61 protein-coding genes (1 of these 61 only partly in view) are annotated in these 56,634 nt (G+C 46.3%); 29 read left to right on the top strand and 32 right to left on the bottom strand.

Features of this window, described 5'->3' with window-relative positions; all coding sequences use genetic code 11:
- The 4 genes from C3Y98_RS12555 to C3Y98_RS12540 form a co-directional block, all read left to right on the top strand.
- A protein-coding gene (locus C3Y98_RS12555) for an ankyrin repeat domain-containing protein (RefSeq protein ID WP_135279020.1) crosses the window boundary here: on the top strand, positions 1-171 show its final stretch. Its footprint begins 783 nt before the window's first position; 171 of the gene's 954 nt are visible here — the last part of the coding sequence; its start codon lies off the left edge, out of view; the stop codon is at positions 169-171.
- Between the two features lie 45 nt (positions 172-216).
- Complete coding sequence (locus C3Y98_RS12550) at positions 217-1,836, top strand: NAD+ synthase (protein WP_135279018.1); 1,620 nt, start codon at positions 217-219, stop codon at positions 1,834-1,836.
- Positions 1,837-1,956: 120 nt separating this feature from the next.
- A complete protein-coding gene (locus tag C3Y98_RS12545) occupies positions 1,957-2,295 on the top strand; it encodes a P-II family nitrogen regulator (protein WP_135279016.1) in 339 nt (112 codons plus the stop codon).
- A 126-nt stretch (positions 2,296-2,421) separates the two neighbouring features.
- Positions 2,422-2,763 (top strand): DMT family protein, encoded by a 342-nt coding sequence (locus C3Y98_RS12540; RefSeq protein WP_135279014.1) that lies wholly within the window; start codon positions 2,422-2,424, stop codon positions 2,761-2,763.
- A 32-nt stretch (positions 2,764-2,795) separates the two neighbouring features.
- On the opposite strand, the gene C3Y98_RS12535 is transcribed toward C3Y98_RS12540, so the two are convergent.
- The 7 genes from C3Y98_RS12535 to C3Y98_RS12505 all read right to left on the bottom strand — a co-directional run bounded on the left by C3Y98_RS12535 (position 2,796) and on the right by C3Y98_RS12505 (position 8,403).
- Positions 2,796-4,049 carry a TIGR03862 family flavoprotein gene (locus tag C3Y98_RS12535; RefSeq protein WP_135279012.1) on the bottom strand — a complete coding sequence of 418 codons (1,254 nt, stop codon included), beginning with the start codon at positions 4,047-4,049 and terminating at the stop codon, positions 2,796-2,798.
- 192 nt (positions 4,050-4,241) lie between these two features.
- Entirely contained in the window at positions 4,242-6,032 is a 1,791-nt protein-coding gene (gene feoB, locus C3Y98_RS12530) for a ferrous iron transport protein B (RefSeq protein ID WP_135279010.1), read from the bottom strand.
- 10 nt (positions 6,033-6,042) lie between these two features.
- Positions 6,043-6,270 (bottom strand): FeoA family protein, encoded by a 228-nt coding sequence (locus C3Y98_RS12525; RefSeq protein WP_135279008.1) that lies wholly within the window; start codon positions 6,268-6,270, stop codon positions 6,043-6,045.
- 156 nt (positions 6,271-6,426) lie between these two features.
- Positions 6,427-7,215: a peptidylprolyl isomerase gene (locus C3Y98_RS12520; protein WP_135279006.1), complete on the bottom strand. Its 789-nt coding sequence runs from the start codon at positions 7,213-7,215 to the stop codon at positions 6,427-6,429.
- Between the two features lie 51 nt (positions 7,216-7,266).
- On the bottom strand, positions 7,267-7,521 hold the full coding sequence (locus C3Y98_RS12515; RefSeq protein ID WP_135279005.1) for a BolA family protein: 255 nt from the start codon (positions 7,519-7,521) through the stop codon (positions 7,267-7,269).
- 31 nt (positions 7,522-7,552) lie between these two features.
- Positions 7,553-7,852: a YciI family protein gene (locus C3Y98_RS12510; protein WP_135279003.1), complete on the bottom strand. Its 300-nt coding sequence runs from the start codon at positions 7,850-7,852 to the stop codon at positions 7,553-7,555.
- A complete protein-coding gene (locus C3Y98_RS12505) occupies positions 7,852-8,403 on the bottom strand; it encodes a septation protein A (RefSeq protein WP_135279001.1) in 552 nt (183 codons plus the stop codon). Before C3Y98_RS12505 ends, C3Y98_RS12510 begins: the two co-directional genes overlap by 1 nt.
- 176 nt (positions 8,404-8,579) lie before the next feature.
- Here C3Y98_RS12505 and C3Y98_RS12500 point away from each other — a divergent pair, with 176 nt between their 5' ends.
- The 8 genes from C3Y98_RS12500 (at position 8,580) to C3Y98_RS12465 (ending at position 15,263) form a co-directional block, all read left to right on the top strand.
- On the top strand, positions 8,580-9,458 hold the full coding sequence (locus tag C3Y98_RS12500) for a 3',5'-nucleoside bisphosphate phosphatase (protein WP_135279000.1): 879 nt from the start codon (positions 8,580-8,582) through the stop codon (positions 9,456-9,458).
- A gap of 6 nt (positions 9,459-9,464) precedes the next feature.
- Positions 9,465-10,091, top strand: a complete 627-nt coding sequence (locus C3Y98_RS12495) for an L-threonylcarbamoyladenylate synthase (protein WP_135278998.1) — start codon at positions 9,465-9,467, stop codon at positions 10,089-10,091.
- A 111-nt stretch (positions 10,092-10,202) separates the two neighbouring features.
- Complete coding sequence (locus tag C3Y98_RS12490; RefSeq protein ID WP_135278996.1) at positions 10,203-10,838, top strand: site-2 protease family protein; 636 nt, start codon at positions 10,203-10,205, stop codon at positions 10,836-10,838.
- Positions 10,839-10,909: 71 nt separating this feature from the next.
- The gene (locus C3Y98_RS12485) at positions 10,910-12,112 is read left to right on the top strand and encodes a tryptophan--tRNA ligase (RefSeq protein ID WP_135278994.1); all 1,203 of its coding nucleotides are present in this window, start codon (positions 10,910-10,912) and stop codon (positions 12,110-12,112) included.
- 6 nt (positions 12,113-12,118) lie between these two features.
- Positions 12,119-12,904 (top strand): segregation and condensation protein A, encoded by a 786-nt coding sequence (locus C3Y98_RS12480; RefSeq protein ID WP_135278992.1) that lies wholly within the window; start codon positions 12,119-12,121, stop codon positions 12,902-12,904.
- Entirely contained in the window at positions 12,897-13,436 is a 540-nt protein-coding gene (gene scpB / locus C3Y98_RS12475) for an SMC-Scp complex subunit ScpB (RefSeq protein ID WP_135279080.1), read from the top strand. Before C3Y98_RS12480 ends, scpB begins: the two co-directional genes overlap by 8 nt.
- Before the next feature lie 242 nt (positions 13,437-13,678).
- Positions 13,679-14,803, top strand: coding sequence for a pseudouridine synthase (locus tag C3Y98_RS12470; protein ID WP_135278990.1), 1,125 nt, complete (start codon positions 13,679-13,681; stop codon positions 14,801-14,803).
- Between the two features lie 67 nt (positions 14,804-14,870).
- The gene (locus tag C3Y98_RS12465) at positions 14,871-15,263 is read left to right on the top strand and encodes a hypothetical protein (RefSeq protein WP_135278989.1); all 393 of its coding nucleotides are present in this window, start codon (positions 14,871-14,873) and stop codon (positions 15,261-15,263) included.
- 66 nt (positions 15,264-15,329) lie between these two features.
- Here C3Y98_RS12465 and C3Y98_RS12460 read toward each other — a convergent pair whose 3' ends face one another.
- The 8 genes from C3Y98_RS12460 to xseA form a co-directional block, all read right to left on the bottom strand.
- Positions 15,330-16,472: a methyltransferase gene (locus tag C3Y98_RS12460; RefSeq protein ID WP_135278987.1), complete on the bottom strand. Its 1,143-nt coding sequence runs from the start codon at positions 16,470-16,472 to the stop codon at positions 15,330-15,332.
- A 336-nt stretch (positions 16,473-16,808) separates the two neighbouring features.
- The gene (gene prmB, locus C3Y98_RS12455) at positions 16,809-17,714 is read right to left on the bottom strand and encodes a 50S ribosomal protein L3 N(5)-glutamine methyltransferase (RefSeq protein WP_135278985.1); all 906 of its coding nucleotides are present in this window, start codon (positions 17,712-17,714) and stop codon (positions 16,809-16,811) included.
- A 69-nt stretch (positions 17,715-17,783) separates the two neighbouring features.
- Entirely contained in the window at positions 17,784-18,923 is a 1,140-nt protein-coding gene (gene dapE / locus C3Y98_RS12450) for a succinyl-diaminopimelate desuccinylase (protein ID WP_135278983.1), read from the bottom strand.
- Positions 18,920-19,273, bottom strand: coding sequence for an ArsC family reductase (locus C3Y98_RS12445; RefSeq protein ID WP_135278981.1), 354 nt, complete (start codon positions 19,271-19,273; stop codon positions 18,920-18,922). Before C3Y98_RS12445 ends, dapE begins: the two co-directional genes overlap by 4 nt.
- Before the next feature lie 21 nt (positions 19,274-19,294).
- Positions 19,295-20,122 (bottom strand): 2,3,4,5-tetrahydropyridine-2,6-dicarboxylate N-succinyltransferase, encoded by an 828-nt coding sequence (dapD, locus tag C3Y98_RS12440; RefSeq protein WP_135278980.1) that lies wholly within the window; start codon positions 20,120-20,122, stop codon positions 19,295-19,297.
- A gap of 130 nt (positions 20,123-20,252) precedes the next feature.
- Positions 20,253-21,098, bottom strand: coding sequence for a M48 family metallopeptidase (locus tag C3Y98_RS12435; protein ID WP_209308801.1), 846 nt, complete (start codon positions 21,096-21,098; stop codon positions 20,253-20,255).
- A gap of 245 nt (positions 21,099-21,343) precedes the next feature.
- On the bottom strand, positions 21,344-23,227 hold the full coding sequence (locus C3Y98_RS12430; protein WP_135278978.1) for a potassium transporter Kup: 1,884 nt from the start codon (positions 23,225-23,227) through the stop codon (positions 21,344-21,346).
- A gap of 101 nt (positions 23,228-23,328) precedes the next feature.
- Positions 23,329-24,558, bottom strand: a complete 1,230-nt coding sequence (gene xseA, locus C3Y98_RS12425; RefSeq protein ID WP_135278976.1) for an exodeoxyribonuclease VII large subunit — start codon at positions 24,556-24,558, stop codon at positions 23,329-23,331.
- A 53-nt stretch (positions 24,559-24,611) separates the two neighbouring features.
- Between xseA and C3Y98_RS12420 the strand changes: the two genes are divergently transcribed.
- From C3Y98_RS12420 to C3Y98_RS12400, 6 genes are all read left to right on the top strand, one after another.
- A complete protein-coding gene (locus C3Y98_RS12420; RefSeq protein WP_135278975.1) occupies positions 24,612-25,106 on the top strand; it encodes a disulfide bond formation protein B in 495 nt (164 codons plus the stop codon).
- A 42-nt stretch (positions 25,107-25,148) separates the two neighbouring features.
- Positions 25,149-26,036, top strand: coding sequence for a cysteine synthase CysM (gene cysM, locus C3Y98_RS12415; protein ID WP_135278973.1), 888 nt, complete (start codon positions 25,149-25,151; stop codon positions 26,034-26,036).
- A complete protein-coding gene (locus C3Y98_RS12410) occupies positions 25,975-27,870 on the top strand; it encodes a YdbH domain-containing protein (protein ID WP_245234380.1) in 1,896 nt (631 codons plus the stop codon). Before cysM ends, C3Y98_RS12410 begins: the two co-directional genes overlap by 62 nt.
- Positions 27,871-27,973: 103 nt before the next feature.
- Positions 27,974-28,150 (top strand): hypothetical protein, encoded by a 177-nt coding sequence (locus C3Y98_RS12780; protein ID WP_167759943.1) that lies wholly within the window; start codon positions 27,974-27,976, stop codon positions 28,148-28,150.
- 54 nt (positions 28,151-28,204) lie between these two features.
- On the top strand, positions 28,205-28,621 hold the full coding sequence (locus tag C3Y98_RS12405) for a YdbL family probable chaperone protein (protein ID WP_135278971.1): 417 nt from the start codon (positions 28,205-28,207) through the stop codon (positions 28,619-28,621).
- Positions 28,622-28,685: 64 nt separating this feature from the next.
- Positions 28,686-29,459 carry a 3'-5' exonuclease gene (locus C3Y98_RS12400; RefSeq protein ID WP_135278969.1) on the top strand — a complete coding sequence of 258 codons (774 nt, stop codon included), beginning with the start codon at positions 28,686-28,688 and terminating at the stop codon, positions 29,457-29,459.
- Positions 29,460-29,553: 94 nt separating this feature from the next.
- Here C3Y98_RS12400 and C3Y98_RS12395 read toward each other — a convergent pair whose 3' ends face one another.
- Positions 29,554-30,642, bottom strand: a complete 1,089-nt coding sequence (locus C3Y98_RS12395) for a M48 family metallopeptidase (RefSeq protein WP_135278967.1) — start codon at positions 30,640-30,642, stop codon at positions 29,554-29,556.
- A 178-nt stretch (positions 30,643-30,820) separates the two neighbouring features.
- Between C3Y98_RS12395 and rlmD the strand changes: the two genes are divergently transcribed.
- Positions 30,821-32,197 (top strand): 23S rRNA (uracil(1939)-C(5))-methyltransferase RlmD, encoded by a 1,377-nt coding sequence (gene rlmD / locus C3Y98_RS12390; RefSeq protein WP_135278965.1) that lies wholly within the window; start codon positions 30,821-30,823, stop codon positions 32,195-32,197.
- A 151-nt stretch (positions 32,198-32,348) separates the two neighbouring features.
- The gene (locus C3Y98_RS12385; protein WP_135278963.1) at positions 32,349-33,038 is read left to right on the top strand and encodes an OmpW/AlkL family protein; all 690 of its coding nucleotides are present in this window, start codon (positions 32,349-32,351) and stop codon (positions 33,036-33,038) included.
- A 485-nt stretch (positions 33,039-33,523) separates the two neighbouring features.
- Here the strand turns inward: C3Y98_RS12385 and C3Y98_RS12380 are convergent, their stop codons facing one another.
- From C3Y98_RS12380 to C3Y98_RS12360, 5 genes are all read right to left on the bottom strand, one after another.
- On the bottom strand, positions 33,524-34,141 hold the full coding sequence (locus tag C3Y98_RS12380; RefSeq protein ID WP_135278961.1) for a flavin reductase family protein: 618 nt from the start codon (positions 34,139-34,141) through the stop codon (positions 33,524-33,526).
- Between the two features lie 109 nt (positions 34,142-34,250).
- Entirely contained in the window at positions 34,251-34,664 is a 414-nt protein-coding gene (locus C3Y98_RS12375; protein WP_135278959.1) for a tautomerase family protein, read from the bottom strand.
- 61 nt (positions 34,665-34,725) lie between these two features.
- Positions 34,726-35,136, bottom strand: coding sequence for a hypothetical protein (locus C3Y98_RS12370; protein WP_135278957.1), 411 nt, complete (start codon positions 35,134-35,136; stop codon positions 34,726-34,728).
- A gap of 83 nt (positions 35,137-35,219) precedes the next feature.
- On the bottom strand, positions 35,220-35,492 hold the full coding sequence (locus C3Y98_RS12365) for an alpha/beta hydrolase (RefSeq protein ID WP_209308800.1): 273 nt from the start codon (positions 35,490-35,492) through the stop codon (positions 35,220-35,222).
- A gap of 1 nt (position 35,493) precedes the next feature.
- Entirely contained in the window at positions 35,494-36,477 is a 984-nt protein-coding gene (locus tag C3Y98_RS12360) for an MBL fold metallo-hydrolase (protein ID WP_135278955.1), read from the bottom strand.
- A gap of 277 nt (positions 36,478-36,754) precedes the next feature.
- Here C3Y98_RS12360 and C3Y98_RS12355 point away from each other — a divergent pair, with 277 nt between their 5' ends.
- Positions 36,755-37,240, top strand: coding sequence for a winged helix-turn-helix transcriptional regulator (locus C3Y98_RS12355; protein ID WP_209308799.1), 486 nt, complete (start codon positions 36,755-36,757; stop codon positions 37,238-37,240).
- 215 nt (positions 37,241-37,455) lie between these two features.
- Here the strand turns inward: C3Y98_RS12355 and hemN are convergent, their stop codons facing one another.
- A complete protein-coding gene (gene hemN / locus C3Y98_RS12350; protein WP_135278951.1) occupies positions 37,456-38,904 on the bottom strand; it encodes an oxygen-independent coproporphyrinogen III oxidase in 1,449 nt (482 codons plus the stop codon).
- A 299-nt stretch (positions 38,905-39,203) separates the two neighbouring features.
- Between hemN and fnr the strand changes: the two genes are divergently transcribed.
- Both fnr and C3Y98_RS12340 read left to right on the top strand, forming a co-directional pair.
- Complete coding sequence (fnr, locus tag C3Y98_RS12345) at positions 39,204-39,935, top strand: fumarate/nitrate reduction transcriptional regulator Fnr (RefSeq protein WP_245234379.1); 732 nt, start codon at positions 39,204-39,206, stop codon at positions 39,933-39,935.
- A 63-nt stretch (positions 39,936-39,998) separates the two neighbouring features.
- Positions 39,999-40,847 carry a radical SAM protein gene (locus tag C3Y98_RS12340; RefSeq protein WP_135278947.1) on the top strand — a complete coding sequence of 283 codons (849 nt, stop codon included), beginning with the start codon at positions 39,999-40,001 and terminating at the stop codon, positions 40,845-40,847.
- Between the two features lie 26 nt (positions 40,848-40,873).
- Here C3Y98_RS12340 and C3Y98_RS12335 read toward each other — a convergent pair whose 3' ends face one another.
- The 9 genes from C3Y98_RS12335 to ccoN all read right to left on the bottom strand — a co-directional run bounded on the left by C3Y98_RS12335 (position 40,874) and on the right by ccoN (position 50,528).
- Positions 40,874-41,761 (bottom strand): universal stress protein, encoded by an 888-nt coding sequence (locus C3Y98_RS12335; protein ID WP_135278945.1) that lies wholly within the window; start codon positions 41,759-41,761, stop codon positions 40,874-40,876.
- 25 nt (positions 41,762-41,786) lie between these two features.
- Entirely contained in the window at positions 41,787-42,905 is a 1,119-nt protein-coding gene (locus C3Y98_RS12330) for an acetate/propionate family kinase (RefSeq protein WP_135278943.1), read from the bottom strand.
- Entirely contained in the window at positions 42,893-45,271 is a 2,379-nt protein-coding gene (locus C3Y98_RS12325) for a phosphoketolase family protein (protein WP_135278941.1), read from the bottom strand. Before C3Y98_RS12325 ends, C3Y98_RS12330 begins: the two co-directional genes overlap by 13 nt.
- Positions 45,272-45,486: 215 nt before the next feature.
- Entirely contained in the window at positions 45,487-45,771 is a 285-nt protein-coding gene (locus tag C3Y98_RS12320; protein ID WP_135278940.1) for a FixH family protein, read from the bottom strand.
- Between the two features lie 73 nt (positions 45,772-45,844).
- Complete coding sequence (gene ccoG / locus C3Y98_RS12315; protein ID WP_135278938.1) at positions 45,845-47,290, bottom strand: cytochrome c oxidase accessory protein CcoG; 1,446 nt, start codon at positions 47,288-47,290, stop codon at positions 45,845-45,847.
- Between the two features lie 17 nt (positions 47,291-47,307).
- Positions 47,308-48,222 carry a cytochrome-c oxidase, cbb3-type subunit III gene (gene ccoP, locus C3Y98_RS12310; protein WP_135278936.1) on the bottom strand — a complete coding sequence of 305 codons (915 nt, stop codon included), beginning with the start codon at positions 48,220-48,222 and terminating at the stop codon, positions 47,308-47,310.
- A gap of 62 nt (positions 48,223-48,284) precedes the next feature.
- Positions 48,285-48,422: a cbb3-type cytochrome oxidase subunit 3 gene (locus tag C3Y98_RS12305; RefSeq protein WP_135278934.1), complete on the bottom strand. Its 138-nt coding sequence runs from the start codon at positions 48,420-48,422 to the stop codon at positions 48,285-48,287.
- Between the two features lie 32 nt (positions 48,423-48,454).
- The gene (gene ccoO / locus C3Y98_RS12300) at positions 48,455-49,081 is read right to left on the bottom strand and encodes a cytochrome-c oxidase, cbb3-type subunit II (RefSeq protein WP_135278932.1); all 627 of its coding nucleotides are present in this window, start codon (positions 49,079-49,081) and stop codon (positions 48,455-48,457) included.
- Between the two features lie 10 nt (positions 49,082-49,091).
- Positions 49,092-50,528 (bottom strand): cytochrome-c oxidase, cbb3-type subunit I, encoded by a 1,437-nt coding sequence (gene ccoN / locus C3Y98_RS12295; RefSeq protein ID WP_015831669.1) that lies wholly within the window; start codon positions 50,526-50,528, stop codon positions 49,092-49,094.
- 222 nt (positions 50,529-50,750) lie between these two features.
- Here ccoN and C3Y98_RS12290 point away from each other — a divergent pair, with 222 nt between their 5' ends.
- The 6 genes from C3Y98_RS12290 to C3Y98_RS12265 all read left to right on the top strand — a co-directional run bounded on the left by C3Y98_RS12290 (position 50,751) and on the right by C3Y98_RS12265 (position 56,341).
- Positions 50,751-52,214 (top strand): ABC transporter substrate-binding protein, encoded by a 1,464-nt coding sequence (locus C3Y98_RS12290; protein ID WP_209308798.1) that lies wholly within the window; start codon positions 50,751-50,753, stop codon positions 52,212-52,214.
- Positions 52,204-52,683, top strand: coding sequence for a L,D-transpeptidase (locus C3Y98_RS12285; protein ID WP_135278930.1), 480 nt, complete (start codon positions 52,204-52,206; stop codon positions 52,681-52,683). Before C3Y98_RS12290 ends, C3Y98_RS12285 begins: the two co-directional genes overlap by 11 nt.
- Before the next feature lie 103 nt (positions 52,684-52,786).
- On the top strand, positions 52,787-53,701 hold the full coding sequence (gene nikB, locus C3Y98_RS12280) for a nickel ABC transporter permease (protein WP_135278928.1): 915 nt from the start codon (positions 52,787-52,789) through the stop codon (positions 53,699-53,701).
- 25 nt (positions 53,702-53,726) lie between these two features.
- Positions 53,727-54,518, top strand: coding sequence for an ABC transporter permease (locus C3Y98_RS12275; RefSeq protein ID WP_135278927.1), 792 nt, complete (start codon positions 53,727-53,729; stop codon positions 54,516-54,518).
- Positions 54,519-54,530: 12 nt separating this feature from the next.
- On the top strand, positions 54,531-55,577 hold the full coding sequence (gene nagZ, locus C3Y98_RS12270) for a beta-N-acetylhexosaminidase (RefSeq protein ID WP_135278925.1): 1,047 nt from the start codon (positions 54,531-54,533) through the stop codon (positions 55,575-55,577).
- 74 nt (positions 55,578-55,651) lie between these two features.
- A complete protein-coding gene (locus tag C3Y98_RS12265; protein WP_135278923.1) occupies positions 55,652-56,341 on the top strand; it encodes a Bax inhibitor-1/YccA family protein in 690 nt (229 codons plus the stop codon).
- Between the two features lie 57 nt (positions 56,342-56,398).
- Here the strand turns inward: C3Y98_RS12265 and C3Y98_RS12260 are convergent.
- Positions 56,399-56,634: nucleoside deaminase (locus C3Y98_RS12260; RefSeq protein ID WP_135278921.1), on the bottom strand; the 236-nt coding region annotated here is incomplete at its 5' end.

Raw genomic sequence — 56,634 nt, 5'->3', positions numbered from 1 at the left:
CTACATATCGCAGTTGATAATGGTGATGCTGAAATGGTGAAATTGCTACTTGATCACCATGCAAAAGTGAAAGCTAAAGATCAGTATGGATTAACGGCTTTGGTGTATGCGCTCAAGGGGCAGCATACTGAAATCGTTAAATTGATTAAAGATGCTGGCGGTAGCTATTGATGCCTAGGCGATTTGTTTTATCTAAATTAAAGTAGTCATTCATCAATGAAAATTGCAATCGCGCAAATCAATTGTATTGTCGGAGACTTAGCTGGCAATGCAAAAAAAATCGTTTCTTATGCTGCTATGGCTAAAGAGCAGGGCGCAACTTTAGTGGTAACGCCCGAGCTTTCCTTATGTGGTTACTCTCCTGAAGATTTACTATTACGTCCAGATTTTCTGCTGGCTTGTGAGGATGCACTAGCTGCGCTTGCCAAGCAATTGCCAGATATTACAGTGATTGTGGGGCATCCGCATCAACAGGGCGATCAGTGCTTTAACGCGGCCTCAATCCTAGAAGGTGGCAGCATTGTCGCCACTTATCATAAGCAAGCGTTGCCAAATTATGGCGTGTTTGATGAAAAGCGTTATTTCACACCGGGCTCTGAGGCGCTGGTGTTTAATCATTGTGGTGTTAAGGTTGGTCTTTTAATTTGCGCTGATGTCTGGGAGCAAAAGCCGGCATTATTGGCAAAAGTAGCAGGCGCTGAACTATTAATTGCGATGAATGGCTCACCCTACCATATGAAAAAACAAAGCACCCGATTTGAGGTGTTAAGACAGCGTGCTTTAGAAAACAACCTGCCAGTGGTTTATGTCAACATGGTTGGTGGTCAGGATGAATTGGTATTCGATGGCGCTTCTTTCGTATTAAATGCGCAAGGCGAGTTGGTTGCCGAGCTAGATGCATTTGAGTCGCAGCTGGAACTAGTAGAGTTTGAGCAAGCCCAGCCTATCTATGGGGAAATTACACAAAGCCAGTCACTTGAAGCAACGGTGTATAAAGCATTAAAATTGGGCTTGGCTGACTATGTGAATAAAAATGGTTTTCCCGGTGTGGTCATTGGCCTGTCTGGTGGTGTGGACTCTGCACTCACGTTGGCACTGGCGGTGGATGCTATTGGCGCGGATAAAGTGCATGCTGTCATGATGCCATCGGAGTTTACTGCGGATATTAGCGTGAATGATGCGCGTGAAATGGCAGACCTTGCTGGCGTAGAGTACAGCGAGATTGCAATTAAGCCGTTGTACGACAGTTATTTAAGTGCATTATCTCCGCAGTTTGGGGATAGGCCGTTTGACGCGACAGAGGAGAATCTGCAGGCGCGTATTCGCGGTATGCTCTTGATGGCAATATCCAATAAATTTGGCAGCATCGTGGTGACAACCGGTAATAAGAGCGAAATGGCTGTGGGTTATTGCACGCTTTATGGTGACATGGCAGGCGGCTTTGCTTTATTGAAAGATGTCCCTAAAACCTTGGTTTATCGCTTATGTGCTTATCGTAATCAGCTCTCTAGGGTGATTCCTGAGCGTATCATCACGCGGCCACCTTCTGCAGAGCTGAGGGCTAATCAGGTGGATCAGGACAGCTTGCCGCCTTACGACGTGTTGGATGGCATTATTGAAGCTTATGTCGAAGATGACTTATCTCGGGCGGATATTGTTACGCTAGGCTACCCGATTGCAGATATCAATCGGGTGATTGCCATGATTGACCGTAATGAGTATAAACGCAGACAGTCGCCAGTGGGGGTGCGTATCACAGACAAAGGGTTTGGTAAGGACAGACGTTACCCGATTACTGCGAAGCTAAACGAATATTGGAAAACTAGATTAAACTAGGCTAATATGAAATCAGCATCGATTGATGTTGGGAAGCGTCACTGCAGAATTTAAAGAAAATGCATCAAAGCTGTCATCAATACAATTATAAAAGTTAAATACTATTAGGAGTTTGCCGGTATGAAAAAAATCGAAGCGATTATTAAGCCATTCAAATTAGATGAAGTGCGTGAAGCGTTATCTGAAATTGGTGTAAATGGTTTAACCGTGACAGAGGTTAAAGGCTTCGGTCGTCAAAAGGGGCATACAGAGCTATACCGTGGCGCTGAGTATGTGGTTGATTTCCTGCCTAAAATTAAACTAGAGTTAGTGGTTGCGGATGCAATTGTTGAGTCTGCTGTTGATGCCATTATTAATGCTGCACATACTGGCAAAATCGGTGATGGTAAGATTTTTGTAAGTAATGTAGAGCAAGTGGTACGTATCAGAACTGGTGAAACAGGCGAGGCAGCTGTTTAGCGCTAAGCTGGGCAATGCGGCGCATAAGGGCGTATCTTTGCTCTTATTGCTGCACTTGCCCTGCAATCTGGCACATGGTGTAATCGTTGTTTCATGATTGTAGCTCCGCTTAAGCTCGTCTAGTTGATGCCCGTCATTTTTAAAACTATCCTGTTACTTACCATTTCTAACGTATTTATGACGTTTGCGTGGTATGCCCATTTAAAAAATCTCAATAACAAGCCTTGGATAATTGCCGCGCTGCTTAGCTGGGGTGTTGCGCTCTTTGAGTATTTATTTCAGGTGCCGGCAAACCGCATTGGGTTTACCGTGATGTCGCTCGCGCAGCTGAAGATATTGCAAGAGGTCATTACCTTAGCGGTATTTGTCCCATTTGCGGTTTTTTATATGCAACAGCCAATGAAGCTGGATTTTCTATGGGCAGGGCTGTGCTTGATGGGAGCCGTTTATTTCATGTTTAGGGCGTGATGCGCGTTGCATTTTAAACAGTCACATTGCATTTAGCCCGTTTTGGTGTTTAACCAATCTATAACCCCTAATCCGGCGCTACGGCCAGACGCAAAGCAAGCTGTGAGCAGGTAGCCACCAGTGGGAGCCTCCCAGTCTAGCATTTCTCCTGCACAGAACACGCCAGGTAAGTTCTTTATCATCAGGTGTTCATTTAAGCATTCAAAATTAACCCCGCCTGCGCTGCTGATGGCCTCATCAATCGGGCGTGTTGAGGTCAGCTTGAGCGGCAACGCTTTAATTGCGTTGCTAAGCTTAACTGGCTGCGTATAGTCTTCTGCGGATACCAATTCTCGCAATAAGCCAGCTTTAATGCCTTTGATGCCAAGTCGACTTTGGAGGTGGCTCGATAGCGAGCGCGAGCCGCGTGGGTGGCTTACGTCAGCCAGTACCTGCGCTAGCGATTTGTCAGGGAGTAAATCTAAATATATGGTGGCTTCACCGCAGGTGTCTATCGTGTTGCGGATATTGGCAGAAAGTGCATAAATTAAGCCGCCTTCTATCCCATTTTGCGTAATCATGCATTCGCCTTGTTTGCGCTGGGCTTGTTTGTGTTCATCCAATATTGATATTGCAATTGTCTTAAGCGGGTAGCCAGCAAAGCGAGAGGTGAAGTGCTCGCTCCAGTGTGTATTAAAGCCGCAATTGGCTGGCTTTAATGGAGATACTGGTATGCCATGATCGCTAAACAGGTTTACCCATGTGCCGTCGGACCCTAGTTTGGCCCAGCTGCCACCACCTAAGGCAAACACCACTGCATCCGCCTCACAGGCAGTGGCTCCATCAGGTGTGCTGAACGCTGGTTTGCCGTTGTCCCAGCCTGTCCAGCGGTGACGCACATGAAAGTTAACGCCAGCTTCACGTAAGCGATGTAACCAGGCACGTAATAACGGCGCTGCTTTCATCTCTGTTGGAAATACACGCCCGGAAGAGCCGACAAAAGTATCAATGCCTAACCCATGTATCCATTTACGCAGCGCTTGTGGGTCCATGGTATCTAGTAGTGGTGCAATCTGTGTTTGGCGTGTGCCATAACGCGCGAGAAACGGTGCTGGCGCTTCAGAATGGGTGATGTTCATGCCACCTTTGCCTGCCATTAGAAATTTACGGCCTACGCTTGGCATCGCGTCGTATAAATCTACGTGGATGCCTGCTAGGCTTAAAGTTTCTGCAGCCATGAGCCCTGCGGGGCCGCCACCAACGATGGCAACTTTAGGCGATTTCACAATGTTAGATGAATTTGTCACGATTAAATGCTGCTGAAAGTTAGGCTAAATAGCTAATCTCACATTGTAAGGCTAGTTAAGTTTTATGGGGATGGGAGTTTCTCAATCAGCAATCAATGAGATGACTGAATGAGCGTCCAGCCAGTTAGTAGCCCAGATTGAAACCCAAGTCAACATTGTAACTTGAGCCTAAGTCTTAAGTCGTAACCGATACTAGTACCCGAGTAGACGAGCACTTTGGTAGAAGATAAAGCTAACAACCCATGCTAGACCTAAAGACCAGGCAATCGATAGCCACATAAATGCGGTGCTTTTTGATTCATTTTTAATCGTGGCAATCGTAGATAGGCAAGGGGTGTAAATCAAGGTAAACAGCATAAAGCTTAATGCCTGTACCCAGTCGATTTGCGTTGCCATTTGTGCCATAAGCGCATCGCCTTGCAGGCCATAAATAACCGCCAGTGCACCCACCACAATTTCTTTAGCAACAAAGCCAAAAATTAAGGCAATCGCAAGCTCGTGATTAATCCCGATCGGGTCTAGTATTGGCGTAAAGAATACGCCGATTTGGCCTGCGTAGGTGTCGATACTTGCAGGCGCTACATTGCTGGGGAAATTGGTCAATAGCCATACTAGCACTACACCCAGTACGATAAATTTGCTTGCACGGTTTAAAAAGTGCTTTACTTCATGCCAGCCGCGCAAAACAATCTGGCGCGGAGTAGGGAAGCGGTAAGGCGGCAGCTCTAAAATAAAGGGCTCAGTATTTTTATATTGGTTTTGAAATAAAAGCGCGGTTAAAAACATAGTGAAGAAACTCATCACGTATAGCGAGAACAAGATTAACGGTGCTTTGCTTGGGCTAAACAGCGCTGCAATCATAAAGATAAACACTTGCATTCTGGCAGAGCACAATGACAGCGGTATCACCAGCATGGTGAGCAGGCGCATGCTACGTGAGCGCATGATGCGCGTACCCATAATCGCCGGCACGTTACAGCCAAAGCCCATCAGCATCATGACAAAGCTGCGCCCATCCAGGCCCATTTTTGCCATGATGGCATCCATGAGAAACGCTGCGCGTGACAAATAGCCGCTGTCTTCTACCATGGACATCACTAAGAAGAATAAGATAATAATCGGCACAAATGCGGCAACCGTGGCTACGCCATTGTAAATGCCATCCAGCATCAGGCCGCTTAACCATGTGGGAGCGTTGGTAAATAGCGGGTTTAGTAGCTCAGTGCGCAATAGGTCTAATAGCCAGGCCAAGCCATCCTGTATTGGAGCACCTACTGCGAAGATAAATTGGAACAGTAGAAACATCGCAGCAAAAAATAGCGGTAAACCCAGCCATTTGTGCAATAACACTCTGTCTATTTTGTCTGTCACATCGTCCGTGAGCGTAGTTGGAATCTGTACATGCTGCTGAATCAGCTCATGCATTTCATCCTCAATCTCATGCTCTTCTTTTAGCATGAGGCCAATGCTCTGCGGGTTGGTGGTTGTGTCTTGCTGATTAATCATAGCGGTGGCGGCAGCTAACGCTTTTGGTAAGCCGTCGCCATATTTTGCACTAATCTGAATAACTGGCAGACCTAAGGTTTGGCTTAAGCCATCTACGTCAATTGTAATGCCTGCGCGTTTTGCCTCATCAGCCATGTTGAGCGCAAGCACAATCGGAAAGCCCAATTTCTTAATTTGCAGCAGTAGCGATAGCTGGCGGTCAATTTGGGTGCTATTGAGTAGTACCACCAGTAAGTTAACTGGATTGCTGGTGATGAAGTGTCTAACGACTTGTTCATCCTCGGAGAAGCCATGCAGGTCATAAATACCTGGTAAATCAATCAGCTCTACTATATTGCCGCCAAGCAAGATTTTGGCGCTTAGTAAGTCGACTGTAATGCCTGGCCAGTTACCCACGCGCGCAGAAGCACCGCTAATGCGATTGAATAGCGTGGATTTTCCAGTATTTGGCATACCGAGTAACGCAATACGCTTCATTTATTTAACTTTATATTGCGTTGATTTGAATACGGTCAGCTTCAGTGGCACGCAGAATGACATCTGTTGTGCCAAGGCGCACATGGATCGGACCGTTAAAGCTGGCACGACGCATAATGCTTAAAGGCTTGCCTACGCGAAATCCCAGCGCCGTGAGGCGATGAAACAATGAGTCTTCAGCTTCTATCGCTGAGATAACCGCACGTTGACCAGCTTTTAATTGTGATAAAAATTGCATATAGATTGAAGGATGCATTTTATAGATGATAACAATTCTTATTATCGCATAATTTAAGAGAAATTGCAGGCAGTCGTCGAAAAATAACGCGCAGCATAAAAAGGTCGTACAGATAAAAAAGGCTCCATCACTGGAGCCTTTTTAACAGCCTTGTAATTACTTGCTAATATCGATTTTTGCTTTAGCGCGTAAGTCGCTCATTAATTTTTCTAGGTTACGTTGTTGCAGATTTTTTTGTAAGCCATCTTTTAGTTTCTCGTAAGGCAGTGGCTGCGCAGGACGTGTGTCTACAAGCTTAATTACATGCCAGCCAAATTGCGTTTGCACCGGGCTGTTTGATGTTGCGCCTTTTTGTAAGTTAGCTACTACATCGCTAAATGGTTTTACCATGGTTGCTGGTGAGAACCAGCCTAAATCGCCACCTTTTTCTTTAGAGCCAGGGTCTAATGATTTTTCTTTGGCAAGTTTTGCAAAATCGCCACCTTTGCCTAGTTGAGCAATGATGTCTTTAGCTTCCGCTTCAGTTTTAACTAAAATATGACGTGCGCTATATTCTTTATCACCATATGCGGTTTTGTATTTCTCGTAAGCCGCTTTTGTATCTGCGTCTGAAACCGGATGTTTTTTAACATAGTCTTGCAGGAAAACGCTAGTCAGTAGTTTGCGACTACCCAGCTCTTCGCGCGCTTGGAAGTCAGGTTGTTTATCTAGGCCTAGCTTTTGCGCTTCTTGATATACCAGCTCAGAGCTAACAAGCTCATCAATAATTGCTGCTTTAGTGTTGGCGTCGATTTTTTGGCCGTTAGCAGTCACATCTTTGACGATTACATCATAGAGTGATTGTTTAACAGGCTTGCCATTCACTGTTGCTAGCGCATCAGCGGCAAATGCTGATGGAGTCATCGATAAAATAGCAACGGCAATTAATGTTTGTGTTAATTTCATTAGTAAAACATCCTTAAGTATTAAATTTAGGTAATAAATTTGTGACGTATTTTAAACTTCATCTGTTGCAATTGCATGAATGCTGAGTGCGTGAATCTTGTGCGGTATTAAATCTGCCAGCGCCTGATACACAAGGCGATGACGCATTATCTGTGATTTGCCGCAAAAATGCGAGCTGGTGATATTGAGCTTGTAATGTCCACCACCGCCATTGCCCTGATGGCCGGCATGTAGCGCGCTTTCGTCTATTAAATCCAGCGCAGTAGGGGTTAACGCCTGTAAACGTGCTTTGATTAGATCAATCATTTTTAGATTATTAATGCTCAGTAAGTGATACTTAGGGTAGTGTTTTTCTAAAAGGTTTCACTGTGACTTGATGATAAACACCAGCGGTAACGAATGGGTCTTGATTAGCCCAAGTGGTGGCTTCTTCCAGACTTGCAAATTCGGCTACAATTAAACTACCTGAGAATCCAGCTGGGCCAGGGTCTGTACTGTCTATGCTAGGAAAAGGGCCAGCAAGTAGCAGACGGCCTGCATTTTGCAAGTCTTGCAGGCGGCTAAGGTGCTCGGGTCGTGTTGCCAAGCGTTTTTCTAAGCTGTTAGGCGTATCTTCGGCCATGATTGCATACCACATTATTGTGCATCCCCTTTGTCGTCTTCTTTTGGTAGGTACTTACTGATCATCATGGTTTGCAAAATAATAAAGCCAAACATAATGCCGGTAATGCCGAATAGTTTGAAGTTTACCCAAGTATCTTGTGAGTAGTTAAACGCCACATAAAGGTTGATAAAGCCTAGTGCGGTGAACAGCAGGGCCCAGGCAACGTTAAGGGCTGACCAAACATTATCTGGCAATTTAACCTGCTTTTCCATTAGGCTACGCATCGGATTTTTCTTAAAAAAGAGCTGGGAAATCAGCAAGCCCGCTGCAAATAGCCAGTATAAAATGCTGGGCTTCCATTGTATAAAGGTAGGGTCTTTCAGTAATAAAGTGGCGCCGCCAAACACGGTGATGATTACACCGCTGAGTAAGAGCATTTTTTCGACCACGCCATGTTTGATTTTGACATAGACAATCTGCGCGATTGTGGCAACGATGGCCACGGCGGTTGCAGTGAAAATACCAAAAAATTTGAAAGCAACAAAAAACAAAATAACGGGGAACAAATCAAACAGAAACTTCATATTCACTCTTTGTAAATAAAAACTTAGCGACCACGGGTGCCAAACAATACTTTGGCTCGATGTGCTATTTTGCTATTATAGTTACTCGTCTGCAAGGCGTAATTTTAGTTGATGTGAAATACATGAAGCGTTTTAATCAGGTATTTTCTTAGGGGTTGAGCTGGCGCAAGCTGTTGATGACCAATGGTTTAATGATAGATTTACATTCACACTCCAATATTTCTGATGGTTTACTTTCTCCAACCGAGCTTGTTGCACATGCGGCGCAACACGGGGTAAGTGTGCTTGCGCTCACCGACCATGATGATATAAGCGGCCTACCCGAGGCGCGACAGGCGGCTAGCTTGCATGGTATTCAATTAATCCACGGCGTGGAAATTTCAGTGACATGGAAAAAACGCACCTTGCATATCGTTGGCTTAAATGTCGATGTGGAAAATGAGGCGCTCAAGACTGGATTGGCTGCTGTACGCCAAGGTCGCTTGGAGCGCGCTAAGCAGATGTCGGCTGGACTAGAGAAGTCTGGTATTCATGGAAGTTTTGAGTGGGCTTCTGCCCGCGCGGGGCAAAGCATACTGACACGTATGCATTTCGCACGCTTTCTGGTGGAGCATCAGTATGCCAAAGATACAAAATCGGTATTTAAAAAGTATCTAGTCAAAGGCAAGCCCGGTTTTGTTGACCACCAATGGATGGATTTAGAATCAGCCGTGAGTTTGATTGTTAATAGTGGGGGCGAGGCCGTTCTCGCGCATCCTGGGCGTTATGATATACGCCGCACCAATATGTTGTTGCTACTTGAGGAGTTTAGAGGGCTGGGCGGCACGGCGATTGAGGTGGTGACGGGTAGCCACACCGGCGCGCAGTATGTTGAATATGCAAAATATGCACAATTATTCGGTTTAAAGGCATCTCAAGGTTCTGATTACCACGGTAAAGGTATCAGCTTTATGGAAATGGGGCGTTTGCCTGCATTGCCCAGTGGATGCATCCCCGTGTGGCAAGATTGGCCTCATGTGCGGTTGCCATCCGATCCGTCACCAATAGAAAATTAGGGATACATGTCACAATTTTTTAATATTAATTTAAGTAACCCTCAGGCACGTCTAATTGCACAAACCGCGGATATTTTACGTAAAGGTGGCGTGATTGTTTACCCTACAGATTCAGGCTATGCCTTGGGGTGTATGCTTGGGCACGCAGATGCGCAGGCACGTATTCGTCAGATACGGGCGGTAGATGATAAACATTTATTCAGTTTGATGTGCCGTAACTTGGGTGAGTTAGGTAACTACGCGGTGGTGAGTAATAGCCAGTTTCGGCTACTGAAAGCCAATACGCCAGGTGCTTACACTTTTATCCTGAATGCTACGCGTGAAGTGCCGCGTAAATTACAGCATCCCAAACGCAGTACCATCGGCATCCGCGTACCGCAGCATCCTGTGGTGCAGGCTTTGCTAGAGGCAATTGATACGCCATTACTTAGCATGACCTTGAGTTTACCTCATGAAGAGGATGTGTCTATGATGGCACCATGGGAAATTCGTGAGCGCTTGGAGCATGTGGTGGATTTAGTGATTGAGGTAGAGCATTGCGAGGCTGGCGCGACTACCGTGATTGATTTAACCGGTGACACTCCTGTGCTGGTGCGTGAAGGTTTGGGCGACTTAAGCCCGTTTTCTTTTTAACCGTGGTAAGTGTAATTGGGGTAAATAAGATTTTGATTGATTGGGTTAATCATCTGCCCAAAATACATACCCGCAACATATTCCCAATACATACCTAGAGTAGAGCGATTTATGGAACTAACCATCATACAAAAAATAGTAGTTTATGCATTGCCCGTGATTTTTGCCATTACCGTGCACGAAGCTGCGCACGGCTATGTGGCAAAGTATTTTGGCGATATGACGGCTTTTAATGCCGGGCGCATTACGCTTAATCCGTTAAAGCATATTGATCCGTTTGGTACAGTTGTGCTGCCAGCGTTAACCATTATGCTGGGCGGTATTTTGTTTGGCTGGGCTAAACCTGTCCCTGTGGATTTTGGGCGTTTGCGTAATCCTAAGAAAGACATGCTGTGGGTGGCGGCGGCGGGGCCAGCTTCAAACTTTGTCATGGCTGTGTTCTGGGTGCTCGCGCTGAAATACGCTGCGTTCGCCCCCGACGCGATTGCTTACCCAGTCTCGTTAATGGCTGAAGCCGGCATCAAGATTAATTTGGTTTTAATGGTACTTAATTTATTGCCGTTGCCGCCGTTGGATGGCGGGCGTATTGCCGTGAGTTTGTTGCCGTACCGACTGGCGCGTCCGTTTGCCAGAATAGAGCCATATGGTTTTGTTATTTTAATCGTACTTTTATTTACTGGCGTACTGGGTAGTATCCTGCAGCCGTTAATTAGCCTAGTAGGCGGATTGCTGAGCAATCTTTTGTAAGCACTGGGTGATTGGCTTTGCCAGCATAGTTAGTATAATAAGCACATATTTAATTTAGGGTTTTTCATCACATGGCAATAGAACGCGTTTTATCGGGCATGCGCCCTACAGGCAATCTGCATTTAGGGCACTATAACGGTGTGTTGAAAAACTGGATACGCTTGCAGCATGAACACGAGTGTTTGTTTTTTGTTGCCGACTGGCATGCGTTAACTACGCACTACGATACGCCAGAGGTGATTGAAGAAAGCGTGTGGGAAATGGTGATTGACTGGTTAGCCGCCGGTGTAGACCCAGCAAGTGCGACTATCTTTATCCAATCTCGCGTACCAGAGCATGCAGAGTTACACACATTACTCTCGATGATTACTCCTTTGAGCTGGCTAGAGCGCGTGCCTACCTATAAAGACCAGCAAGAAAAGTTATCAAGTAAAGACTTATCAACCTATGGCTTTTTAGGTTATCCATTACTGCAAAGTGCCGATATCTTAATCTACAAGGCAACACAGGTGCCTGTAGGTGAAGACCAAATTCCGCATATTGAATTCACGCGTGAGATTGCGCGTCGCTTTAACCATATTTACGGCAAAGAAAAAGGTTTTGAAGAAAAAGCTGAAGCCGCGATTAAAAAACTAGGCAGCAAACGTGGTTCGCTCTATCAGGAAATGCGTACTGCTTATCAGCAAAGTGGCGACGAAGAAGCCTTGGAAACAGCACGTGCGATGATTCAAGAGCAACAAGGCATGAGCATGGGCGATAAAGAGCGTTTGCTGGGTTATCTTGAGGGCGGTGGCAAAATGATTTTGATCGAGCCAGACTACAAGTTAACACCGGCATCAAAAATGCCAGGTTTAGATGGCCAAAAAATGTCTAAATCGTACAACAACACGATTTCATTACGTGAAGATGTAGATAGCGTTGCTAAAAAAATCAAAACCATGCCGACAGACCCTGCGCGTATTCGTCGCACTGATCCAGGTGATCCGGCAAAGTGTCCAGTATGGCAGTTGCATGAAATTTACTCAGACAAATCTACCCAAGATTGGGTGCAATCTGGCTGTCGAGGCGCAAGCATCGGCTGTATTGAGTGTAAGGGCCCAGTGATTGAGGGTGTGCTTAAAGAGCTAAAACCGATTCAAGAACGTGCTGCAGAGTATGCAGAAGACCCAACCTTAGTGAAAAACATTGTTGCTGATGGTTGCGAGCGTGCAAGAAAGCTAGCGCGTGAAACCATGCGTGATGTGCGTGATGCGATGGGGTTGAATTATAGCTAGCGCTATATGGTGATAGAGGCCCAGCGCAATGCAAAAATTAAGGGTGAGGAATTCACAACCCTCCCCAAAGATTTATATATTCCGCCAGATGCCTTGGAGGTTTACCTAGAGGCCTTTGAAGGCCCGCTGGATTTGTTGCTGTATTTAATCCGTAAACATAATTTAGATATTCTAGATATTCCGATGGCGGACTTAACCCGTCAATACGTGCAGTATGTAGAAAAAATGCGGGCAATCAAGCTGGAACTGGCCGCGGATTATTTGCTGATGTCGGCGATGCTGATTGAAATTAAATCACGCATGTTATTGCCTAAACCAGCAGAAATCGCAGAAGAAGATGACCCGCGTGCTGAACTAGTGCGACGCCTGATGGAGTATGAGGCCATCAAGCTTGCAGCGCAGAGACTGGATGAGATGCCGAAAGTTGGTGATGGTATTAGCGTTGCCAGTGCCTATTTTGAACAAATCAGTTTAGTGAAGCCACCGGAAGTCAGCTTAGTTGACCTGACTGAGGCGTGGCGTAATGTGCTGAAGCGGGCTAGCCACTTTCAGCATCATAAAGTAGGGCGTGCTGAGCTTTCTGTGCGAGAGCATATGAGCCTGATTCTTCGTCGCCTACAATCTGCACGCATGCTGGAATTTACCGAACTGTTTGATATCGCCCATGATGGTATTCCAAAATTAGTGGTATGTTTTTTAGCGATATTGGAGCTTGCACGCGAAGGTTTATTGCGTATTACTCAGCAGCAGGCTTTTTCACCGATATATGTACAAATCAACAGCGATGAGTGAAGCCAGTAATATTCGTGAATTGAAAAATGTGCTGGAGGCAGCCTTGCTGACCTCACATCAGCCATTGTCTTTAGATGACATGCTGCGCTTATTTACTGAGCGCATGGAGCGTGCAACGCTGCGCATGCTGCTCGATGAATTAAAGCAGGATTGGGCAGAGCGCACCATGGAATTGGTGCAGGTGGCTTCTGGCTATCGTTTTCAGGCGCGGGAAAAATATACGACTTATTTAATGCGTCTGCATCCAGAAAAACAGGTGAAATACTCGCGTGCGGTGATGGAGACCCTCGCGATTATTGCTTATCGCCAACCCGTAACGCGCGGTGATATTGAAGAGATTCGAGGTGTGGCCGTTAACCCTAATGTGATGCGTCAGTTACAAGAGCGTGATTGGGTTGATGTGGTTGGTCAGCGCGAGGTGCCGGGCCGCCCCTCTTTATATGCAACCACTAAGCATTTCTTGAATGACTTTAACTTACGTTCTTTGGATGAGTTGCCGGCGATGGAAGTATTTGTGCAGCCTGGGGCGTAACAATCGCATCTAAGTAAACATGCCAGACTGCTTTATTTTTTTGCGATTTGATTGCAAATTGCAAAACAGTCAGCCAAGCTAAAGTCGGCAAACCTAGTCACTTAATCTCAATAAAATAATCTTGATATTGCAACCCTAAGTGCCGATATCACTGTCATCACTGGTGATAAATCTATTTTATCTACTGCGATTTACTTTATCTGCGGTAAAATTGCAATATTCAATCAAATTAGCGAATTATCATGGCACGTCCTTTTAAGCAACAACGCGATCCGCAACGTCCTGTACGCAGACCAACTACCAATTTCACACCGCTTGCTGTAGATCCAGATGCGCCAGCTGTACCAACGCAACGCTTGCACAAGCTATTGGCATTGGCGGGCTTAGGTTCGCGTCGCGACATGGAAGAGCTGATTGCCAGCGGCCGTGTGACCGTTAACGGTAAAGTTGCCGAGGTAGGTGCAGGCGTGACTGAGCATGATGTGGTACGTTTAGATAGCCGCCCATTACGTTTGCCGTTTGAGCCTGAGTTACCGCAAGTATTGATTTACCATAAACCTGAAGGTGAAATCGTGAGCCAGGACGACCCGGAAGGTCGTGCGAGCGTGTTTGATAAATTACCAAAAGTGAAACATGGTAAATGGATTGCCATTGGCCGTTTGGATATGAATACCAGTGGCTTATTGATATTCACAACTTCAGGTGAGCTAGCAAACCGATTTATGCACCCACGCTATGAAGTAGAACGTGAGTATGCAGTGCGTATTTTTGGTGAATTGACAGAAGGTCAAATCGCACAGCTTAAAGAAGGTATCGAACTGGAAGATGGCCCAGCTAATTTTGATAGCATTATCCCGCAGGGCGGAGAAGGCGCAAACCACTGGTATCAGGTGATTCTGCGTGAAGGCCGTAACCGTGAGGTGCGTAGGCTGTTTGAGGCGTTTCAATTACCTGTAAGCAGACTAATGCGCGTGCGCTTTGGCCCGGTGAACCTACCTCCACGTGTTAAGCGCGGTAAAATGCTGAAGCTGGAACAAAAAGAAGTTGTCGGTTTATTAGAATGGGCAGACTTGCCCGTACCAAAAGCACCGTTACGCCAATTAACACAACGCGAGAAATTAAAATCAACCGCGGTGTTTACGCCAAAAGTACGTAAGCAACGTGTTAGTGCGTTGGATAGGCCACCGCGTGATGCCGCTGAAGGCGATGCTAAGGGCTATCGTGGTAAACCGGATTCAGCACGTGGTACAGCTGCTAAGAAACCCGCACCAAGAAAACCAGCAGCTAATCGTCGTGTGCGCCAGACCAGTGATTTAAACGCGCCACAGATGCAGAAGAAAAATGATAGGAATCGGGGCAGAGGTTAATAGTTACTTTGTCGGATGCCTTCTAATGTAGAATCCTGTACTCAATAAATAATAATAAGGCATAAATATGCGTCAGAATTTAATATCATTAGGTATCCTACTATCGGTGAGCGGTTGCGCCACTATATCTCAGGGCACTCAGCAATTAATTACTTTTAAACTAGAACCTAAAGAGGCTGTTTGTGAAGTTAGCCGTGTAGGAGATGGTAAGCTTGGTAGCATTAGTGGTAAATCTAACATTATTCAAGTAGGTAAGGATAAGGATGATATTGTCGTTGTTTGTAATGCTGAAGGTTACGCACAGTCAACTACCAAGATTGTAAGTGGTGCAACGGGGGCAGGCGTTACAGGCGTATTACTAGATCTAGGAATCACAGACATGATTACAGGTGCAATGTATCGTTATCCTGAGGATGTGACTATTGTTCTTGTTCCTGAAACAAAAGTCAGCACTAAATAAACTTTAAATATATCGTGAATTAAAAATAGCCCATTTATGGGCTATTTTTATTATTGCAGTCAGTGATTATTTCTTAGTAAGACGCCACAATGAGGTCACTTCTGCTTTTCTTGCTGCATGCAAAGGGTCGCTCGCATCTAGTGTTTTGTTATGTGATGCTTTGGTGTCCATTTTATCAATTACTTTTAAATCTGCTGCGCTTATCCATGCCAGCAGCTCATCGCGTGTTCTTAAGCCTAAGTGTTCAGCAAAGTCTGAAAGTATTAACCAGCCCTCACCAGCATCGTTTAAATGCGCTTTAAGGCCATTTAAGAAGCCTTTTAGCATTTGGCTGTTCTCATCATAGATGGCAGACTCCAGCACTGAGCTTGGTCTTGCTGGTAACCATGGTGGATTACATACAATTAAATCAGCTTTGCCGTATGACTCATCTGGAAATAGGTTTGCATTGAGCACGGTCACTGCATTTTTCATCTCAAGCTGGTTGATATTCTTTTGTGCGCAGTCCAATGCGCGTTGCGCATTGTCGGTTGCGATAACAGTTTTAACGCCACGGTTTGCCAGTATTGCCGCCAGCACGCCGGTACCGGTACCAATGTCAAACGCTGTGGTACATGGAGTTGGCAATGGCGCTGTATCTACTAGCGTTAGGTATTCTCCGCGAATCGGTGAAAACACACCGTAGCTCGGGTGGATTTTATTGTTAATGACACTAATTTCTACGCCATTTTTGCTCCACTCGTAAGCGCCGATTAAACCTAGAATCTCCCGTAAGGACACCACAAATGACTGTGTGCTTTTGCCGTAGGCATGCTCGCAAGCAGCTTTGATATCTGGGGCACGACGTAGATTGATATGATAGCCAACACTGACTTCTAGCAATAACATGCCTAAAATACGAGCCTTTTGTGATTGCGCTTGGCGATGCAAATGAAACGCTTCCGTCATATTGGTGGGTGCTTTTTTCGGCTTTTTACCCGGGCGATCGATTCTGCGCGAGATGGCCTGCATCAGCTGTTTTGCATTTTGAAAATCACCGCGCCATAACAGTGCCGTGCCTTCGCAGCATAGCTTGTAAGCAGCATCGGCTTTGATGGTGTCGTCTGCAACCTGTACTTTTTTTGGTGCAGGTGTTGCATTTTCAGAGTGCCATACGCTGGTTTTGGTTTTGCTAGCTTCTTGCCAGCTGATTGTTGGGGTGTCGTTCAAAATGGGTTAACCTTGCTGGTAATTGTATATATAGTTGGTTTTATTGCGTCGTGTTGGCGACTGACATTCGCTTCTCGTTACAGTTTTTTATGTCACAGAGAGTGAGAATACTGCCGAATTATAATCGCAATGTGCGACTGGCTGTATTTATTCTGAATGTAGCGTTTTAATTGCGGATGTGTTTGTTGATATTCGTGCTTATCACAGCGTGCTTTACTAATAGGAAAGCGCTTTGTGTGGGCAGGCTGTTCGCGCGCTGGACGGCGGGTGTATCACTAGACAGCAAGTAATCCTTTGCTTGCCGTCTGGTGTTTGATAGGTATCTAGCTGTAATTGCTACAGTGCTACTAATTGATCGCGAGTGAGTAGGAATACAAAAGCATCACCTGACGACACTTCTAGCCAAGTAAATGGTAGGTCTGGGTAAGCTTCGAGCACTGCATCACGGTTGTGGCCAATTTCAACAACGAGTATCCCGTCTTCAGTCAAATAGTTGGCAGCTTCGCGCAAAATGGTATGCGTATGGTCCAGGCCAGCAACACCACTGCCGAGGGCCAGTTGTGGCTCATTGCGATATTCTGCGGGCAATGCAGCCATGGATGGTGCATCTACGTAGGGAGGGTTGCTAATGATTAAGTCGTATTGTTTGCCTTTTAGTTGGCTAAACATATCTGATTTAATGGCGGTAATACGGTCTTGTAAACCGTAGCTGTTGATATTGATGTTACACACATCAATCGCATCTTGTGAAATATCAATCACATCGACTGCCGCATCTGGGAATGCATCCGCTAATAGCACGCCTAAACAGCCACTACCAGTGCAAATGTCTGCCGCATTGTTGATCAGCTCCGGGAACTCAATCCAAGGCGCTAAACCATCGTTGACTAATAGTTCGGCAATAAAAGAGCGTGGAATCAGCACACGCTCATCAACAAAGAATTTAAAGCCTTGCAACCAAGCTTGTTTTAACAGATAAGCGGTGGGGGTGTGTTTGGTAATGCGTTGTTCTACAAAGCTAGCGAGTTTGCTGCGCTCGCTGTTGGTAAGCTTTGCGTCTAGAAAGTTATCAAGTGTATCTAGCGGTAGGTGCAATGCCCCCATGACGAGCCACAACGCTTCGTCGTAGCTGTTGTCTGTGCCGTGACCGTAAAAAATGTCGGAGACTTCAAATTGGCTCACGGCGAATCTGATCCAGTCACGTATTGTCAGCAGTTCGGTAGTTTCTTGATTGTAGGTCATTATTTTGTAAGCGATTGGATTGAGCATATAAACAGGCGGTCTTTGATCAAACCGCCTCACGTTTACCTGCTATTTCAAAAGCTTTTCCATGGTTAATTGATAAGTTTGTTTCAGTGGCTCTATATCGGCCACGCCTACACATTCATTTAGTTTATGGATGGTTGCATTGAGCGGTCCGAACTCAATCACTTGTTTGCAGATGTCTGCAATAAAGCGCCCATCCGAGGTGCCACCTGTGGTTGATAGTTCTGGTGTAATGCCGTAAGCCTGCTCAATAGCGCCAGAAATGGCTTCTACAAGGTTGCCGCGTGGCGTGATGTAAGGCGGAGAGTACTCCCACTCCAGTGTGTACTCTAGTTCATGCTTATCTAAAATCGCATGCACGCGGCTTCTTAAGTTTTGCTCTGTGCTACCTGCGCCATCGAGTTCTGGACAGAATCTGAAGTTGAACAGTATCTCTACTTCACCCGGCACCACGTTAGTAGCACCTGTGCCGCCATTCATATTGGATATCTGCCATGACGTAGGTGGAAAGTATTCGTTGCCGTTGTCCCATACCGTTTCTACCATATCTTTAATAGCGGGTGCTGCCATGTGAATGGGGTTCTTTACCAAGTGCGGGTAGGCAATGTGGCCTTGTATGCCTTTAACCACCAAGTTGCCAGAGAGCGAACCGCGACGGCCATTTTTAATCATGTCGCCGACTTTTTTATTGCTGGTTGGCTCGCCAACGATACAGTAATCAATCAACTCACCGCGCGCTTTCAGTGCTTCTACCACTTTTACCGTACCGTTAACCGCGATACCTTCTTCATCTGAGGTAATTAGTAGGCCGATAGAGCCTTGATGGTTTGGATTTCCTGCCACAAAGGCTTCAATGCTAGTGATAAACGCAGCTAAAGAGGTTTTCATGTCCGCTGCGCCACGCGCATAGAGCATACCGTCTTTAATGGTTGGTTCAAATGGTGCCGTGTGCCATTTATCTAATGGACCGGTCGGTACCACGTCGGTATGGCCTGCAAATACCAGCAATGGTGCTGTTGTGCCACGGCGTGCATAAAAGTTATCAACATCCCCAAAGCGCATACGCTCGATTTTAAAGCCCAATGGCTCTAAGCGTGAAATCATCAACTCTTGACAGCCAGCATCTAGCGGCGTGTTTGATTGACGTTGCAGGAGGTCGATTGCTAACTCTAAAGTTGTGCTCATGGTAGAAAGGATTCTCTGTATAAAGTTTCATCAAAGCCCAAGCCTATGAATTTGTTATCGTTGACTAAAATAGGACGTTTGATCACTGAGGTTTTAGCTTGCATGAGTGCCGTGGCGGCCGTGTTATCGGTAATGCTGGATTTTGTTGCTTCATCAAGTCCGCGCCAGGTCAGGCCGGCACGGTTGATGAGTTTTTCCCAAGGATATTGGGTCAGCCATTGCTGAATCGTTGCTGCATCAATGCCTGATTTTTTGAAATCATGAAATGTATAGGCAACACCGTTTTCATCAAGCCAAATGCGGGCTTTTTTTACGGTGTTGCAATTTGGAATGCCATAAAGCGTGAGCATTGTATTTTGGGCTTCTAAAGCTTAAATACCGCGAAGTAATTCGTTAATGCCTACTTTACCTAGTGTTTTAGCATCCACTTTTTTCACGATGACTGCACAGTAAAGGCTGTAGCTTCCATCTTTTGATGGCAAGTTACCTGAAACCACTACAGAACCTGCTGGTACGCGGCCGTAGAACACTTCACCTGTTTCGCGGTCATAGATTTTGGTTGATTGACCAATATAAACACCCATAGAGATTACGCAGTTATCTTCAACAATCACGCCTTCAACTACTTCAGAACGCGCGCCGATGAAGCAGTTGTCACCAATGATGGTAGGACCAGCTTGTACAGGCTCTAATACGCCACCAATACCTACGCCACCGCTTAAGTGTACGTTTTTACCGATTTGTGCGCATGAACCTACGGTTGCCCATGTGTCTACCATGGTGCCTTCGCCCACGTAAGCACCGATGTTGACGTATGAAGGCATCAATACCGCATTTTTACCGATAAATGAACCGCGACGTACGATTGCATTCGGCACCACACGGAAGCCGCCTGCTTTAAAATCTTCTTCAGTGTAATCAGCAAATTTTGGCGGTACTTTATCAAAGTATTTGGTGACGCCATCATCCATTAACTCATTGTCTTTCAGACGGAATGAAAGCAAAACTGCTTTTTTCAACCATTGGTGTGTTTCCCATTGTTGCGTATCAGCTACACGGCTAGCTACACGTAGTTTGCCGCTATCTAAATCTGCAAGCACAGACGCTACAGTAGCTTTGATTTCAGCAGATGCATTGCCTGGGTTGATGTTGGCGCGGTCTTCAAACGCTGCTTCTATAATGCTTTGACGTGGATCCATAAAAGTCTCTATTGATTTTGAATAAGTTGGTAAATTAATTAATGCGACATTTTAACTCAAACAGGAGAATAGCCCAAAAATAAAGCGCACAACTTACGCTGTACGCTTGAGTAATCGCTATCAGTGAGGGTTACTTGCCAGTTTTTGCTGCGTTGTAAAGCGGCCTAACTTTAGGCGCTAATGCACGTAATTCTGCAATGCGGCTTGCACTGGCTGGGTGGGTGCTAAGAAACTCAGGTGGTTTTGCACCACCTTGCACCTCCATTTTTTGCCACAAGGTGACGGCGGCGTCTGGATTGTAACCAGCACGCGCGGCAAGCTCTAAACCAATTTTATCAGCCTCACGCTCTTGCTCGCGTCCGTTAGGTAATGCAAAAAACAGTTGTGAGCCCATGCTGGCTGCCTGCATGGACGCATTACCAACAACAGCGCCGGTACTGGAAGATAGCACCGCGCCTAGGGCCTGCAAGCCAAACTGTTGCACGTATGCTTGTGACATGCGCTCGCGCCCGTGTTCACGCAGTGCATGGGCGATTTCATGGCCAATAACGGCGGCTAGTTCATCATCGGTCGCTTTTAGTTTATCTATCAAGCCTGTGTACACCATGATTTTTCCGCCAGGCATGCAATAAGCATTAAGTTCGTCATTATTTTCTACGTTGACTTCCCATTTCCACTGGGAGGCATCTGGTCTAAATACACCGACCTGAGCGATGAGCCTGTTGGAGATTTTTCGTACGCGCTCAAGCTGCGTTTTATTAGCATTGAGGGTTTTTTTCTTTTCAGCCTCTTGCAAGGTTTGGGTATAAGCCTGAGTCGACATGGTGGTGACTTGTGACTCCGGCAGGAGTAGTAACTGAGTACGTTTTACCCCGGATACGCTGTCTTGGGTTGTGGTGGCGCAGCCGCTTAAGTAAGCCATGAATACTGCTGAGATAATGAGGCTGGATCGTTTGAATCTGAATAGAGGTATCATTTTTATTAATCCGTAGGCGTGGTCTAAACAGTAACGCATGACATGCGGTTTGGTTGAATGTCATGCGATAACTAAACAAGGGAAAGCACGAAACAAGTGCCTGACTCAGCGAATCGCCTCGTTGCTCGGTATTTGCAACTTCGCTGAATGCCGCACTATCTCGGTTCCTGCGTCTCGTAGGCCTTGTATTTCATCTCGCTTGACGATTTACTCTGCTTTCCCCAAGATTTACATCTTACCCAGTGTTAGAAGGTGACTTGCGTCCCAAGTTCAACCACACGGTTGGGTGGTAGCTTAAACTGGTTGGTAATTGTTTCTGCACTGCGGAACAGCCCAATAAATATTTTTTTGCGCCAGTAAGCCATTTCTGGTGATTCATGTGCAATTAAAATTTCTTTACCGATAAAGTAGGAGGTGTCCATTGCCTCCAACACCAAACCTTTTTCTGCGCACAGTGCCAGGTCTCTAGGTAAGTCTGGCTCATCTTTAAACCCGTACTGCACCGTCACGCGGTAAAACTCATGCGGTAAGACTTCAACGGTCACGCGGTCACTAGGTGCGGTACGCGGAAAGTCTAAGAACTTCACTGTCAGGATCACCACTTTCTCATGCAGCACTTTATTGTGCTTCAGATTATGCAACATGGCATGCGGTACGCCCTCTGGGTTGGGGGTCATGAATAATGCAGTGCCGGCAACACGCATTGGTGGGTGTGCACTAATGGCTTCGATGAAAGGATCCAATGCCATCGCTTCGTTTTTAAGGTGCTTGTACAGCATGTTGCGGCCAGTTTTCCAGGTGATCATCAAGGTGAAAATGACCACGCCAATGATTAACGGCACCCAGCCGCCATCAGGAATTTTAAGTACGTTGGCACTAAAGAACGCGATATCAACAGTTAAAAATAGGGCAACCAAGGCACCGGTGCGCAGTTTGCTCCAGCCCCATAAGTTGTGGAACACAATGCCAGCCAGTAGGGTGGTAATCACCATATCACCGGTCACAGCAATGCCGTAGGCTGCTGCCAGATTGCCTGATGAACCAAAGCCGATGACAAGGACCATAACCGCAATCATTAGCCCCCAGTTAACGCGCGGCATGTAGATTTGCCCTTGTTGGCTTTCAGAGGTGTGCGATACATGCATACGTGGCAAAAAGCCCAGTTGCAATGCCTGGCGTGATACGGAAAACGCGCCGGTAATCACTGCTTGCGAGGCGATTACTGCCGCCATGGTCGCTAAAATAATTAGCGGGAATAACATCCATTCAGGCGCAAGCAGGTAAAAAGGATTTTTGACTGTAGCTGGATTTTTGAGCACGAGTGCGCCTTGTCCAAAATAGTTCAGGATGAGTGCAGGCAATACAAAGCCGAACCATGCCATCCGAATCGGAAAGCGCCCAAAGTGCCCCATGTCGGCATAGAGTGCTTCAGCACCAGTTACCGCCAGCACCACCGCGCCTAATGCCACAAAGGCAATCCAAGGGCTGAGTTGGAAGAAGTGGATAGCGTAAATCGGGTTGAGCGCATTGATGATGGCCGGGTACTGCATAATGCCATGGATGCCCAATACTGCTAAGGTACTAAACCATATCAGCATAATAGGGCCAAAAAAAGCGCCTACCAGTGCGGTACCTTTATTTTGTGCCCAGAATAAGAGAAATAATACGACCAGTGTAATCGGGAGGATAAGCGGGTGCAGAATTGGGGCGGAAACTTCCAAACCTTCCACCGCTGATAATACTGAAATTGCAGGGGTAATAATGCCATCTGCATAAAACATACAAGCACCTAAAATGCCTAATAGCATGATGTTGCGCTGTTTTTCCGGGTTTTTTGCAACGTTGCGACTCGCCAGTGCCAGCAGCGCCATAATGCCACCTTCGCCGCGGTTATCCGCTCGCATCACAAATGCGACGTATTTAACCGACACCACCATAATAAGCGCCCAAACAATAAGCGATAAAATACCAAACATATTGGTTTCAGTGAGTGGTACCGGATGTGCTCCAACTGAAAACACTTCTTTAATGGTATAGAGGGGGCTTGTACCAATATCTCCAAAAACCACGCCTAGTGCGGCAAGTGTAAGTGCTGAGCGATTGGTGTTGTTACCAGAGGCTGATGACATTGTCGTTTGATTGCATGCTAATAATTGAGGTGGCTATTATCAGTCAATTTCTGTACTAAACCAATCAATTTGTATTTGTTTCGATTGAAAAATTAATTCGCCTAGTGTTTTATTTTTGTAATATTGGCTTCAGCAGAGCCTGAACCAAAAGTTAAGGTGACTTCATCCCCATTTTGCAATTGACTGCTGGTGCTGACGATATTACCTAATTTGTTTTGTACAAAAGCGTAGCCGCGCGTGAGTACTGCCTGTGGATTTAGGTGTTGTAGATTCTGGTTAAGGCGCAGCAGGTTTTGTTGCTTGCGCTGTAATTGCTGGCTGATGCTATTGTTCAGGCGATTAGTTAACTGTATGACCTGGTTTTTTTGCTGTGCGATTTGCTGTGATGGTGAAATCACTCTGCGTGCTAGGTAGTCTAAAGCTTGAGATTTCTGGTTTAGTACAAATTGCATGTTTTTTGCCAACTGTAGCTTTAACTGATTAGTTTTATTCAGTATATCTGCACGCGACGGTGTTGCCAGTTCTGCGGCGGCAGTGGGAGTTGCCGCGCGAGTGTCGGCCACAAAGTCGCAGATGGTGAAGTCGGTTTCATGCCCAACGCCGCTAATGGTTGGGATGGTGCAGTTGGCAATCGCACGGGCGACAATTTCTTCATTAAACTGCCATAAGTCTTCAATACTGCCGCCACCGCGACAAATAATGAGCACATCACACTCGGCACGTTCATGCGCTGTGTTGATTGCATTGGCGATAAGCTGCGCGGCACCTTTGCCTTGCACCGGGGTAGGGTAAATAATAACCGGGATGTTGGGCATGCGGCGTTTGAGTGTGGTGAGCACATCTCTTAATGCGGCGGCATCGGCAGAGGTTACCACGCCAATTTGTTTGGGGTGTTTGGGAATTGCGCACTTGATGTCAGCATCAAATAAACCTTCAGCGCTGAGTTTTCTTTTCAGTTTTTCAAACGCTTCAAATAGTGCACCTAGTCCTGCACGTTGCACAAACTCTACCGTAAGCTGAAAGTCGCCACGTGCTTCGTATAGTGTCACTGTGGCGCGCGCTTCGATTTTATCTCCCTCACGCGGGGTAAAGTCAACGTAACTATTGCGACCTTTAAACATGACGCAACGCACTTGCGCACCTGCATCTTTGAGTGAAAAGTACCAATGGCCACTGGCCGCACGCGTAAAGTTAGACACCTCGCCAGAGACCCAAAACAGTGGAAAGCTTTGTTCCAAAATATTTTTTGCTATGCGGTTAAGTTCGCTGACAGTCAGCACTTTAGCGTTGGAACTGCCTTCCTGAGATAAATTTGCTGCGAAGTCTGTCAAAATGGGCTTAATCCGTTAAAATGATTTTTTGAGATTATATCGTGACGGACATCATGCTAAATAAAATTCTTATTGGACGAACAGGTTATTTCATAGGTTTTGTGGGCTGCTTTGCGTTGGTTGGGCTGGCATTGTGGATACAAACAAAATTCGGCTTGGAGCCCTGTCCGTTGTGCATCTCACAGCGTATCGTGTTTATGTCACTGGGTGTTTTGTTTTTAGTGGCGGCATTGGTGCCTAAGTGCTTGAAGTTTCAATCACTATTTCAAGTGTTGGCAGCATTGGGCGGCGCGGGTGTTGCCATTCGCCATTGGTGGATACAAGCACATAAAGAAGAGATGATTGCAGACTGTGGCGTGGGTTTTGATTACATGTTTGAGAACTTCCCATTACAAAAAGCCTTGACACTAGTGTTTAAAGGCACTGGTGATTGCGCTGCGATTGACTGGACATTTTTAGGGCTGACTATCCCGCAGATGTCGCTTATCGCTTTTATCGGTTTTGGTGCGTATGCCGTGTATTTGCTTAAATTAAATAGTAAAAAGTAAATCTAAATGACAACAGATGTGAAACAGCAGAGAATTGATTGAATGTACAAAACGATAGACAACTTCGTCGGCAATACGCCATTAGTTAAATTGCAACGTATGGCGGGGAATACCAGTAATACTATTTTATTGAAGCTTGAGGGGAATAACCCAGCCGGTTCAGTGAAAGATAGACCTGCATATTCGATGATTACGCGTGCAGAAGCCCGTGGCGAGATTAAACCGGGCGATACTTTGATTGAAGCAACGAGCGGCAATACCGGTATCGCGCTGGCGATGGTGGCGGCGATGCGTGGATATAAAATGATCTTGGTCATGCCAGACAACCAGAGCGTAGAGCGCCGCCAAAGCATGAAGGCCTATGGCGCAGAGTTGGTGCTGACTCCTAAAGACGGCAGTATGGAACTAGCACGCGATGTTGCCATGAAAATGCAGGCAGAAGGCGAAGGTATTGTGCTTGACCAATTTGGCAATGCAGACAATCCATTAGCACATTATGAGGGGACGGGCCCTGAAATCTGGCGTGATACCGAGGGTAAAGTCACACATTTTGTATCTAGCATGGGCACAACTGGCACTATCATGGGTACCTCACGTTTTTTGAAAGAGCAAAATCCTAATATTCAAATTGTGGGCGTACAGCCTGAAGAAGGGGCGCAAATTCCTGGTATTCGTAAATGGCCGGAAGCGTATCTGCCGAGTATTTATAATGCCAGTGCAGTGGATGAGCTGATTTACGTGAGCCAGAAGCATGCCGAAGATACCACACGTAAATTAGCCACAATGGAAGGTATATTTGCCGGCATTTCATCCGGAGGGGCTTTGTATGCCGCATTGCAATTGTCTAAACGTGTGGAAAATGCCGTGATTGTCAGCATTGTGTGTGACAGAGGTGATCGTTACCTCTCTACAGGTGTTTATCCGTCGTAGTACACCCAATATGATCGCGCTTAGTCGCATTGTTAGTGTTTGCTGTTTAATCTGCTATAGCATTGCTGCACATGCGGTTTCTGAGGTTTCTATCAGCGTAGAGCGTCTTGAGCATGCAATGGGCACTGCCAAAGACATTGCACTGAAGGTTCAGCTGACCCAGCCTAAACCTAGCGTTACGTTACATGCGGCATTAAAACCAGCAGAAGCAGATGTGCAGCACAAACCGAATGCGTGGACGCAGCTAGATCTCAGTTGCAATCTGCCACAACGGCGCAGTGTTGATGCGGTGCGCTGTGACAATGGTCGCTTAAAAAGCGCACGCCTAGATTTGCCTTTTAATTTGGATATCAACCATTTATTTCAGCGCAATCAGCTGGATGTTGATGCGGCTCTATACTTAAAGGGCGGCAGCTTTAGTGATGAAGCTGGGTTGCATGCCGCAGAAAAGCTGAGCGGTGTAATGGCCATTGCACTAAAACGCGAAGCGCAAGGGTGGCGTTGGCGGACCTCTCTGGATTGGCAAACTGGTGAAGTATTCTGGCAACCTTTTTATATTGAAAGTGGCGGTCATGCGTTACAGGCGGCTGGCACGTTAAGAGATGATGTGCTTGAGGTTAATCAGGCGCATTTTAAAATTAACCGTGTGGGTGAGCTGGATGCGGATGGTGCTGTGCGTCTTAGTGACTTTAAGCTGCTGGATTTTAATGCCAAACTACCAAAACTAGATCTTGGTGCGGCTTATCCTTTGCTGTTCAAGCCATTGTTAGGCAATACCGCATTTAATAATGCGACGATTGATGGCACGGCCGCATTGCAACTTAAAGTAAAAAATACAGAGTTGCAATCATTCAATTTGCAGCTGAATGATGTAGATGTGGTGGATATTAATAATAAGTTTGCTTTTTATCAGCTAAATGCAAATATCCCATGGAGTTACGAGGCATCCAACCCAGTACGCTTGAGTTATGCGCGTGGCAGTTTGCTCAATTTGCCGTTAGGTCAAACCGAAATTAATGCAGAGGTGAACCGCTATGCAATCACTGCGCCTAATATTCGTCTGCCAGTGTTAGATGGTGCTTTAAGCTTATCTAATCTATCCGCAACGCGTCTGCACAATGAGTGGTTTTGGCACTTGAGCGCTAAGTTGGAGCCAATTTCGATGGAAGGCTTTAGTACGCAACTTAAGCTGCCACGAATGTTAGGTAAGGCGTCAGCGCAAATTCCTTTAGTGACCTACAGTGGCGGCATACTCACTACGGATGGCAGTGTGGTACTCAATGTATTTAATGGCACAGCGACGGTCACACAGCTGACTATGCGCACGCCCTTGGGCATTGCACCTAAATTAAATGCGGATATTGCCTTAAGAAATTTAGAGCTAGGCGAGCTTACCCGAACATTTTCATTTGGAGCCATTGAAGGTAAATTGGATGGCGATATTAAAGGCTTGGAGCTGCAAAACTGGAAGCCGGTGACCTTTGATGCTCGGATACAGAGTAGCCCAGGTAAATATCCCAAAAAGATTTCACAACGAGCGGTAGAAAATATTTCAGCATTAGGTGGCGGTGGGGCAGCTGCTGCCGTGCAGCGTAGTTTTTTACGTTTTTTTGAGCAGTTTAATTACGGCAAGATGGGGCTAAGTTGCCGCTTACGCAATGATATTTGCGAAATGGGTGGTGTGGAGTCAACCGCGCATGGGTACATTATCGTTAAAGGAAGTGGCATCCCTGCGATTACGGTGATGGGGTACAATCAGACAGTAGGCTGGAGCGAGCTGTTAGCGCGTATTGAGCGCGTGATTGATGGCAACACTAAGGCTGTAGTGCGTTAGCACACTGTGCATTTTGGATAAATGCTGCAATATATATGATGCACTAAGCGCCCTGAATTAAAATAGTTTTAACGCAATACATTCAATGATAAAAGGATAGGTAATGAAAAACTGGTCAATCGCCTTGTTACTGGCATGCGCTTTACCCGCTTGCGTCACTATTAACATTTATTTTCCGGCAGCTGCCGCAGAAAAAGCCGCGGATAAGATTATTGATGATGTATGGCAGCTGAAAAATGGCGCGGAAAAGCCAAGCACAACTACGGTAGAGCCTCAGTAACTTGAAGTACGGCTTAAATTTAAGCAAATAAATGATTGAATTGAAGGAATGATGATGAAAAAAATATTATTCAGTGTGATGTTATTGGTGGTGATGCTTGCAAACCAAGTAGTAGTGGCTGCTGCAGATTTAGAAGTAAATACCCCGGCAATTTCTGCGATTAAGGGCAGTATGCAAGCTCGCCATGCCCAGCTTGCTTCGCATTATGCAAGTGGCGCTATTGGCTTGACCAAAGATGGCCTGATTGCGGTACGTGATGCGAATGCTGTGCCGCTTAAAGAGCGTGCAGGCTTAAACGGGGTAGTGGCGGCAGAGAATGCAGACCGCGCTAAACTGTACCAAGAGATTGCGACAGCAAACGGCCATCCTGAATGGCAAGCTGAAATTCAAAACACCTTTGCAAGCCGTTGGATTGATAAAGCGCAAGGCGGATGGTGGGTGCAGGGAGCCAGTGGCTGGACCAAAAAGTAGTCGAGATTTATTATTTCGCCTTTTCTTTACTCCGAGTTTTCTTAGATTTTAATAAAGCCCTGACATGACACCTACTTTAGTTTTTGATATTGAGACCATTCCTGATACCGATGGTATCCGTAGCTTATTGGATTTACCCGCTGACGTTTCGGATGAAGATGTAGCGAATATTGCCTTGCACCAACGCCGCCAGCAAAATGGCACGGAGTTTTTACCTTTACATCAGCACCGTGTTTGCGCCATTTCTTGTGCGCTACGTGAAGGCAAGCACTTTAAAGTATGGACACTTGGTGACCCGGACTCAACAGAAGCTGAAATTATTCAACGCTTCTTTGATGGTATCGAGAAATATACGCCGCAAATTATCTCCTGGAACGGTGGTGGCTTCGATTTGCCTGTGCTGCATTACCGCGCATTGATTCATGGTATTAATGCCAGCCGCTATTGGGATTTAGGCGAAGACGATAAAGAGTTTAAGTGGAATAACTATATCAGCCGTTATCACACTAGGCATTTAGATTTGATGGATGTGATGGCAATGTTTAATGCCCGTGCTAATGCACCGCTGGATGATTTGGCCAAACTGTGCGGCTTCCCGGGTAAGCTAGGTATGGATGGCAGCAAGGTCTGGGATGCGTATAAGGCAGGCAAGATTGCTGAAATCAGAGATTATTGTGAAACTGATGTGGCCAACACACATCTGGTTTATTTGAGGTTCCAATTGATGCGCGGCCACTTGACGCCTGAGGCTTATGCCGCAGAAATCGAGCTAGTGCGTGATACGTTATCAGGTTATACCGCGCCGCATTGGCCAGAGTTTCTGGCTGCTTGGAAGTAGTCTGCAAGAGAGTGCCCAAGAGTAAACAGTAAAGAGCTAGTAGGGCCGTTCCTATTAGCTCTTTTGTCGTTTCTGCTGGTTATTGCTTTAATCGCTATTTCTTAAGTTCAGGGGTCAGTACTACACCCTTTTCAATTTTTCCTTTAATTTCTTTTACGGTTTCCTCAATCGCTACAAAACGTTGTGGTGTAGTAGGGTGCGACGATTTAATGGTGATGGCTTGAGAGTTATTCACTGCCATTCTGCGCCAGAAACCAGCCGCGTTATCAATGTTAAAGCCGGATTTTTGCATGATGTATAGGCCTACATAGTCCGCCTCTTGCTCAAACTCAACCGAGTACGCATTGCCAGCAATGCCAGCGCCCATGCGGCTAAAGTCACCATTGGTATTAACGCCTGCAGTTGCGGCAGCAATATCCAGTAATAAGCCTAAGATGCCGCCGGTGGTTGCATTTTTCTTTTTAGCTTCGATGTGTTTCATGGCGTTATGTGCAAGCTCGTGGCTAAGTACTAGTGCCATCTCTTCATCGGTTTTGAAGAAGTCCATCATGCCTTTGTACATGACAATGTTGGTACCATCTGCATAAGCATTTTTGGTGTCATCTGGTGCTAGGTGCACTTGAAAGTCACAAGATTTGACTGGTGTGATGGATACTTTATGTTCGGCGCCATCTCTTAATACAGCAAGCTCGACAGGGCCTAGGCTTTTACCTTGCTCCGCCAGTTTTTGCGCTAACTGTTTATCTGCATCTTTACCAATTGGTACTAGCCAGTGGTTAATAGAAACTAAAACGTCCCCTTCTTTCAGTGCAGCTTTTTCAGCGGGAGATTTTTCTACGACGTGCAGAATCCTGAATTTTTCATCCAAGTTGTATTTAGATTTGGTGATCTCTTTCCAGGCTGGTTTAAAGCCATCTTGATTCCAATAGTTAAACCCATAGTAACTGGATGTTTTATCTCCACATAAATCCGTGCCGTTAGTGATAATGCGTGAAGAAACATTTTGCAGTTTTTTATAGTTACTCATGTAGTCTTCAACCACTAGTTCCTGCTGTTTTTTTGTTTCAGCATCGGTGGTTGCGTTGTTAATACTGGGCGCACGCGTTTGCGGTGCAGCACAGCCGATGAGTATTAACGACGGCAGTAAAGCTGAGATTAGCAGGGTAGATCTAACTGGAAGCATGTTGATTTCCTTATTGTTATTGTTAGTTATAAAGCAAAACGTTTTTTATTGTTACTTGATTGTTTTCCGGCATAGCAGTATTTAATTGTTGAGGTCAGCGGTCATTTGCGTGCTCATTTCTAGTTTAGCAAAATAAGATAATTTCCTCTAACACAAGCTCTGCGGTAAAATTTAGCCTATGAGAAAACGAAGAAATAAGGCGCAAGCTGAAAATGTACCAGCACCAATCCTAACTGCTGTGATTGAATCACTAGACCAAGAGGGGCGTGGCGTTACCCATTTTGAGGGTAAAACGATTTTTGTGGATGGCGCATTGCCGGGTGAAAAAGTTACTTTCCAATCGCAGCGGATTAAGCCGAGCTACGAAGTGGCGAATGTGGTGGAGGTGTTAAAACAGTCTAACCAGCGCGTCACGCCTAAGTGCCCGCACTTTGGTGTGTGCGGCGGGTGTAAATTACAACACTTGGATTTTGCCGCGCAGGTTGCCACCAAGCAGCGCTTGCTTGAGAGTGATTTATGGCATATCGGTAAAGTGAAAGCCGAAAACATGCTGCCACCACTCTATGGCCCAACATGGGGTTATCGCCACAAGGCACGCTTAAGTGTTAAATACGTAGAGAAGAAACAGCGTGTATTGGTTGGTTTTAATGAAAAATCCACACGTTTTGTTGCGGACATGAATAGTTGTGAAGTATTAGTGCCGGAAGTTTCTGCTTTAATCGCACCACTGCAAGATTTGATCGTGCAATTAAGCATTCGAGATAAATTACCTCAAATCGAATTAGCGGTGGGTGAACCCGACGCAACGGCACAAACCGGTAAGTCTGTAGTGGTGTTGATTCTGCGCATTATGGCACCGTTAACCGCGCAAGATGAGGCTCTGCTGAAAGCGTTTGCAGATGAGCATGGTGTGCAGGTTTGGACACAAAGCAAAGGGCCAGACACCATTAAGCCGTTTTATCCATTAGGCGGCAGTCAGTTGCAATATAGCCTGCCGGAGTTTGGCTTAACTTATCCGTTCAAACCGAACGAGTTTACGCAAGTAAACCCACAAATTAATCAGGTGATGATACGCCGTGCCATGCAGCTACTTGCACCACAGGCACATGAGAAGATTGCCGACTTCTTCTGTGGAATTGGTAATTTTACACTGCCTATCGCACGCAGCGGTGCACAGGTGTTGGGCTTGGAAGGGTTGGCTAATCTGGTTGAGCGTGCCAATGAGAGCGCGCAGTTAAATGCGATTAATCACGTTAAATTTGGCGTAGCTGACTTGTTTAAAATGACACCTGAAGCTTTAACTGGTTTAGGGCGTTTTGATAAGTGGCTGGTTGACCCACCGCGTGATGGTGCGTTTGAATTAGTTAAAGCACTAGATACTAGCAATCAGCCTGAGTCTATCGTTTATGTCTCTTGCAACCCAGCCACTTTGGCACGCGATGCGGGTGTGTTGGTGAATGAAAAAGGCTACCAATTAAAAGCAGCTGGCGTCATTAATATGTTCCCGCACACGGCGCATGTCGAGTCTATCGCTTTATTTACGCTTAAACACTGATATACATCTCAAGTTGCCGTTGTAAAACGGCAACAATTTCTGACTAGCAGCGCTTCACTTGATGCAAATCAAAATGCATCTGAAATTAGCTCAATATAATTCGTCCATCGAATTTACATTAGTTAATTTATTTTTAAGTGGAGAGAAAAAAATGAAGAAGTCAGTATTAGTGTTAGCAATCGCTGCTGTATTTGCCCCAATGTTAGCGCAAGCCGAAGCAGGTGACTGGGTAGTGCGTGTGCGTGCTGCTAATGTTAGCCCAAATGAAGATAGTAAATTGGGTAAAACCGTTAACAAAAACGTAGCTAACGTAATGTCACCGGGTGCTGAGTTGTCTGTGGACAGCCACACGATTCCTGAGCTGGATATTTCTTACTACATCACAAAAAACATCGCTGCTGAATTAATCTTGGCGACTGGCTCTAAACATGATGTGAGTATCAAAGGTGATGCCAACGCAACAGTTGGTAATCAATTATTGGGTAGCGTAGATGCTTTGCCACCAACATTGACTGCACAATGGCACTTTAATCCTGACCAAACCATCGATCCATATGTGGGTGCTGGTATTAACTACACTAACTTCTTGGATAAAAAGCTTAACATTAGACAAAATGCCTTAGCTGGTTCAAAAATCAAAGTGGATAACGATAGCTGGGGTTATGCATTGCAAGCTGGTGTTGATGTTAACTTGAAAGACGGCTGGTTGATTAATGCTGACGTTAAATACGTGACGATTGATACAACCGTTAAATTGAAGACAGCAAGTGGCTGGACAAAAATTGACTCACTAGATATCAACCCATGGGTATTTGGTATCGGTATCGGTAAAAAATTCTAAATATAGTGATGAGTTAATACTCAGTCATTTAACAAGTTTGTAGGCCTCCACGTTTGCCCCTGTTACTCGTAGCAGGGGCTTTTTTTATTGTCGGTAGGCTTGCGTCATAGATGCATATTTACGCTAGCATAGTGAGATATGATATCGCGTTATGAGTAGATGGGTGCTTAAGCTTGCAGTGTAGATTAGGATGCAACTTTTAGCTTGCTATGGATTGCAAGTGTGTAGGTTCTCACTGATTTCTATATTTTTCTCAAAAAATTAGATTTCAACAAGTAACAAGAGTCCATATAAGGGCTTTTATTATTATGGCGTTATATCGAACCAGTAGCCAGTTTCGGCCCAAAGCAGTCATCCAGAAATAGTTCAACCCTCATTAATGACATGTGAAATGTACTGTTTTATCTATTAGGTTGCCCCCGAATTAGCTAAGCGACAGCTCGCGCCTTTCACCCTTCTGCTCAGGTCGCTCAACGCCAAGTCAATCACCCCGGTCGCTCAAGCGTGAAGAGCTGCCCCGCGCCGATTTCGTAGTAGTCGGCCGGCCCACCGCCGCGCAGGATCGGGTGCGCCTGCGCAGTCTGGTACACACCGTCTTTGATCAGTTGCCTGTTAATGTGGATCGCTACTGCTTCCCCCAACACCAGCCACGCCGGGAGCGCCGTGCCGCCCTGCGCCTCAAGCTGCACGATCTGGGTGACCACGCACTCGAACTGCACCGGGCTAGCCGCAACGCGCGATGGCCGCACCTTGGCAGAAGACAGCGTCTCCAACTTGGCTAACTCGAACTCATCTACGTTCGCTGGCACCATCGCCGCGGAGGTGTTCATCGCCTCGGCGAGCTCTCGCGTCGCCAGATTCCAGACGAACTCGCCGGTGTCACGCGCGTTGGCGAGCGAGTCCTTCGCACCAAGCGAGCAAAAGCCGACAATCGGCGGCTTGTAGCTGAACAGGTTGAAGAAGCTGTAGGGCGCAAGGTTTCGCACGCCGTCGTTAGAGACTGTGCTGATCCAGCCGATCGGTCGCGGAGCGACGATGGCGTTAAGCGGATCGTGACGCAGGGAATGCCCCTGCGCCGGTTCGTAGAAATGCCAGTCGGTCATAGTTTTACCTCTTTTGGTAGGGGCGCAAGGAATACAGCCACCACGCTTCAGAAACGAATGAAATATCCGTTTCAAGTCAATTACGCTACCCCGCTTCAGCTTTGTCTTCCTACTTATTTACCCAAGGCATAGAAAGGTCGATGTCTGAGACCAGCTTGCCACCGCCGAAGCTCATGCTCTCCAAGGGAATAGCATACATCAGCAGGGTGACATCGTCTTGGCTGACGCCAACCTTTTCTACTACGTATCGGGTGACCAACTTCGCGAGCTTGCGTTTCTGCTCCACCGTCCTGCTCGTGCCGGACGTCACCGTTACGAGCATGCGCTTGTCGGATCTCTTCAGGTCAGGAAAAGTCGGATGGATGAAGAACTCATCGTCCTTGTGCTCACTGATGATGACGAAACGGTCATCCATCGGCGTATCCATGGCTTCATGAAGCGCGAGATTTAAGGCATCTGCCAGAGCTCGCTTTTCTTCGCTGGAGAACTTTTGAGCCGGAATGTAGGCGTGAAATATTGGCATGAGTGTTACCTTTTTGTGTTGTTCAGGTTAAATGAGGCGATGACGTGAGCTGTTTCCCGGCTTAGCTAAAAAAGTCCTGGTCGAGTGTTCCTTCGAGTCGCTCCTTGAGGCCAGACGAGAACTCACGAACGATGGGAAACGGGCTCTGGAAAAGCTTGATGTTGGCGATAAGTCCAGACTCATTACGAGTGATGATGGTGGCTCCAGCGACTGGCTTGCCATCGTGGATGGCATCCCACTCAAGGTAAGTCTTCGCACCGTCAACCGTCTCCGCAGTGAACACGAAGTGTTCGTACATCGTACTCGTCGCGGTAAAGAATGCCCCGATGAGTGTCGGGCCGATCACTGCTTTACTGAGTGCCGAGGTCTGAAGGCTGGCGTCAGCGGTAAACGACGTCGCGAAGTCGCTGGTTCCTTTCTTCATGACGATTTGCATCCATGCCGTTCCCAGCGTGTTGGTGTTAGTAGTCATTGCAATCTCCTATCTAATGTGTTGTCAGTAGTCATTACAATCTCATATCGAGTGTCTGCGTCTTCGCAGAGTGCGCGCGCATGCTACCTCTCGAGGTGCCCGATGAGAAACTCGCCGGCTCTCTGCAGCGCGTCGTGGGCCTGAGGCAAAGAGCCTGTCTGAATGTGCCAGACGTGCAGCATCTCCCGGCAGACCTCAAGATGCAACTCGCCGCCTGCCGCGCGAACCTTGCGGTCAATTTCCAGCGCATCGTCTAGAAGTACTTCGTCGCTTCCGGCATGGATGAGCAGTGGAGGAAAACCGTGCATGTCGGCGAACATGGGTGTGATGCGCGGGTCCTTTAAGTCATGGTTCATCTCACTTCAGGTTAAAGAAGGTCACCGGCACCCAGTCGTAGCCAACGCCGTTGTCAGCTTCGCGAAGACGCCCAAGACCAGGGAACGGCATGTGAGCTGCAGCAATCATGGTCTTGTCCGTAGCGAGCTTCACCATAAGAGCTTCACGTGTTTTGACTGCCGATTCGCTGTCCGAGTCGAACACAATGCTAATTTCCGGGTGTGGCATCTGGACGGCCCCGACATGAGCTACGTCGCCCCAGACCAGCAGAGACTGACCCTTCGAGGAAATCATGTAGCCAGTGTGGCCTGGTGTGTGCCCAGGAATGGCATAAGGTGCAATGCCGGGGGCGATTTCGTCCATGCCTTCGTAAGTCTTCCATTTACCTGCAGCCATATAAGGCGCTGCCCCATCTTGTGCAATTTTGAAGAAGACCTTTGCATCTTCCGGGGCCTTGGCCATGATTTCCTTCGACAGCCAGAAGTCGGCGTCGGCCTTCTTCATCATCACGGTCGCATTCGGGAAAACGCGTTTGCCGTCTTTGTAGATTCCGCCAGCATGGTCACCGTGAAGATGGGTTAGCAGCACCAAATCAACCTGCTCCGGCTTGTAGCCGGAGGCCTTCAGATTCTGCACGAGATTACCCAAAGTGGGAGGCCCCCAGTGACCGCCTGAACCAGTATCGATGAGAACAAGCTTGGATCCGGTGTTGACGAGGTAGCCTTGGACGGTAGCAGAGACATTCTTGGGGTCGCTTTCGAAGGAGCGAGCCAATAGGGACTGGATGAGTGCCGGGTCGCCATGCAATAGATTTGAATCAATTAGGCCGCCACCGTCATGGAGAGCGGTAACTTCATAGTCGCCAATCATCGTGCGATAGAAGCCGGCAACCTGCTTGTGCTGCATCGGTGCAGCAGCTTGGGCCGGTACTACAGCAACTAAGGTGCTAGCGAATGCTAACGACACCGCGAGCAAGGTACGCGAAGTGATGGTAGAGAGTTTCATAGTGTTTCCTATCTATTGTGTATGGTGAGGTATGTACGCACACGTACATACGTATTGATCTTTAGCAGAACGTCGGTTCATCGTGACGTGTTGTGGTTGCCACCTTTCCGGCTACTACCTGAGCGGCCGAATTGACGCCGTACCAGGGATAAAAGCCGCAAACATGCTCGATTAATTTGTCGATCCGCTAGCATCTCTATTAACTTGCAAAGTGCAAGTGGTTGTATATTATTCCTAATGCTTGCATAATGCAAGTGGAAATTAAAGGAGAATTGCTGTGCAACAAACAAGACGATCGGGCTGCCCGATCAACCTGACGCTTGAGCAGATCGGCGACCGCTGGAGTCTGATCGTTATACGCGATGTCATGTTCGGGAATCGACGTAGCTATGGCAACTTGCTGGAGCAAAACGAGGAAGGCATTGCTTCGAACATCCTCGCAAGCCGGCTGAAGCACCTGGCCGCGTCAGGCCTGTTGACACGATCTCCTGATCCGAATCATCAGCAGAAAGGTATCTATAGCCTCACGGAAGCGGCCATACAGCTTGTCCCTCTGCTAGCACAGATGGCTGCATGGGGTCTTCGGCATACACATCCGAGTAAGGAAGCATCTTTGCGGGCCGAGCGGCTGGAAAAGGGAGGCCCTTCACTTTGGAGTGCCTTTATGGATGAACTCCGTTACCTACACCTCGGTGCACCGCGTCCGGCACGCTCAGTATTGGACGAACTGAGCGCCGACGACGAGAAAGCACTCGCAAATTAATACTTATTTTTGCGTCATGAGATACATTTAATGACTGCTTTGGGCCGAAAGCAACCATTAGATAAAGCAATATAACTGTACAGTTAATCTATTCTTTTATTGAAATAGAAACTTCGAAAATAAAATAGATCCTACAAAATGCTTGATAAATAAAAGCCTAGCTAATTTAGCTAGGCTTTTATTTGGAGCTTTAAATAGTTGAGCTAGATAAGTATTTAAATGATTTTTGAGAACCTAGCGCGATTGCGGTCGGTTTGTAGGTAACGGTCAAATACCATGCCTACCGCACGTACAAAAAACCAGCCAAAATCGGTCACTTGCAGGCTATTTTCATCTAACGTGACCATGCCGGTTTTTTCTAGCTCTTTAAGTGCTTCTAGTTCAGTGGCAAAGTATTGTTTAAAGTTAATCATGTAGGCAAGCTCAATCGCTTCATATTGCAACTCCCCTTGGCACATAATAGCCATGATGACCGCACGGCGTACCAAGTCATCTCGGGTCAGTGCCAAGCCATGCACGATAGGGAATCTGCCTTGGTTAAGGTAGTCGTAATACTCTTCTAATGTTTTTGCATTTTGGCTGTAAGTTGCCCCTACGCGGCCAATGGCAGAAACGCCTAGGCTGATTAAATCGCAGTCTGGCTGTGTGCTATAGCCTTGGAAGTTTCTATGCAATCTCCCTTGGCGTTTGGCGATTGCTAGTGCGTCAGTAGGTAGGGCGAAATGATCCATACCCACATACACGTAACCTGCGTTAAGGAATGTGGCAATGGCGTTGGATAGCATCGCTATTTTTGCAGATGCTGCAGGTAACTCATAAGTGTCGATTCTGCGTTGTGGTTTGAAGCGCTCTGGCAGATGTGCATAAGCATATAGCGCGATTCTTTCTGGCCTTAGCTCTACAATTTGCGCTAAGGTTTTTGAGAATGACTCTGGTGACTGCTTAGGTAAGCCATAAATCAAATCCACGTTGACTGAATCAAACTTTAAGCGCCGTGCGGCCTCCACTAATGAAAACACCTGTTCCGCAGGCTGGATGCGATGCACGGCTTTTTGCACTTCAGGGTCAAAATCCTGCACACCAAAACTTAGGCGATTAAAACCAAGTGAGGCTAAATGTGCCAAGCGCTGTTCGTTCACGGTGCGGGGATCAACCTCAATTGAGTATTCGCCATTCGGGGCTAACACAAAGCTGCGGCGTATCATCGCCATCAGTTCACTGAGTTCTTCATCACTGAAAAATGTAGGGGAGCCACCGCCTAAATGCAGTTGAGATATAGTTTGTCCTGCGCCTAAATGCTCAATGTGCAAATCAATTTCGCGGCTTAGATATCTTAAATACTCTACGCTACGCTCGTGATGTTTAGTCACTATTTTGTTACATGCACAGAAAAAGCACAGTGATTCACAAAATGGAATATGCACATAAATTGAGAGCGGCAGTGTTAAGCCGCCAATCCTGCGCTGTGCTAGCGTCTGCTTATAAGACTCCTCAGTAAACGCCTCTACAAAGCGGTCTGCCGTGGGGTAAGAGGTGTATCTAGGCCCGGAAACGTCAAATTTTTGTAAGGTTTCTGGGGTGAGTGTCGGTAGCGTGCTTTTTGCTGCAACCTGCTTATTGGTAGGTTGATTGCTAGGAAAGTTGATTGTGTTGTTGGCAACCATGATTGTGACTCCTAAACCGTTTGGTTTATCCTGTAAATATAAAATGCACTCTGCTCAATGGCGTTTAATTGAACTCTAAATGAGTTGCTTTACTGCAGTTTGCCTAGCGACAGCGCATTCTTTTTACGATGAAAACCTAATATTTACAGGGCAAACTGCAGGGCTATACTTTGCCATCACTATAAGCAAAAGCCTTTGATACACATCAAAAGATAATTATGCAGTAACGATTATTTAATTCACTGGCGACAAACTGCCGAAAGCGGTATATTTAATGAAATCGTATGAATGGGCACAGTATGCAACCTGTTTTAAATCTAGAAGCCATTAAAGTCGCTTGTTCTAATTGCAATCTGCGCGAGCTTTGCATGCCGGTTGGCTTCAATGTGGATGAAATGAAAAGGCTCGATGAGGTCGTTGAAAAGCGCCGCCGGGTTAAGCAGGGGGAGTTGTTATTTAATAGCGGGGATACATTTACTTCGCTGTATGCCATCCGTACTGGTTTTTTTAAAACCTGTGTGACCAGTGAAGATGGCCGCGAGCAAGTGACTGGCTTTCAAATGGCGGGTGAAATTATTGGCATGGATGGTATCGTGAGTGATCGCCATAACTGCAATGCGGTAGCGTTAGAAGATGCAGAAGTCTGCGTGATGCCGTTTGCCACGGTGGAAGACCTGTCGCGTGAGTTACCAGCGCTACAAAGGCATGTACACAAAATTATGAGCCGTGAAATCGTGCGTGAGAATAGTGTGATGATGTTGCTAGGTAATATGCGTGCAGAAGAGCGTTTAGCAGCGTTTTTGCTTAACCTTTTGCAGCGCCTGCATGCCAGAGGGTTGTCTCAATCTGAATTGGTACTACGGATGACGCGTGAAGAAATCGGCAGTTATCTGGGCCTTAAATTAGAAACCGTGAGCCGTGCTTTTTCTAAATTTAGTGAGGACGGCATTATTGAAGTAAAACAGCGTTACGTCAAAATTCTGGCACCAGAAGCGTTGAAAAAAATATTCAATCCACAAACTTTATTGTAAAGCCTCACGTAATTTTAATGACGAGCTTCAAGTCATTTGCTATTTAAAAGTAACGACTCCTGCATGACCACAAAAATTCATCTAACCACTACTGATCATAACCGTGATGTAGTGGGGCTCAAATACATTTACCCGGTGATTTCACGGCGCGCAGGTGGCGTGTCTGTCGGTATCAACCTGAATGTCAATAATGCCTGTAACTGGCGTTGTATCTACTGCAATGTGCCTAACCTGACGCGCGGATCGCCGCCGCCAATTGAGCTGAATATATTAGAGCAAGAGTTGCGAGGCTTTCTGCATGACCTGCTGCATGGTGATTTTATGCAACGTCATGTTCAAGAAGGCGACCGTCAGCTTAAAGACATTGCATTCTCTGGAAATGGCGAGCCCACTAGCGCGAAAGAGTTTCCACAAGTGCTGACATTGGTGGAGAACGTACTGCGTGATTTTGACTTGCTTGGCAAAATTAAAGTACGCCTTATTACCAACGGCAGTTTGATGGATAAGCCTTTGGTGCTGGAGAGCATGAAGCATCTGGCAACACTGAATGGTGAGGTTTGGTTTAAGGTGGACGGTGGCTCTAAAGCTGCTATCGCACGCGTGAATGACGTTAACCTTAATCCTGAGAGTCATTTACAACGGTTGAGACAATGTGCAGAGGCTTGCCCAACCTTTATACAAACCTGCATGTTCTCGTTAGATGGCGTACCGCCAAGTGAAGCGGATATCAGCGACTATCTTGCCTTGATTAGTCAGGCAAAAGATGTGATTAAAGGCGTGCATCTTTATGGGCTTGCGCGTCGTTCAGAGCAGGCTGAAGTGGATAGACTGTCACGCTTGCCTGCTGAATGGCTAGAAGCAGTGGCGCAGCGTATCCGAGAGTGCGGTATGACTGTGTATGTAAGCCCTTGATGCTGTTCAGTGATAGGTAAATGTGGCTAGTTAGCCAGCAGTACATCGCACCCCGCAGCATAAGCAACACCTTTACTCACGCTGCCAAGCAGCCAGTTTTCAAGACCACTTTTTTCATTTTTACCCAGTGTGATTAAGTCTGCATGTTGTGCTTCTGCATGGCTACAAATGCTTTGCGATGGGTAGCCTGAAAGTATAGTTCTTGATACTTTTTTACCGAGTGTTTGTTCATTAAAAATTGCACTTAACTTATGATCGGCATCTGCTAATGCCTGAGTGCGGTATTGCTGTAACAGGGTTTCGTTCATCCCGGCTTTATACATGTGTGCCTCCTGATTGGTGTCAAATATCAGTAAGCCTTCAATTTGTGCATCAGGGGCAATAGTCCGTGTCATGGTGGGGACATTTTCTGCGCCAGCTAAGAAGTTCACCGCAGCGATCACATGACGATATGGCGGTGTAGTGATCTCTTTGTTTTTAACAATCAAGATAGCGCTTTTTGAAACTGCCATCAGCCGTGCGCTGGTGGATCCCAATAACTTTTCGACTAATGTGTGTTGTCCCTGTGCGCCTGCTACAATCAGTCCTGCATGGACTTGCTCTGCATAATTGGAGATTTCCGTATGCGCTCGGCCTATGCGGGTTGCGGTTTCTACGGCGATATTAAATTGCTCTCGAAGTTTAAATGCCAATGTATCAATTTGAGTTTTCACTATCTCTTGTTGTGCTTGTTGATAGTGCGTTTGAAAACTGAATGAAAGCTCTGAGCCTGCGTATAAATCAAGTGGATGCACGACATGGATCAGGTGCAGTTTGGCGCCGAGTGCTTTGCTGATTGAGGCCGCACGATTTACCGCTAAGTCCGCCTCGGCAGAGAAGTCTGTACCTACAACTACATGGGTAATGGGTAGCATGTTATTCTCCTCAATAAAGCAGTGCTTAATGACTGAAGCTATGCGCTAATCTGGCAATTTCGGCTTCCTCATCCGCCGGAATCATCAAAATTGGTTTTGAATCTGCGTTACTTAATATTGTGGCATGTTCCTGATTCTTTTCAATATCTAGTTTAAACCCCATAAACTCAAGATGCTCACAAATCATACTGCGGATTAACGCAGAGTGCTCCCCAATGCCGCCAGTAAAGACGATGGCATCAATACCGCCCACTTTAGCCGCGTATGCGCCGATTGCCGCTCTTACTTGTCTGGTAAAAAATGCAATTGCGAACTTGGCTTGTACGCTGTTGCTTGTAATCAGTGTCGACATATCGCTACTTTCGCCATTGGAAAGTGCCAGTAAGCCCATTTTTTGATAAACCAGTGTTGATAAGGCCTGATCGTCATATTTTTTGGCGAGTTCTAACATGACGCCTGGGTCAATATCTCCACTACGAGTTGCCATAGGGATGCCGCCGGCAGGCGAGTAGCCCATGCTGGTATCAATAGAGCGTAAATTTTTAATCAGGCATAAGCTGGCACCGCTGCCAAGGTGGGCAATCACAATATGGCCATTTGCAGCTGTACCAAGGTGCTGTCTTAGTTGCCCTGCAATATTGGCATAATTTAGCCCATGAAAGCCGTAACGTCGATAGTCGAGTGCTTTGGGTATAGGCAGACGATAAGCTAGCTCAGAAAGTGTGTGATGAAAGGCTGTATCAAAACAGGCAACTTGGATTAATTTAAACTGATGTGCAAATGCCTGAGTGCAAATATCTACACCTTGCAGATTACTTGGCATATGGAGTGGCGCTAAATGCGTGATGCTTTCAAGTCGACTACGTTCGCTGGCATCAATAATTCTGGCGGCTTCAGCAATGTCTCCACCATGCACAAAACGGTGACCAATCAGTAGCGTAGGCATTAATGTTGGCTTGCTGGCATAAAGTGGCGAGTTTTTTAAGTCACGCAGTAAATGCTCAAACGCTTCAGCATGATAGTTGCCATGATGATCAGGCGTTTGTCTGTAACAATAGTTAATACGCTGACCATCTGCCAAAAACAGGCTGGCCTTGAGGCTGGACGAGCCGCAATTGATGGTAAGTGTGTTTAGTGTTTCCATGACCATTCATCTTCTTCCGGTAAGTCAACACCGTGTTCATAGGCGTATCTGCAACACTCAATCTGTCTGTTACGTAGCTTTTCTTGAACATGCGCGCCAATTTTTTGCAAAGATGGAATGCGGTTAATCGCATCAATCGCTAAGCTGAATCGATCAATCTGATTTTGTATAGCGAGCTCCAATGGTGTATTGATGCTGCCTTTTTCTTTGTAGCCCCGCACATGCAGGTTGCCATGATTGGTGCGACGGTAGGCAAGGCGATGGATCAAGTATGGGTAGCCGTGGAAGTTAAAGATAATGGGTTTGTTCGTGGTAAATAAGCTATCAAATTCACGATCAGATAAGCCGTGAGGATGCTCGATTTGAGGTGATAATTTGTACAGGTCTACAACGTTAATGAAGCGCACTTTAAGTGTTGGAAAGTGCTCGCGTAATAACGAAGTTGCCGCCAGTGCTTCTTTGGTCGGGATGTCGCCTGCACACGCCATGACTAAATCTGGCTCTTCACCTTGGTCGTTACTTGCCCAATCCCATATACCTAAGCCTTTGGTGCAATGCTCAATGGCCGCGTCTATATTTAAATATTGAAGATGCTTTTGTTTGTCGCACACAATCACATTAATATAATCTGTGCTGTTGAGACAGTGGTTTGCCACTGATAGTAAGCAGTTCACATCGGGCGGCAAATAAATGCGGGTAACCTCCGGGCTTTTGTTAACCACTATGTCTAAAAAACCTGGGTCTTGATGTGTGAATCCGTTGTGATCTTGCCGCCACACGGTAGAGGTAATCAGCAAATTGAGAGAAGATATCGGCGCGCGCCATGGCACATCTTTAGACATCGCTAGCCATTTGGCATGTTGATTAAACATGGAGTCAATGACATGCACAAAAGACTCGTAAGTTGAGAAGAAGCCGTGGCGACCTGTCAGTAAATAGCCTTCCAACCAGCCTTCAACAGTATGTTCAGACAGCATCTCCATCACGCGTCCGTCAGGAGATAGCTCACCGCCATCGGCATCTTCTGGCAGGTAATCAGCCAACCAGGTTTTTTTACTCACTTCATAGATGTCATCCAGCTTATTTGAGCTGTTTTCATCTGGGCCAAATACGCGAAAGTTATGCATGTTTTTTTGCATGATATCGCGTAAGAACTTACCTAAGGGTTTGGTATTGGGGGAAGAAAGCTTGCCTGGCGCCTCTAATGCAACCGCGTAATCGCTAAAGTCTGGCATACGTAACGCCTTGCGCAGCAGCCCACCATTGCTGTGAGGGTTTGCGCTCATGCGTTGTTCTTTTTGTGGGGCGAGTGATTTTAATTCAGCCTTTAATCGACCATTTTCATCAAACAACTGTTCTGGTTGATAGCTACGCAGCCAAGCCTCTAATTGTTGCAGATGCTGCGGGTTATCCTTGATGTTGCTCATCGGCACTTGATGCGCCCGCCAGAAACCTTCTACCTTATGACCATCAACCTCTTGTGGGCCAGTCCATCCTTTAGGGCTACGCAATACAATCATCGGCCATAGTGGACGCTTGGGATTGTTAGTATTACGTGCTGTTTTCTGGATTGATTTAATTTCCTGAACACATCGTTCTAGTGTCGCGGCCATGTTCTGATGCATTAAACTAGGGTCGCTACCCTCTACGAAATGAGGTGTCCATCCATAGCCCATGAATAGATGCTTTAGTTCATCATGCGAAATACGGGATAGTATGCTTGGGTTGTTAATTTTGTAGCCATTGAGATGGAGTATCGGCAACACAGCGCCATCGCGTATGGGGTTAAGGAATTTATTTGAGTGCCAAGAGGTAGCAAGTGGGCCCGTTTCAGATTCGCCATCGCCAACCATCACCGTCACCAGTAAATCCGGGTTATCGTAGGCTGCGCCAAACGCATGTGAAATACTGTAGCCTAGTTCGCCACCTTCATGAATCGAGCCTGGCATTTCAGGAGTGCAATGGCTGCCTATCCCACCAGGGAATGAGAACTCTTTAAAAAAGTGTTGCAGGCCTTCTTCGTCTTCACTTTTATTGGGGTAAACCTCACTGTAAGTGCCTTCCAGATAAACGGGACCTAATACCCCAGGTGCGCCATGCCCTGGACCTGCGAGGAAAATAGCGCTAAGACCATATTTTTTGATTAATCGATTAATGTGTACATAAGCAAAACTTAAGCCCGGGCTAGAGCCCCAATGGCCAAGTAAACGTTGCTTGATATGTTCTGGTTTCAGAGGTTGCTTTAGAAGGGGGTTGTCGCGCAGATAGATCATGCCTGCAGACAAGTAGTTACATGCACACCAGTAACGATGAATCAGTGTCAGCTCTTGGGTAGATAGTAGGTTAGTGTCTGCTTTTTCGCTCATCGGTCATACTCCTTTAAGCCTATTAATCAACTAAATATATCTACTAGTGGTGATTAACATCATGCATCTAGTTGATGGACAATGCTAGCAGATTTTTTTGACTGCTTTATTGAGATGAAAAGCAATGAAGACATCGGATGCAAAATGACATTAGCTTAAGCGCCACTTAACTTTAATATGATAGTGATGGCTGATTTTAGCTAGCGTGATTGGTGCTAAGGTTGACTGGGTTTTATGCCAGTAGCCGCATGGTTGCGCCCTTGAATGGCTGGCACCAAACCATCGTGTCTTCCCTCTAATGTTTTGTTAATTTCAATGCCTTTACGATAGTAATCTGCATCAACTACCGGGTCTGGTAATTTAATGGCAAAGTAGAGGGTAATAAATGATGCTACCACCACGGTTAATGGCCCACCCACCACTAACCACATGTGACCATAATACCACCATGCTTTGGATGGCGCCTCAGTGTCTAAGTCATTGTTGTTGATATAGTTCATGATTGCCTTTGCTTGCTATAAATAACATGAGTGATTGCGTTATTAATTACCTAAAACTATCTAGATATTAAAGTTACCTAGGAACTAGAAAAATTGATTTTTCGGTTACGGTAGCGTCATCTTCTACTGCATGGATGCTAAATGCCACTGCATGTGATCCAGATTTGACTGAACCATCCGGAATTTGCAGCCTGACCGGTACTCCGCGAGTCTCAGCCGCATTGACTATTACGGTACGGTTAGCATCTAATACATCCGATTGCACTACGAGGCCATCAAGCCCGGTGGCGCTTAATTGATAGTGTTGCGCGGACTCCGTTGCGTTCATAATCTGCAGACGATATACGTTTTCTAGCATGCCGCCCTCAGCCAAGCGCGCCATGACGCCGCGGTCGCGAATCACATCAACTTTAAATGGGTCTCGCAGCCACAGACTTGTGCATAGCGTTATCACTAGCAACACTAGTACAGCGGCGTAAATCATCACGCGAGGTCGCATAATACGCTTTAACATTTGCGTATGTGACCAGCCGTTAACGATGGCGGTTTGTGTAGAGTATTTGATTAAACCACGGTCATAGCCCATTTTATCCATGACAGTGTCGCATACGTCAGCGCATGCCCCGCAGCCAATACACTCGTACTGTAAACCTTTGCGGATATCAATGCCGGTAGGGCATACCTGCACACACATACTGCAATCAATACATGAACCTAAGTTTTGATTGGTTAAATCTGCTTTGCGTGAGCGGCTACCACGCGGCTCTCCACGTGCTTCATCGTATGTCACAATCAAAGTGTCATCGTCGAACATGGCACTTTGAAAGCGAGCATAAGGACACATATATTTACACACTTGTTCACGCATGAAGCCGGCATTGCCGTAGGTGGCAAAACCATAAAAACCAATCCAGAACGTTTCCCAAGGACCAAGCCCTAGGTTAACGACGGCAGAGCCTAATTCACGGATAGGTGAAAAATATCCAACAAAGGTAAAGCCAGTCCATAGTGACAGTGCTATCCATACAAAATGTTTGCTACTTTTTTTAATCAGTTTTTGGCTTGATAAGCCGGCGTTATCTAATTTGATGCGGGCGGCACGATCGCCTTCAATTTTTGCTTCAATCCAGAGGAATATCTCGGTATATACCGTTTGAGGGCAGGTGTATCCACACCATAGGCGGCCGGCAATCGCCGTAAACAGAAACAATGAGAGTGCGGAGATAATAAGAATTGCAGTGAGGTAAATCAGATCTTGCGGATATAGCACTAGATTAAAGATGTAAAAGCGTTTGGCTTCTAAATCAAATAATAAGGCTTGGCGGTTACCCCATTCTATCCAAGGTGTACCGTAAAAAACAATTTGGGTGAGCCATATCATGGCCCAGCGCCATTTTGTAAAAAACCCGAAGGTGCTGCGTGGATATATTTTCTCCGCCGCAGCGTACAAATGGATTACAGCGGCCTCTTTAGGTGCATCTGTATTTGTTGAGGCCTTCAGGTTGTTTGAGCTTCTCATGTTAGTAAATAATACTTTTATTGATGATTAGCGTTGTTAGATAAGCCCCACACGTAAGCAGTTAATACATGAATTTGCTCAGGTGAGAATTTAGCTGACTGTGCCGGCATTTGGTTAGTGATGCCATGATTAATGCGTTTGATAATCGCCTCCTCACCAGCGCCATGCAACCAGATACCGTCTGTTAAGTTAAGAGAGCCAATCGCTTGGTTGCCTTTACCATCTGCACCATGGCAGGCAGCACAAGCGGCAAATTTCTCTTTACCTAATGCAGCTCGTGCACTGTCATGCTTGTTGCCTGAGATGCTCAACACATAGTTGGCAACATTTTTTACGTCTTCTTCATTACCTACGGCAGCTGCCATTGGCGGCATCATACCAATGCGTCCATTGGTGATGGTTTCGGTGATTTTTTCAGGGCTGCCGCCATGAATCCAATCGTTATCCGTTAAGTTAGGAAAGCCTTTGCTACCGTGAGCATCAGAGCCATGGCATTGCGCACAGTTGTTCATAAACAAACGTTCGCCGATGGCTTTTGCTTCCTTATTGCCAGCTAACTGATCAATCGGCATGGCCGCATATTTTGCATAAAGCGGGGCAATTTTTGCGTTAGCAACTGCCATTTCCTGCTCGTATTGTTTTGCTTGTGTCCAACCTAACTTACCTGGGTTGGCGCCCAGTGATGGATAAGAAACAAAGTAAAACAATGAGAACACGATGGTGATAATAAACATCCATACCCACCAGCGCGGTAATGGGTTGTTCATTTCACGTAGATTTTCATCCCATACATGGCCATTGGTATTGTCACCATTAGGACTGTTCGCTTTAATTTTGCTGGTCAGCCATAGTAATAATGCACAACCAAATACGCCGGCCAAAGAGATTACCGTAATAAATATTGGCCAAAAACTATTGGTAAAGTCACTCATTTTGTTTTCCTCTAAACTTCTGTGATGAAGTTTTAAAAAGTTTTTATTTAGACGTTTAAACTTTAATCATGAGTAAAGGGCAGGTTAGCTGCATCTTTAAATTCTGATGTATTGCGGCGTTTCCAAGCCCATACCATGATGCCGACAAACACGGCAAAGCTAGCAATCGTGGCAATAATTCGTAACGTATTGATATCCATGGTATTGCTCCTTATTCATTAAAATTTATAGGCTATTTAAGATGCGTGCCCAATACTTGCAAATAGGCAATCACTGCATCTAACTCTGAAACGCCTTTAGCTTCCTCAGCTGCACTGGAAATTTGTGCGTCTGTGTATGGCACACCCACTGCGCGTAATGCACGCATATTAGGCGCTAGTGAGCTGGCATCCACTTTGTTGGTTTCAAGCCAAGGGTAGGCTGGCATGATAGATTCCGGCACTAGATCGCGTGGGTTGATTAAGTGTATGCGTTGCCATTCATCGCTATATTTTCCGCCAACACGGTGCAAATCTGGGCCAGTACGTTTGCTGCCCCATTGGAATGGGTGATCGTAAACAAACTCACCAGCAACTGAGTAGTGGCCATAACGCAAAGTCTCGGCACGGAATGGACGAATCATTTGTGAGTGGCAGTTATAGCAGCCTTCACGAATGTAAATGTCCCTGCCGGCGAGCTGTACTGCTGAGTATGGCTCTAAGCCTTTGATAGGTTCTGTGGTGGATTTTTGAAAGAACAACGGTACAATTTCCACCAAGCCACCAAAAGCAACCACTACCAATATCAGTACGATCATCAGGAAGTTGTTGGTCTCAATTTTTTCGTGGCTGAAGCCAGTATTTGTATCTTGATTTGACATGATTGTTTCCTTAAGCGTGAGCAGCAACGGCAGGAATGGTCGCCGTAGCAGCTTTGCCATTGGTTGCTGTTTTAATAACGTTCCACAACATGATGGTCATGCCGCTGAGGTATAGTAGGCCGCCTAACATACGGATAATGTAGTAAGGATGTTTGGCTTTTACTGATTCAACAAAGGTGTAAGTCAATGTGCCATCAGTATTGATTGCACGCCACATTAAGCCTTCCATCACGCCAGAAATCCAAAGTGCTGCGATGTAAAGCACAATGCCCACTGTTGCTAACCAGAAGTGCAGCTCAATTGCCTTGATGCTGTGCATTTGTTTTTGACCAAACAAGCGTGGCACCATGTAGTAAAGCGCACCCATAGAAACCAAGCCAACCCAGCCTAAAGCACCAGAGTGCACGTGACCTACGGTCCAATCTGTGTAGTGTGAAAGTGAGTTAACGGTTTTAATCGCCATCATTGGTCCTTCAAACGTACTCATGCCGTAGAAAGACAATGAAACGATTAAGAAGCGCAAAATAGGGTCAGTACGTAATTTGTGCCATGCGCCAGATAAAGTCATCATGCCGTTGATCATGCCACCCCAGCTTGGTGCTAATAAAATCAATGAGAACGCCATACCTAATGATTGTGTCCAGTCAGGCAAAGCGGTGTAATGTAAGTGGTGAGGACCCGCCCACATGTAAGTGAAAATCAATGCCCAAAAGTGCACAATAGATAAGCTGTATGAGTACACAGGGCGGTCAGCTTGCTTAGGAATAAAGTAGTACATGATGCCCAAGAAGCCAGCAGTCAAGAAGAAGCCAACTGCGTTATGACCATACCACCATTGCACCATTGCATCTTGTACACCAGCGTAAGCTGAGTATGACTTCATCCAACTGGCAGGCATTGCCGCGCTGTTAACAATGTGCAATAAAGCAACGGTCAGGATAAATGCGCCAAAGAACCAGTTTGCTACATAAATGTGTTTTACTTTACGTGTGCCGATCGTGCCAAAGAATACAATCGCGTAAGAAACCCAAACAACGGCAATCAGTAAGTCAATTGGCCACTCTAGCTCAGCGTATTCTTTACCTTGGGTGAAACCTAAAGGTAATGAAATTGCTGCTGCTACAATCACTGCTTGCCAACCCCAGAATGTAAATTTTGCCAATGATGGTAAAAATAAAGTGGTGTGACAGGTTCTTTGCACCACATAGTACGAGGTAGCAAATAAAGTACAGCCGCCAAATGCAAAAATAACTGCATTTGTGTGTAGTGGACGCAAGCGTCCGAAGCTGGTCCAAGGTAGGCCCAGATTAAGTTCAGGCCAAACAAGTTGCGCGGCGATAATCACGCCCACCAACATGCCGACCACGCCCCAAACCACGGCCATGATAGAAAATTGCCGTACAACTGAGTCGTTGTACGTGTTTGATTGCGAATGCGAGACTTGCATTTAGTTCTCCCCCAAAGTGCTTTTAAAGTGCCATTAATAATTTAGTGCTAGTTCTACACGTGGCATTTTGTCGCAGCTTGAGGCAATGGCATTTGATGCAAATCAAATCGGCGGTGATTGATGGGCTAAAAATGTAATATTTTCTGAATCTCCGTAGATAAAGTCTGCGTTTTTAGCATCCGCTTGAATCCTTATTTTTATAAATCAAGTAAACTGATACGCATGAGATTTTTTAACGTTTTATTGCTAATTTGCGTTTTGCAGTTGAGTGCTTGCGGGCTTGAAAGCAAGCATGAAAATAAGCATGGTAATAGCCATCAGCCTATTCATTTTGCGCTATCTCAAGCGCCATTAAGTTTAGATCCGCGGGTGGCTACAGACGCAGCTTCCGAGCGCGTGATTCGCTTAATTTATCAACCCCTGGTAGATTTTGATCAGCACTTTAAGCCTAGCCCCAAATTGGCCACATGGCAGATGCTGAGCGCTACCGAATATCTCATTACTTTAAAGTCGCCGCGCGCGGCATTTCATAACCAGTTACCGCTCAATGCGACAGATGTAAAAGCCACTTATGACGCTATCACGCAATTGGCAAACTCTCCGCTTAGTGCAGAGTATGCCAATATTCAAAATATCGTGGTGCATGATCAAGACCGCTTAACTTTTCATCTCAAACAGCCAGATCCTCACTTTGTGGCCAAGTTGATTATTGGCATCATGCCCAAGCCATTACTTGAGCAGCAGCATGATTTTGCACGCTATCCGGTAGGTAGCGGGCCGCTGGCGTTTGTTGAGAAAAATAACAAATTGATATTGCGTAGAGTTGCCGATGGCCAAATTATCGCGCTCAGTGAAGTAAAAGACCCGACCGTGCGTGTATTAAAGCTGCTGCGTGGCGAAACCGACTTGTTGCAGGGTGAGTTGCCAGCAGAGTTGGTCAAGTACTTGCAAACCAAGTCAGAGGTCACGGTAAAGACCAGTGTCGGGATGAACTACTCATATTTAGGTTTAAACACGCAAGACCCGGTGTTAAGTAAACTCAAAGTCAGGCAAGCCATTGCGCATGCCATTGACCGACCTGCATTGATTGAAAAAGTGATGGTGAACCACACTCGTATTGCGGGAGCAATTCTACCGCCCGAGCATTATGCTGGGAATGCCAGCTTGGCCGCCTATGATTACAACCCAGCCTTAGCTCAACAGTTGCTCCGCGAGGCTGGGGTCAGCTTGCCGCTAAAGTTAGTTTATAAAACCTCTACCGATGCACAGCGAGTGCGGATTGCAACAATACTGCAGGCGCAGATGCGCCCGGCAGGTATTGCACTGGAAATTCGCAGTCTGGATTGGGGTACCTTTTTTGAAGATGTACAGCATGGAAACTTTCAACTATATGGTTTAACTTGGGTTGGCATTAAAACCCCTGAAATTTACGCTAAGGCGTTTAATACCAATAGCGTGCCACCTAATGGATTTAATCGGGGCAGATTCTCTGATATGAAATTGGATAGCCTGCTAGCAAAAGAAGATTGGCAAGGCGCCACGCAAAGGATACACGAGCAGCTACCTTATATTCCGCTATGGTATGAGGGACAGTTTGCAGTGTTGAATAAAAAAATTAGTAACTACGCGCCAAAACCAGATGGTAATTGGGATGATTTAGCTACAATAAGCGCTTATGCAGATTAATATTTCTATTTCGCAGCAGCGCTTGACGTTGTTGGATGCGCAAGGCACGGTCAAAGCGAGTTATGTGATCTCTACTGCGGCTAATGGCGTAGGCTGCGAGAAAAATAGCGGCTGCACGCCTATTGGCGCGCATGTGGTTCGCGCCAAAATTGGCAGTGATCAACCCATCAATACTGTGTTTGTTGGGCGTAGGCCCACTGGTGAAATTTGCACCCCTGCACTGATGACGGAGTTCCCTGGACGTGATTGGATACTGACACGTATTTTGTGGCTATCTGGCCGTGAAGTTGGCAAAAATCGCTTGGGCAATGTAGATACCATGCAGCGTTATATTTATATCCATGGCACGCCTGATAGTGTTGCCGTAGGCAAGCCCGAGTCGCATGGGTGCATCCGTATGCGCAACGTAGATATCGTTGAACTGTTTGATTTAGTTGAAGTTGGCACTAATGTGCTGATTACTGATTAATACACATGGCTAGTTTAATGCGCATATCTTGTGAGCTGATATCCGTTTGTCCAAAGCGATTGTCATTGATTACCCATGTTTATTGGTTTAACGAGAAGTACTGATGGGTATCATCCAACGTTTAACCAGTCTGTTCATCGTCATTTTTGGCGTATTGCTGCTTACTTTTTTATTGATTCATCTGGTACCGGGTGACCCTGTCGATGTGATGTTAGGTGAGTCTGCTAACATGGCGGATCGCGCAGCCTTACGTGCCGACTTAGGACTAAATCAGCCGCTGATTCAGCAGTTTGGCCACTATGTGGCAAAGCTGATGCAGGGGGATTTTGGGCAGTCTATACATACGCAAACGCCGATTGTTGAGTTAATCAAGGCACGCTATCCTGCCACCGTAAAGTTGGCATTGCTGTCTTTGCTGATTGGTATTGTGATCGGTGTGCCGTTAGGTGTGTTTGCGGCACTTAAAGCCGGACACTGGCAAGACTTTGTGGTCACTATCGTTTCTGTGCGCTTATCTGCGATGCCTGCGTTTTGGCTGGGGCCTGTGCTGATGCTGATTTTTGCGGTGTGGCTAGGTTGGTTGCCCGTGAGCGGCATGGATACAGGCACGTCTATTATTTTGCCAGCCATTACCTTAGGGTTTGGCCTAAGCGCTATTTTGACGCGGATGACGCGCACCAGTTTACTGGAAGTGCTAAACGATGATTATATTCGCACTGCGCGTGCCAAGGGCTTAAGTGAGCGAACCGTGATTTTGCGCCATGCCTTGCGTGCTGCGTTATTGCCGATCATTACCATTGTAGGCTTGCAGATGGGCAGTTTGCTTGCCGGCACTGTGATTACTGAAACGATCTTTAGCTGGGATGGTATTGGCCGTTTGTTGGTGGAAAGTATAGAAAAGCGTGATTATCCAGTTACGCAGGCATGTGTGCTGATTGTGGCTTTAAGTTATGTGCTGGTCAATCTGTTGACCGATATTTTATACAGATTAGCCGACCCTAGAGTACGCCATGCGTAGCAGAACTAAAGGTTAAGATCATTCGATGAAATTTTTATCTTATTCGATTTTAGCGCTATGGTTGATTGCCGTGCTGGCGAAGAACCTGCTGCAGCTTGATGCTAATACGATTGACCTGAATGTTATTTTACAGGCGCCGACTATGCAGCATTGGTTCGGTGCCGATGATTTAGGCCGCGATATTTTTGCGCGTGTGTTAAGCGGGGTCGAAGTGTCGCTATGGGTGGCGCTGGTCGTTACCGCCGTGACCATGGCAATAGGCGTATTTGTCGGCTTGCTGGCCGGCTTTTACGGCGGCAGAGTGGATGCAATTTTGATGCAGATTACCGATATCTTTTTGGCATTCCCCGGTATTTTATTGGCAATTGCTTTTGCCGCGGTGTTGGGGCCAGGGCTTGGTAATTTAATGATAGCGCTATGCTTAACTGGCTGGGTGAGTTATGCGCGCCTAACCCGTGGGCAGACCTTGAGTTTACGGCATCGCCAGCACGTAATAGCGGCTGAGTCTTTGGGGGCGGGGGTGCCGCGCTTACTGTTTCGGCATATCTTGCCGTTGTTGGCATCCATTTTGGTAGTAGAAGCCACTTACAGTTTAGCGAGTGTGATGATTGCCGAGGCCAGCTTGTCGTTTTTAGGGCTGGGGATTCAGGCACCCGATGCCTCTTGGGGTGCGATGTTGAGAGATGCTGTGCGTTATATGTTGATAGCACCACATTATGTGCTGATTGTAGGTGGGTGCTTGATGAGTTTGATTTTAGCGATTAATCTAGGCGGAGACTATCTACGAGACGCCTTAGATGTTAGAAAACCCGATTAAGAAAGAGATAGCATGAGTTTAGGTCCAGTGATGTTAGATGTTGTCGGTACAGAGTTAACCGATGACGACATTAGGCGTTTGAAGCATCCACTGGTTGGTGGTGTGATTCTATTTAAGCGCAATTATGAAAACAATGCCCAGCTTAAGGCGTTGACTGCGAGTATTCACGCGGTACGTCAGCCACCCTTATTGATTGCAGTGGACCATGAAGGTGGACGCGTACAGCGTTTTAGAGAAGGCTTTACTAAAATCCCGCCTATGCGTGAGTTTGGCAAAATCTGGGATAAAAATCCTAAAAAGGCTAAAGAGTTAGCGACAGAAGCTGGCTGGATTTTGGCCGCAGAGTTGCGTGCGCATGGCGTGGATTTTAGCTTCACGCCAGTGCTGGATATGGATTATGGCGATAGCCTGGTGATTGGCGATCGTGCGTTTCATTTAAACCCCCAAGCGATTAGCGACCTAGCCTATGCGCTCATGCAGGGCTTGAAAAAAGGCGGGATGCCCGCTGTGGGTAAGCATTTCCCTGGGCATGGCTTTGTGGTGGCTGACTCTCACGTGAGTATGCCGGTAGATGAACGTGACTTTGACCAAATTGCGCAACACGATATGCAGCCGTTCAGAATGTTGATTGATGATGGCATTCAGGCAATTATGCCTGCGCATGTGATTTACCCTAAAGTGGATAGTAAGCCTGCTGGTTTTTCGCCACGCTGGTTACAAAAAATACTGCGTGAACGCCTAGGCTTTAATGGTGTGATTTTTAGTGATGACTTAAGCATGGAAGCCGCTACAGCAGGCGGTGATGTAACTACGCGGGCACTGGCGGCACTTACTGCGGGTTGCGATATGGTATTACTATGCAATCAACCCGCGATGGCAGATGAACTGTTAGATAACCTTAGCTGGACTATTTCAGCACAAAGTCTGAGCCGCTTAGCGCGTATGCATGGGCATAAGCATCCATTATCCATGGATGGATTGCATGAAAGTGCAGATTTCGTACGTGCACTGCACCAAGTTGCGCAGGTGGGTGTTGTAGAAGGTGAGTTGTTCGCTTAATAAAAGCCTTGAAACTTAATGCGTAAATCGGTATCTTAGCTTCAGGTGTATTTTTAATTATAAGGAAATAAACAATGTTAGATAACACTCCAGTACTAGGTCGTTCAGAATCGACCGAGTTAGCGACCAATCGTGTTTTGCGTAATACATACGCCTTGCTGGGTCTGACCATGATCCCAACAGTGATTGGTGCATTTATTGGTATGAGTATTAATTTTTCTATTGCGCAGCAGCATCCATTTATGTTCGCGATTGGTGCAATGGCAGTAATGTACGGCTTGTTTGCTGCGATTGCAGCTAACCGTAACAGCAGTGTAGGCGTGGTAATTTTATTAGGCTTAACATTCTTGCTGGGTATGTTGCTTGGCCCAATCCTTCAACATGCTTTGCATTTAAGTAATGGTGCACAAATCGTAGGCTTAGCGGCTGGCGGTACTGGCATCATCTTAATGACCTTAGCTGGTATTGCTACTACTACCAAAAAAGACTTTAGCTTTATGGGCAAGTTTTTAATGGTGGGTATTGTATTAATGATTGTTGCTTCATTGGCTAATATCTTTTTACAAATCCCAGCAATGGCGCTTGCGATGTCTGCAATTGGTGTGATTTTGTTTTCAGGCTTTATTCTTTACGACGTTAGCCGTATCGTTAATGGCGGTGAAACTAACTATGTGATGGCAACATTAGGTCTGTACTTAAGTATCTACAACTTGTTCACTAGTTTGTTACAGTTGTTAATGGGCTTGATGGGCAGTAATGACTAATCATGTATTGCGTTAGTACATACGTTGGATTTTAAAAAACCCGCTTCGGCGGGTTTTTTATTGGCGCTGCAGTTTTGCTAATTTACGCCGTTCAGAAAAGAAGTTGGATAGCATCATGCCGCATTCGTCAGCCAGTAAGCCGCTGGCGACCGTGGTGTGATGGTTGAGTTTTTGTTCAGCCATGAGGTTAACTACACTACCGCAGGCGCCAGTTTTCTGGTCGCTGGCACCATACACCAGTTTAGCGATGCGTGCGTGTTGGATTGCGCCAGCACACATTGCGCATGGCTCCA

The sequence above is a fragment of the Methylotenera oryzisoli genome (assembly GCF_004661485.1).
GTDB lineage: Bacteria > Pseudomonadota > Gammaproteobacteria > Burkholderiales > Methylophilaceae > Methylotenera > Methylotenera oryzisoli.
Note: the sequence above shows the minus strand (reverse complement) of the source record. Positions and strands in the feature narration are given on the sequence as shown.

Bases quoted from the DNA above. Each gene is read 5' to 3' on its own strand.
- C3Y98_RS12550 (WP_135279018.1), top strand. From the start codon at position 217: ATGAAAATTGCAATCGCGCAAATCAATTGTATTGTCGGAGACTTAGCT.
- C3Y98_RS12545 (WP_135279016.1), top strand. From the start codon at position 1,957: ATGAAAAAAATCGAAGCGATTATTAAGCCATTCAAATTAGATGAAGTG.
- C3Y98_RS12540 (WP_135279014.1), top strand. From the start codon at position 2,422: ATGCCCGTCATTTTTAAAACTATCCTGTTACTTACCATTTCTAACGTA.
- feoB (WP_135279010.1), bottom strand. From the start codon at position 6,032: ATGAAGCGTATTGCGTTACTCGGTATGCCAAATACTGGAAAATCCACG.
- C3Y98_RS12525 (WP_135279008.1), bottom strand. From the start codon at position 6,270: ATGCAATTTTTATCACAATTAAAAGCTGGTCAACGTGCGGTTATCTCA.
- C3Y98_RS12520 (WP_135279006.1), bottom strand. From the start codon at position 7,215: ATGAAATTAACACAAACATTAATTGCCGTTGCTATTTTATCGATGACT.
- C3Y98_RS12515 (WP_135279005.1), bottom strand. From the start codon at position 7,521: ATGATTGATCTAATCAAAGCACGTTTACAGGCGTTAACCCCTACTGCG.
- C3Y98_RS12510 (WP_135279003.1), bottom strand. From the start codon at position 7,852: ATGTGGTATGCAATCATGGCCGAAGATACGCCTAACAGCTTAGAAAAA.
- C3Y98_RS12505 (WP_135279001.1), bottom strand. From the start codon at position 8,403: ATGAAGTTTCTGTTTGATTTGTTCCCCGTTATTTTGTTTTTTGTTGCT.
- C3Y98_RS12500 (WP_135279000.1), top strand. From the start codon at position 8,580: ATGACCAATGGTTTAATGATAGATTTACATTCACACTCCAATATTTCT.
- C3Y98_RS12495 (WP_135278998.1), top strand. From the start codon at position 9,465: ATGTCACAATTTTTTAATATTAATTTAAGTAACCCTCAGGCACGTCTA.
- C3Y98_RS12490 (WP_135278996.1), top strand. From the start codon at position 10,203: ATGGAACTAACCATCATACAAAAAATAGTAGTTTATGCATTGCCCGTG.
- C3Y98_RS12485 (WP_135278994.1), top strand. From the start codon at position 10,910: ATGGCAATAGAACGCGTTTTATCGGGCATGCGCCCTACAGGCAATCTG.
- C3Y98_RS12480 (WP_135278992.1), top strand. From the start codon at position 12,119: ATGGTGATAGAGGCCCAGCGCAATGCAAAAATTAAGGGTGAGGAATTC.
- scpB (WP_135279080.1), top strand. From the start codon at position 12,897: ATGAGTGAAGCCAGTAATATTCGTGAATTGAAAAATGTGCTGGAGGCA.
- C3Y98_RS12470 (WP_135278990.1), top strand. From the start codon at position 13,679: ATGGCACGTCCTTTTAAGCAACAACGCGATCCGCAACGTCCTGTACGC.
- C3Y98_RS12465 (WP_135278989.1), top strand. From the start codon at position 14,871: ATGCGTCAGAATTTAATATCATTAGGTATCCTACTATCGGTGAGCGGT.
- prmB (WP_135278985.1), bottom strand. From the start codon at position 17,714: ATGACCTACAATCAAGAAACTACCGAACTGCTGACAATACGTGACTGG.
- dapE (WP_135278983.1), bottom strand. From the start codon at position 18,923: ATGAGCACAACTTTAGAGTTAGCAATCGACCTCCTGCAACGTCAATCA.
- C3Y98_RS12445 (WP_135278981.1), bottom strand. From the start codon at position 19,273: ATGCTCACGCTTTATGGCATTCCAAATTGCAACACCGTAAAAAAAGCC.
- dapD (WP_135278980.1), bottom strand. From the start codon at position 20,122: ATGGATCCACGTCAAAGCATTATAGAAGCAGCGTTTGAAGACCGCGCC.
- C3Y98_RS12435 (WP_209308801.1), bottom strand. From the start codon at position 21,098: ATGATACCTCTATTCAGATTCAAACGATCCAGCCTCATTATCTCAGCA.
- C3Y98_RS12430 (WP_135278978.1), bottom strand. From the start codon at position 23,227: ATGTCATCAGCCTCTGGTAACAACACCAATCGCTCAGCACTTACACTT.
- C3Y98_RS12420 (WP_135278975.1), top strand. From the start codon at position 24,612: ATGCTAAATAAAATTCTTATTGGACGAACAGGTTATTTCATAGGTTTT.
- cysM (WP_135278973.1), top strand. From the start codon at position 25,149: ATGTACAAAACGATAGACAACTTCGTCGGCAATACGCCATTAGTTAAA.
- C3Y98_RS12780 (WP_167759943.1), top strand. From the start codon at position 27,974: ATGAAAAACTGGTCAATCGCCTTGTTACTGGCATGCGCTTTACCCGCT.
- C3Y98_RS12405 (WP_135278971.1), top strand. From the start codon at position 28,205: ATGAAAAAAATATTATTCAGTGTGATGTTATTGGTGGTGATGCTTGCA.
- C3Y98_RS12400 (WP_135278969.1), top strand. From the start codon at position 28,686: ATGACACCTACTTTAGTTTTTGATATTGAGACCATTCCTGATACCGAT.
- C3Y98_RS12395 (WP_135278967.1), bottom strand. From the start codon at position 30,642: ATGCTTCCAGTTAGATCTACCCTGCTAATCTCAGCTTTACTGCCGTCG.
- rlmD (WP_135278965.1), top strand. From the start codon at position 30,821: ATGAGAAAACGAAGAAATAAGGCGCAAGCTGAAAATGTACCAGCACCA.
- C3Y98_RS12385 (WP_135278963.1), top strand. From the start codon at position 32,349: ATGAAGAAGTCAGTATTAGTGTTAGCAATCGCTGCTGTATTTGCCCCA.
- C3Y98_RS12380 (WP_135278961.1), bottom strand. From the start codon at position 34,141: ATGACCGACTGGCATTTCTACGAACCGGCGCAGGGGCATTCCCTGCGT.
- C3Y98_RS12375 (WP_135278959.1), bottom strand. From the start codon at position 34,664: ATGCCAATATTTCACGCCTACATTCCGGCTCAAAAGTTCTCCAGCGAA.
- C3Y98_RS12370 (WP_135278957.1), bottom strand. From the start codon at position 35,136: ATGACTACTAACACCAACACGCTGGGAACGGCATGGATGCAAATCGTC.
- C3Y98_RS12365 (WP_209308800.1), bottom strand. From the start codon at position 35,492: ATGAACCATGACTTAAAGGACCCGCGCATCACACCCATGTTCGCCGAC.
- C3Y98_RS12360 (WP_135278955.1), bottom strand. From the start codon at position 36,477: ATGAAACTCTCTACCATCACTTCGCGTACCTTGCTCGCGGTGTCGTTA.
- hemN (WP_135278951.1), bottom strand. From the start codon at position 38,904: ATGGTTGCCAACAACACAATCAACTTTCCTAGCAATCAACCTACCAAT.
- fnr (WP_245234379.1), top strand. From the start codon at position 39,204: ATGCAACCTGTTTTAAATCTAGAAGCCATTAAAGTCGCTTGTTCTAAT.
- C3Y98_RS12340 (WP_135278947.1), top strand. From the start codon at position 39,999: ATGACCACAAAAATTCATCTAACCACTACTGATCATAACCGTGATGTA.
- C3Y98_RS12335 (WP_135278945.1), bottom strand. From the start codon at position 41,761: ATGCTACCCATTACCCATGTAGTTGTAGGTACAGACTTCTCTGCCGAG.
- C3Y98_RS12330 (WP_135278943.1), bottom strand. From the start codon at position 42,905: ATGGAAACACTAAACACACTTACCATCAATTGCGGCTCGTCCAGCCTC.
- C3Y98_RS12325 (WP_135278941.1), bottom strand. From the start codon at position 45,271: ATGAGCGAAAAAGCAGACACTAACCTACTATCTACCCAAGAGCTGACA.
- C3Y98_RS12320 (WP_135278940.1), bottom strand. From the start codon at position 45,771: ATGAACTATATCAACAACAATGACTTAGACACTGAGGCGCCATCCAAA.
- ccoG (WP_135278938.1), bottom strand. From the start codon at position 47,290: ATGAGAAGCTCAAACAACCTGAAGGCCTCAACAAATACAGATGCACCT.
- ccoP (WP_135278936.1), bottom strand. From the start codon at position 48,222: ATGAGTGACTTTACCAATAGTTTTTGGCCAATATTTATTACGGTAATC.
- C3Y98_RS12305 (WP_135278934.1), bottom strand. From the start codon at position 48,422: ATGGATATCAATACGTTACGAATTATTGCCACGATTGCTAGCTTTGCC.
- ccoO (WP_135278932.1), bottom strand. From the start codon at position 49,081: ATGTCAAATCAAGATACAAATACTGGCTTCAGCCACGAAAAAATTGAG.
- ccoN (WP_015831669.1), bottom strand. From the start codon at position 50,528: ATGCAAGTCTCGCATTCGCAATCAAACACGTACAACGACTCAGTTGTA.
- C3Y98_RS12290 (WP_209308798.1), top strand. From the start codon at position 50,751: ATGAGATTTTTTAACGTTTTATTGCTAATTTGCGTTTTGCAGTTGAGT.
- C3Y98_RS12285 (WP_135278930.1), top strand. From the start codon at position 52,204: ATGCAGATTAATATTTCTATTTCGCAGCAGCGCTTGACGTTGTTGGAT.
- nikB (WP_135278928.1), top strand. From the start codon at position 52,787: ATGGGTATCATCCAACGTTTAACCAGTCTGTTCATCGTCATTTTTGGC.
- C3Y98_RS12275 (WP_135278927.1), top strand. From the start codon at position 53,727: ATGAAATTTTTATCTTATTCGATTTTAGCGCTATGGTTGATTGCCGTG.
- nagZ (WP_135278925.1), top strand. From the start codon at position 54,531: ATGAGTTTAGGTCCAGTGATGTTAGATGTTGTCGGTACAGAGTTAACC.
- C3Y98_RS12265 (WP_135278923.1), top strand. From the start codon at position 55,652: ATGTTAGATAACACTCCAGTACTAGGTCGTTCAGAATCGACCGAGTTA.